Here is a 57368-nt window from a genome sequence, read left to right on the forward strand (position 1 = left end):
CTGGAGGATATCTATGAAGGTTCCGTAACCATGGAGCCTTACGCAGTGCTTACCCTTCAAAAAATACCGGATTAAGCCGCGGGCAGTAGACTTGTCTCCTGGAAATGATGTACGCTGGGAAGGAATGAGATACATCATGGAAAGGCGGTAACAGCGTGATGGTTATACCTGAATTTGCAAAGGCGGAATCAGCGGAGCATATCTCCCTTCTGGCAGCCATGGCGGAGACGATCTGGCATGAATATTACGCCAGCCTGATCTCTTTTGAACAAATTACCTACATGGTCGACAAGTTTCAATCCGTACAAGCTATTTCCTCCCAAATACAGGAAGGGAAGCTGGACTATTATTTTATTGCCGAAGAGGGCATACCCGTCGGTTATCTTGCCGTCTCCGAGGACAACGGCGCATTGTTTTTGAGCAAATTGTATGTCTTAAAAGAGCATCGGGGAAAAGGAGCCGCAAGCAGGGCGATGACCTTTTTGGAACAGTTATGCAAGATTCGGGATCTCCAAACGATCTGGCTGACCGTCAACCGGCATAATGACGCCTCTATTGCCGTATACGAGAAAAAAGGCTTCCGTAAGTTGCGCGAGCAAGTTGGCGATATCGGGAACGGTTATGTAATGGACGATTACATCATGGAAAAGGCCATTTAGCAAGAAACAACCCTATAAGAGGTTGTTCCGCATTATCATGCATGTCGGGACAGGACGTGTTCCAGCCGGTTGGCTGTGTCCTGTCTCCCAACTTGCTGGAGGAGGTATTATTTATGGAAGAATTTCACTATGAAGTGCTGATCACCGGGCAATTATCCACGAACAAATACCGTTATCCGGATGAAAAAAGAGACATCATTTGTTCAACGACACTGGTTAGCGGACATGGAGTCCGGGTGCTGATCGATCCCGGCTGGCGCGAGGATCTGCTGCGCGAGGCTTTGGAAAAATCGGAGCTTGCGCGGGATGGAATCGACATCGTCTACGCTACTCATATGCATCCCGACCACTTCCGATGCGCCAGCTTGTTTCCAAACGCTCGCTTGCTTGCAAACCGGAATGAGCTAAACAACTGGTGGGGAAGATTAACCGGGACGGACAAAGAACTTATGGATCGCTTCCAGCCTATAGAGGGCCACATTGTTGACGGGTTAAGCATCGTGGAGACGCCCGGGCATACCCTTGGCCACACCTCAGTGCTATTCAAGCATAAAGGACAGAAGATTTTGGTCGCTGCCGATGCCGTTTTGGCAAAGGAATATTACCAGCATATCGAGGTTCATCCCATATCGGAGGATAAGGAGCTTGCCAAGCAATCCATCAAAATGATTAAAGCGCTCTCTCCGGACTGGATTATCCCGGGACATGACGAGCCTTTTCAAGGATAAGGTAAACTACAGAGTTTCAGCGGTGTGGGCCGGCGTGTGAAAACCAGAACCCCACACACTCTGGACTGACGCTACTTTTCTTTATTTCAACTTTTATAGTCAATTTAGCTTCTTTGTAAGAAATATTTCCAGTGGTTGTGTATCCAGAATTAAACAGCCTGCATCGTTATATCCTAGTTTTCTATAAAAGTGTTGAGCTTCTTCGTCTGCCTGAGTGGATGTCATAATCAATTTAAAACCCTGTTGATTCATTTGATCTTCCCAAAAGAGGACAAGCTGTTTTCCTGCACCCTTGCCTCGATATTGTTCGTCAACCCAAAGCATATTCATAAAAGGAATGTTGTCCCAAAAATAACCATACCTCAGCCATCCAATCATACTTTCATCCTGGAGCTGCAGTATGTATATTTCCTTTTCGTTGATTTTTGACAATATCATGCGATCCGAAATATGATGGTCTCGGGCTTTTATTGCTTCAAAATCTGCATGTGTTGCATAGCGTATTCTCATCTACATTCTCCCCTTAGTTTTAAGATCATCTGCAATGTTATTTTAGAGTAAACCACTCATAAGCGGATGATAAATAACAACTATATTTGAATAATACTAACACTCAGAATACATCAGCAGTCATCGGCCATTCCAAGCTAAAACAGAATTGACCTTGAAGCATAAAAAGCTCCGAACCGCATTGCGGCCGGAGCTCCTGCCAGCTTAAGCTGACTTTCCCGAAAATTCCTTTGCTTTGTTCCTCTGAGCTACTCCAGCAATCTTCCGCTCCGGCCGCCATAAGGCCGCAGCAGCTCTTCACTGGTAGGTTTGGAGCCCGCAGGGAAAATCCGTTCCGCCAATGCGTTAAACTCCATAATGTAATTTTGGACGGGATACCCTTCCTTGGCGTCGTTCATATAGGCGTTTAACCGGCCTACGAATTCGGGATGTGCGGAAATGTATACATGCTCCACATCGGGACGAAGCCTTTTAACAATGACCTCTACCTCCGACCTTATCGTATCAGTCAAATTTTCTTCTCCTGTGGACAAGCTTCTTAGCCCCTGATACGGGCGGGCATCTCCTTTTCCAAGCATGCTGATCCCGGTTCTGCTCAATGTTTTGGCGTTGCTCTTGGGTTCGGCTTCATTCAGCGACAAAGCGACGTAAGCATTCTGGTTGGCAAGCAGCACATACGACGCTTTTACGGGCGGGATTTCTTCCGTCAGCTTATTGGATACCTCGGCATTCATTTCGACTCTATAATTTTTGTGGGAACCGATCAAGTTGTTGCTGTACAGCCGGTTTCCGTTAACCCGGTTCATATCGTTTCTTTGATCGTCTGCGAATCGTTTGTCCCGCAGCAGGTTGCCGTTAGCATCGTAACGTACCTGATTGCTCCGGATATTTTTATTTCCGAGATCGCCTACTTTCTCCATTCCGCAGCCGCCGGCCACTGCCGCCACGACTAAGCACATAAGCAAAACTGCGAGCATATGCCTAATTTTTTTTGCCATCTATGCATGCCTCCTCCGTTCCTTCTGAAAAATCATTGCCCTTGACCTTCATGCCTATTTTTTGCGGACATCGGGAACGGTATTCATATCAATCCTTTTATCATTGTTTTATCAGCAAAAAAAGCCGCAACTATCGCGCAGTGTTTTGACAGTTCTATTGACACCCGGCGTCCATGCGTATATATTAGTATCAAGTCTTAGTACTTGGTACTAATAATAAGGAGAGTGATTATTCATGACTTCTTTTCAACCATCCGAAAAACAGGAAATGGCATCCAACAGCACGATAACGGCAATCGGATCCTATGTACCGTCCACTATATTGAGCAATGCACATCTGGAAACTATGGTAGAAACCTCCGATGAATGGATCAGACAACGCACAGGCATCCTGGAACGGCGCATCTCGGGAAGCGATGAAGGCGTTGGCGACCTCATTTTTGGAGCCATTGACGACATGGTCGAACGGTATGGCACAACATTGGAGGACGTGGACTATATTCTGGTCGCAACCTCCACGCCGGAGACGGTTTTCCCCAGCATGGCCGCGAGGGTGCAGAGCCGTTACGGCATCAAGGCATGCGGCTCCGCCGACTTGCAAGCCGCCTGCGCCGGATTTGCGGTTGCGCTGCAGATGGGGAATGGCTTGCTGCTGACGGGGCTGTACCGGAAAGTGCTGATCGTTGGAGCCGATGCTTTATCCAAAATAACGGATTACACCGACCGCACCACCTGCATTTTGTTTGGCGATGGAGCCGGTGCGGTTATGCTGGAGACGTCCGCGGACGGCTTTGGTGAATTACTGGCAGCCCACAGCCACACTGACGGGCAAAACGGCCATCATCTGTATTTAAGCAACCTCTCCTCGACGCTGAATGGACAACCGCTTCAAACCAATGGAAAAATTGTACAAAACGGCCGCGAAGTTTACCGTTGGGCGGTGAGCCAGGTGACTCAGGGCATCGAGACGTTAATGAAAAAAAGCGGACTGACTCCGAACGATATCAACTGGTTTGTGCCTCATAGCGCTAACCAGCGCATTATTGACGCCATGTGTGAAAGAACGGGTTTTACGCAGGAGCAGGTTTTGTCCAGCATTACCTATTATGGCAATACATCAGCGGCTTCGATCCCGCTCGCTCTAAGTGAAGCCGTGCGAAGCGGTACGGTTAACAAGGGCGATCTCCTTCTGCTGTACGGCTTTGGCGGCGGCTTGACGCAAGCCGGCATTGTACTGCGCTGGTCTATATAAAGCTTTCCGTCGTGTCACGGGAAGCAATACCAAATAGTAAAAGGGCTATCCGAAAAGTCAAGTGGAAGTAATAAATATTCAGCAGAGAGGACCGGAAGGACCGGTTTTGCTGAATATTTATTCACCGTATCAGACTTTTCGGACAACCCTTTGTGCATATCTTATATTTTGACAGAGGAAATGATCTGCGAAGCGATGCCAAAATCCATGGCGGCTTTTCCCGTCCTTTTTTTGATTTCGTGGGTCAGCACAACCGCGTTCACTCCACAGGATATAAGCGCTAGATCAAACTCATCCTTCCGCTCTTCCATAATCTTCAGCGTATCGTCCATCATGAGGTACCGCTCAAACGGCAGCGTAAATGCTACTTGCAACTCATACGGCGGCCGAATCAGCCGCTGCTTGGCGGAGCCTGCCCAGCGGGAAATGAGAGCCAGCCGCGTCCCCTGTTCCTTAAGCATTTGCCAAAACGGAGCATGATACAACAGGTCCCTGTTAACAATCGCATTGGCAAGCACAGGGGGCTGAAGCTGAAAATAATCGAAGATGCTATTGGTTAAGTTTCGCTTGTGCGTAGGATGGGCGCGGATGACGCGATCGTCCTTCGCCAGCACGCCAACGATATCCGCCTCACGGATCGCCTCCACCAGCCGGTCGCGCAAAACCAGATCGGGCAGCTTGACGCCTTTTCTGCCTTTGTTCGCTTCCTTGACCCATAGCTGCTCCAGCGTTTTTTCCATGGGATAAACGGAGTCCTGGGATAATACAAAGTTTTCTCCATCGCCAATTCTGACAAAAGAAAACGGCGTTTTCTCCTGCAAAGCGCGCTGCAGGCGCGTTACGATTTCGTCCTTGTCCAACAAGTCGCTATCGGGAATATGAGAAATCATATTTACACCTCCAGAATTTCTGATTCTACACTCACTGGAATAGTATATGACGTTCCCGCTTCCCGGTTTGGACCCTTGCCCTTACTACCCTTTAATGTACACGCCTCTCTGGAGGCATTGCCGTGAAACGATTGGGGCAAAATGGATGGAGAATATCGCCGTTATCCCGCCCCTCCAATTCGTCAACCACCAGCTTTGCCGTTACGGGGCTCAGCAAGATGCCGTTCCGATAATGGCCAGCCGCCATAATTACGCCGCTATTTCCCTTCACTTTGCCCAAAAGAGGATAGCCATCCCTGGTCGCAGGCCGCAAGCCGGCCCAACGCCGCGCCAAGACCCGGTTATTCAAAAAGGGATAAAAGCTGCTCGTTGCGGAGGTCAGGCGGGAAATCCCCTTCTCCGTCACATCGGTCGTAAATCCGCCGACATCCTCCGAGGCTCCGCAGACGATCTCTCCGTTTTGTTTGCCAACCCAATAGGCTTGGCTGGAAAACACCATATGCCGAACCTCCTCCACGCTGCCCCGGAACGAACAAATCTGGCCTCGAATGGGATGGACGGGAATACGAATTCCAAGCCATCGCTCCAGCTCGCCTGTCCATGCTCCGGAGCAGACGAGCAACGATTGACCATGTATGTCTTCATCTAGATTCGCCATTCGGAGAGTAACCCCGCCGCCTTGAAGAAGATCCAGCTTTGCCAGCCCTCCGGCATGTTCGATCAGCTTGTCGCCAAGCTTCCTGCAGGCGGTGATAAGTCCCTCCACAAGCTTTGGCGCATAAACATGACTCTCCGATGGAATATGGATTGCCCCCTGCACATCTCGAGACAAATTCGGCTCCAGATTGCGCAAAGCATTCCCTTGAATCAACTCCGCTCCCGCTCCCCATTTGTTCTGCCAAGCCGCTCGCCCCTGAGCAGGAAGCAAATCCGCCTCATGCTGGATGACCGACAGGCTCCCGGTGTGCATGAGCTCTGCTTTAATGCCGGACACCTCTTCGACAGCCTGAATCCAATCTGGATAACGCCGCAAGCTCTCCAAACTCAGCTGGAAAAACGGGTCGGGCTGTTCCGTATTTTCGGAAAAGGGGGCCAGCATGCCCGCCGCGGCTCCGGATGCCTGACCGCCAAGATTGCCGCTTTCCAGCAGCGTCACCCGACGACCCCGGCGAGCCGCTTCAAAAGCACAGGATAATCCGATGATGCCGCCGCCGAGTACAATTGTGTCACTGGATAGAGCGCTCACTGTCCCGTTCCCTCCGAATTTACCGCTAAGGTATTTATCGTTTGCATGCCTTGCATCTTGACGTTTGGCGCATATATGCTGGGCGAATTTTCACTTGGAGCGATCATCTCCAAGCTGTTTGGCGGGTAGTTTGCATCAAAGAGCAACCCGCTTTCCATGCTGCTTGCTGAAGCATATCTTTTTTTCGGTATCCGTCCCGCCATTCTCGCCAAACGCCCCGCTTCAATCGCAAGGCGGAACGCCTTGGCCATTGTGACGGGATCAGTCGCTTTCGCAACGGGCGTATTCGCCAAAACAGCCGCCGCTCCCAATTCCATCGCCTCTGCCGCATCCCTTGGCGAGCCGATGCCTGCGTCGACAATAACGGGAACGTTGGCTTCTTCCACAATCAGGCCCAGGTTGTAAGGATTGAGCAATCCCAGGCCAGTCCCGATCGGCGAACCGCCGGGCATAACAGCGGCTGCTCCGGCTTCCTCCAGCCGCTTGCATAGAATCGGATCGTCGGAAGTATAACTGAGCACAACAAACCCTTCCTTCGCCAGCAACTCGGTCGCTTTTAGCGTCTCGAAAGGATCTGGCAGAAGCGTCCTTGGATTCCCGCTGATTTCAACCTTGATCCAGTTGCCCAGCCCCGACGCGCGGGCAAGCCTTGCAATACGCACGGCTTCTTCCGCCGTTCTGGACCCGGACGTATTGGGCAAATAGGTTAAGCTGCGCCCCGTTACATGCTGAAGCACGGAATCGTCCTCCACGCTGTCAAGGTTGACCCTTCGAACCGCAAACGTAATAACCTCCGCCCCCGACGCCTTCAGCGCCTCCTGCAGCACCCAGGGACTGGGGAACCGGCCCGTTCCCAGTAAAAAACGTGATTGCAGCTGCTGCCCGCCCAGCAACAAGGAGTCCCGCCATTCCTCGGATGGAGGTTGACTCAACGGATGGGGCAAGCAGCTGCCTGGCTGATCGGGCAGTTGATCCTTAACCGGATTCCTTAACTGGTTTCTTATGTTCTCCGCCATCGTTATCCTCCTCCCACAAAATGAATCAGCTCAAGCTTTGCCCCTTGGATCAAGGTGGTTCTTGCCCATTGATTGCGCGGAACCACAGTTCCGTCCAATTCCGCCACAAGCCTTTTTGCCCCCTGCCCAAGGAAATGGACCAGTTCGTCCAGTCGGGACGCAGACGTGTGATGCTCCATTCCGTTCAGCGTAATGCGGATCTGATTCCACCCTCCGGCCGCAGCGATGGATTTTCTCAATGCCAGGCACACCTCCGCCGGATCTTCGCTGCCGACGATGGCCGAAACCGCGCATAGCCGTTTCGCTCCCGCCGCCAGCACCGCTATGGCATTATCAGGCGTAATGCCCCCGATCGCCACGACCGGAACGGACACCGCTCCGGCAGCCTGCCGGATATATTCCGTCGTAACCGCTTCGCGATCCGGCTTTGTCCGTGTTGGAAATACCGGGCCAGCGCCGATATAATCCGCTCCCGCCGCCTCCGCCGCCAGCGCTTGCTCCACGCAGTGCGTTGAAATGCCAATGATTTTGTCCCGGCCGAGACGCTCCCTTGCTTCCGAGATGGGCATGTCCTCCTGCCCCAGATGAACGCCGTCGGCTTTCGCCTCCAATGCAATATCTGGATGATCGTTCACGATAAATGGAACGCCGTATTTGCTTGTCAGCTCCCGCAGCGCCTTTGCCTGCTCCATTACCTCTCTTTTGGTCCCCGTCTTATTGCGAAGCTGCAGAATATCAGCGCCTCCGATCAGAGTCTGCTCCATCACCTGAATGAGCTCTCTGCCAGGATGACAATCCGCCGCCGTGATGACATATAGGCGGAAATCCCGCCAAATTTCTTTTGCAAACATGACCCGTCCTCCTTTCAGCCCACTACTAACGCAAGATTCTATCGTTCCTATTAGGAACGGATTTATAGGGTACGGAGCTATTGAGCAAAAATCTTTTGAGTTTCTAGTGCTTATGGCTCTTTTGGGCAAGGCTCTCTTGGCTGTACAGCATCTTGCACAGCTCCAGCGCCCGGTCGATATCCGTTGTGCCTTGAACCAAAACCCTGCCATCCGGAAAATAAACCAGGGTTTCGCCATTCCGCCATTCCGCTTTCAGCAAATAGCGGTTGCGAATCAGCTTGCAGCCGCCACCTTCAGCCCTTGAAGTCTGCCCCTGCTCCAAGGGAATGACTGCATCCCCTGCAGTTTGGACATGCTCCATGGAGAGGTTTGCTTCCAGCGCGGCTTCGGCCTGCTCTATGGAGGGAGATGCCCCCAGCGTCACCTGAACCGAATTTCTGCCGCACAACACAACGGGCGGCACATGTCCCGCAACGCGAAAGTCGCTCCGTCCATCCCATCCCTCCGGTTGCTGCCAGGTTCGCCCAGGAGCGCAATGCAGGCATCCCGCCGAAGGACCCGGCAAATCGGCTTCCCTTAGGCGGAAGCTCCACAAATCAGCGGACAGCCAGGTTTTTCTCGCCTGCGACCCATTGCCGGAAAGCCATTTAAGCGCTTCGGCTGCTTGAAGCGAAGCGACAAATTCAACAGCGGGCGACAGCACCCCTGCCGTATCGCAGCTCTCCGTCTCTCCCGCCGCCTCTTCACCGCCAATAAGGCAGCGGAGACAGGCGGTTGTGCCAGGCAGGAGCAGCGCGCTCATCCCCGTAGATCCAACGACTCCGCCGTAAGCAAAAGGAATGCCTGATTGGAAGCATACATCGCTTAGCAACAGCCTTGTTCCTGCGTTATCCGTGCCGTCCAGCACAAGATCGGCGCCTTCCGCCAATGCCCAGACATTATCTATCCCCACATGCGTCACATGGGCCTCGATTTGAATGTCGCTGTTGATCCGCTTTAATTTATCGGCTGCGGCCGCAGCCTTGGGCAAAGCCGCCCGCGCGTCGGATTCGTCAAACAGCACCTGACGCTGCAGATTGCTGGGTTCAATGTAATCGCGGTCCGCAATCACAACCCGCCCGACACCGGCTCGAACCATATGCTGGGCGAGACTTGCGCCTAACGCCCCGCAGCCGACGATCAACACCGTCGAAGATCCCAGCCGGCGCTGTCCCCTTGTCCCGATAGGCGCAAAAGCAACCTGGCGCGAATAGCGATCCGGCCATTCCAATTGGCTTGAGTTTGCTTCACGCACACCGGAGGTTGCGTCACGCATAGATGGAGCTCCCCGCCGCCTTAAAGTCCTCCGCTTTTTGCTTCAAGCCGGATTCGATCGCCTCTTGCGTGTCCAGCCCGTTTTGCGCCGCATAGTCTCGAATGTCCTGCGTTATTCGCATGCTGCAAAACTTGGGGCCGCACATGGAGCAGAAGTGGGCCGACTTTGCCGCTTCCGACGGCAGCGTTTCGTCGTGATAAGCCATCGCCCTCTCCGGGTCCAGCGACAGATGGAACTGATCGCGCCAGCGAAACTCAAACCGGGCTTTGGACAACGCGTCATCGCGGATTTTTGCCCGTGGATGCCCTTTGGCGAGATCCGCCGCATGCGCCGCGATTTTGTACGTAATGACCCCTTCCTTGACATCTTCTTTGTTCGGCAAGCCCAGATGCTCCTTGGGCGTTACGTAACAAAGCATAGCCGTGCCGAACCAGCCGATCATCGCCGCCCCGATAGCGGATGTAATGTGGTCGTAACCCGGCGCAATATCCGTCGTCAGCGGCCCCAATGTGTAAAAAGGCGCTTCGTCGCATACCGCCAGCTGACGGTCCATATTTTCTTTGATGAGATGCATGGGAACGTGTCCGGGACCTTCGATCATCACCTGCACGTCATGATGCCAAGCGATTTTGGTCAACTCGCCCAGCGCATCCAGCTCCGCGAATTGCGCTTCGTCGTTGGCATCGGCGATTGAACCCGGCCTCAGGCCGTCTCCCAGGGAGAAGGTGACATCGTATTGCTTCATGATGAGGCAAATCTCCTCGAAATGCGTGTACAGAAAATTTTCCTTGTGATGGGCAAGGCACCAGGCCGCCATGATGGAGCCGCCTCTCGACACAATGCCCGTTACCCTTTTTGCCGTAAGGGGGATATGCCGAAGCAGCACCCCTGCATGGATCGTAAAATAATCGACGCCTTGCTCCGCCTGCTCGATCAGCGTATCGCGGAAAACGTCCCAGCTCAGATCCTCCGCTTTGCCGTTAACCTTCTCCAGCGCCTGATAAATGGGCACGGTGCCGACCGGAACGGGCGAATTGCGGACAATCCATTCCCGGGTTGTATGGATGTTTTTGCCGGTGGACAAGTCCATAATCGTATCGGCGCCCCAGCGTGTTGCCCAGGTCATTTTTTCAACCTCTTCCTCGATGGAGCTGGCGACGGCGGAATTGCCGATATTGGCATTGATTTTTACATGAAAATTCCGCCCAATGATCATCGGCTCGCATTCCGGATGGTTAATATTGGCCGGAATGACGGCACGTCCCGCAGCAACCTCGGATCGCACATACTCGGGATTCATGCCCTCGCGGATCGCAATATACTCCATCTCGGCCGTGATGATTCCGCGACGAGCGTAATAAAGCTGCGATACATTTCCGCCGCTTAGCGCTTTAAGCGGCTTGCGGCCTTGGGAAGGAAATACCTCAGCCCCTTTTTCCTTGACACGCTCTGGCGATGAAAATCCATTGTCCTCCGGCTTTACCTCCCGTCCTTCGTACGCTTCGGCGTCTCTGCGCTGCGCTATCCAAGGAGTTCTCAGCGGGGGCAATCCCGACCTCACATCCGCGACATAACCGGGGTCGGTATATGGGCCGCTGGAGTCGTAAACGCGCACCGGCTCGTTGGGAATTTCCTCCCCGTTCCGTCCTTGGGTGGCCGTCAGGGCAATTTCCCTCATCGGCACCGATATGCTGGGGTCGGAGCCTTTTACATACACTTTTGTACTGCCTGGCAACGGGTTTGAAAGAATGGACATAACAAAAAACCTCCGCAATGGAATATTGGAATTCCACCTGGAGGTCTATGCAACATATGAGAAAGTAGGGCTGAAAGCAGCTTGGACGCAAAACGGTGCAGCCATGCTTTTGCCGGGATATAGAATCCCCATCCGCAAAAACAAAACAGACCTTCGCCTTAATCGCAACAGCCTTATGGACGAACAACGCCTGCGGCGCGTTCGATTGTCCCACTTTCCTACGCTGGCATGACCCAGATCAGGTTCAAAGGGACCAAAGCAATTCGCTTTATCTCAGCCTTGCGGCGCCCCTAGTGGATTTCCTTGTTAGACTATACCTTCATTTCCAAACTTCTGTCAACCTTTACTAAAGCTTGATTTTGTGCTGGAACAATCCCGCCTGCTTGGCAGCAATGTAAATAATGACGACGACCGGGCCAATAAACACCCCGATAACGCCAACCAGCTTGAAGCCGACGTATAGGCTGATTAATGCCGGCAAAGCGCCAATTCCGATGGAATCGCCCAATACCTTTGGCTCGACAATTCGTCTGAACACCGTGATGACAAGGAACAGCACAATCAAGCCTATTCCCGTAAACGTATCCCCGGTAAGCAACAAATAAGATGCCCAAGGCACCAGCACGGAGCCGGTTCCCAGTATAGGCAAAATATCCACGATGATAATCAACAATGCGATCGCCATCGGGAATTTGATATCCAGAATAAGCAGGCCAACAAGCGACAGAACGTAAGTCAATCCGCTCAAAATGATCTGGGAGCGCAGAAAGCCGAATATCGATTTGCGCAAATTGCCCAATACCTGATCCACCTGGGAGCGGGAGGACTCATCGAACAACGATAAAACGGAGTTTTTCATTGTGTTTAAGCTGAAGCTGAACATATACACGGCAACCAGGAAAACGATAAAAAAGATAAACATCCCCGGAAGCGTAGATGCAAAACCAACCAGCGTTGAGGAAAGCTTGCCAACCATGGAGGTAATATTTTTGGTCAGATCCAGCAGGTAGCCTTCCAGCGTTTCCACGGCGTCAGGCGGCAAGGTTTGATACAAACCCCGGGCATCGATCAGCAGCTGATTCACGAAGTTGTTGGCATCGCCAAAGTAGTTGGGCACCCTCTCCAGAAACGCGATCAGCTCGGCAATGATTTTGATGCCAAGCAGCACAATCATTCCAAGCAGCGCCACGGTAAACAAGGTGCTGGACAACGTTGCGGCCATCAAGCGGTTTAACCGGAAGCGGCGCATAAAAAAGCCGTTTAGCGGCTCCAGAAAAATGGCCACAATCAGCGCAAGCAAAAAAGGAGCGCCGACCGTAAACATCAAATAAATCAGCAAAAGCCCAACTGCGGTCAGCACAATTGCCCGTACCGACATCCATCCCGCCTCCTATTAAAGGTTTTTCAAATTCAGCCGAAATAAGCGCACGCTTACGAAGGATGTTTCCTCTGGAAACATTGGAGTTGCTCACATAGCTTACACTAAGCTCCGCTACTCACTTTCTGGCTTCATCCCATCCTCTCGGTACTGAAAAGCGCTCTTTTTGAACACGCACGACATTCAAATTTTTGCGCTGCGCTTGTGAAAGTCCACATCGCTATAATACATTTCCTTGACGAGCAGGTTTGGTCCGCAGCAGGAAGCGGCGGGGCAATGACAGTTGACGCCTTGCGCCAACGGGTGACGGAGCCAGCGGGCGAACAATTCATCCAGATCGGAGTCGTTTATATTGCCAAAGGACGGCACATCCGCAAAATCGGTAACAAACACATCGCCCGTAAATAAATTGACATTTAACCGATTGCGCCCGTCAGGATCATTCCGTACCGACACTTTAGGTTCGGCAGCCAGCCGCTTCAGCAGATCTCGCTCCTCCTTGCTGTCGCTGCAATGATAAAAAGGAAGCGTGCCAAACAGCATCCACACCGACTGGTCGCGCACATTCAGCAGCTTTTCAATAGCCGCGCGCATCTGCTCCTTGGTAATCATGGGCAAATCTCGGGCAAACGAGCTTGGATACATGGGATGGACCTCGTGGCGCTGACAGCCCATCTCGACGATCAAGCGATGAATTTCATCTATTTGCTCATGGGTACGGTAATTGATCATCGACTCTGCGGAGACCAAAACGCCTTCCCCAACAAGCCTTCTTGCGTTGTCGATCATTCTTTCGTACATCCGCGCAGCCGTATCCCGGGAAACGGCATGTCCCGCTTTGGCAAAACCGATGCTGTGAAAATCGTCCGCATTTCTGTAATTGAAGGAAATATGCATAACGTCCAGGTAAGGAGCAAGCTTCTCGTAGCGGTTGTAGGGAAGCGTTACGTTGGAATTGATCTGCGAGCGAATTCCTCTCTTTCGAGCCCACTTCAGAAGGGGAACCATATATTCATCGACGGTTCGATCCGAAAAAGTAGGTTCTCCTCCCGTAATGCTGATGGTCTCCAAATGCTCGACCTCTTCCAGCCGGGACAACATCAGGTCAAGCGGCAGCTTGGACGGCTCCAGCATAACCAGCGTATCGCCAACCGCGCAATGCTCGCAACGCATATTGCACAAGTTGGATACCGTCATTTCAACGCTTGTTAAGCGGTGCTCGCCGTATTTGACAAGGGAACCAATGGGGTCCCAAGGGTCGTTGATGGGGGAAAGCTCCCGGTATGCCCGGTTCGGGGACAAGGTTTCGGGTTGTACTTCTATTCTGTTCAGCACCTGTCTTAATCATCCTATCTTTTAGAGGTTCATGTTATTATTACTATTCTTTGTTTCTTCATTGTAATCCTCGATACTGGAGTAAGCAAATGATAATGTTGAAATAGAAGCTGCCTGCCATGCCTTTTTGACAGCAAAAAGAGGCCTTTCGGCCCCGTTCAGATGCTCCTCGTCATATTCCGGAAACAAGCTGGGTGTCGGTCACGTCGTCATTAACGCCAACGATCATAACAGTCAACTGCTTCGATAGATCGATTTCGTAAGGCACGGCCAGTTCCTCGCCAGCTTCGTTATACAAGACACGCACAATGGGACGATGCGGATAACTATTGTTGTAGTCCACAACAACCCCGCGTTCGCATGTATGCAGCGTTACCGAAATGCCGATGGGATAAATCGCGACTTTATCCCTGAATTGCTGAAGCATATGCTGCTCGTACAAGGTGCCCGATCCAGCGTAAAGCCTCTCCATCGCCTGATGCGGCAGCATCGGCGCGCGGTAAACGCGATTGGTCGTCATAGCGTCATACGAGTCTACAAGACCAATCCATTTAGCGTAATCATGAATTTCTTTGCCGGCAATGCCGCGGGGATAACCGCTGCCGTCAAGCCGCTCATGATGCTGGAAAGCACAATGGGCCACAAGCAGCGGCATATTGGGCTCATCCTTGAGCAGTTCAAATCCCAATTGGGCATGACGTTTCATCAGCTCGAATTCGTCAACGGAAAGCGAACCCGGCTTTTTCAAAACGTTGGTCGATATTTGAGTTTTGCCGATATCATGCAGCAGCGCGCCCATGCCAAGCGTCACGACTTCATCGCGGGTATATCCGTTTGACATGCCCAGCAATGTCGTATAGACACAAACGTTTAGCGAGTGCTGGAATAAATAATGATCCACTGTGCCCATATTCATCAGCATGATCATGGCATCCTGGTGATTGGACAAATCATCGATAATATGGTTCATCATTTGTTTGAACGGAGCCGCGATATAGGGATACGAAACGCCTTTTTTCGCTTTGGGGCGCTCCATTAAATTACGGAAATTAGTGCGAATCTCCTTAATCGCCATACGGAAGGTTTCCTCCGTAATGAGGGTAGGAGGATTTATATCGTCAGTCCTGGAATCTTCAATATAAACATATTGGACGCCGCATTGCTCCAGCCTTGTAATCAGACGGGTAGACAGCTCCATATGCTCAGCAAGAAGAACGATGCCTTCTTCGGAAAATATTTTTTTGGCCAGCCTCATGCCTGGTTTGCATTGCGAAACAGGTAGCAATCGCATTTTTTCGGTCCTCTCCGTCTGTGGCCTTGTATATAAAAGTATCGGAAAAAGCCGCTCATAATGTTAATTTACGTCAAAATGCGTCATTTCGCAACCATTTTCATGCTTTTATTCGACATAATACGTCATTCCGACCTATTTACACCCCATTATTATCATCGGAAAGATGTCGTTTGGAGCAGCAGGCTACATCCGGTTCCAACGTTTCTTTTTGCACAACTGCAACGCGGATTTATCGCATAGCTCCCGTTCCAGCACGTCCCGAATAAATTCAGGAAGGAAAAATTGATAGTCCTCTCCCTCAGCTAAACTTTCGTACCCTATCCGAAAGCTGAACATGTCGAGGCTTCCCACCGTGTATTGCCTGCTATCTTCCATTGGCTGGCCGCCAATCAGAACCTTTGTCAGCTTTTCCATCGGCGGTTTCGCGGGGTCATAATCAATTTCCATGCCGTCAACGGCAAGCATGCCCAACACCTTCCCACGAAAACCGTAACCCTTCAGCGGCATATCGTAAAATTCCGGAAGCAGACTCTGCTCCAGAGCGGTCCGGATATGACTGCCGTACAGCTTCATGACGCAGGGATTGATCGGCGAAGGGCATAAGGCATGCAAATCGCCTGCCGTTGCATCGCCAATAGCCAAGCCGCCAAGCAGCTGGCCGTTATTGACCAGGCTAACCTCCGCGTTAGTCCAGCGCCGGATTCCCGCCGCAAGCAGGTTGGGCAGCGGCGTTTCGCGGTCCGCACTGGCGGGCAAAGCCTCTTCCAAAGTAGCAATAATACGGCTTAATTGCTTGCCTGCGCTTATGCGGTAACGGGAGATGATGGATGACGCTTCCGGATTTTCTGCATATGCAGCTGTCGGGATGACAGAGCATGAGTAAACAAGGCTGCCGTCCTCCGTCCTACGTCCGATTTCAATTCGTCCAACATGCTCTCCGAATTTTCCGGCGGCGCATACTGCCGTACCGTTAATCATTTCCGGCTCTTGAAGAAGATGATGCGTATGTCCACCCAGAATCAGATCGATTCCGTCGATTTCCTCCGCCATTTTGCGGTCGTTCAGCAGACCCAGATGGGATAATACAACGATCGTATCGCATTTGCTTCGGAGCTTTTGGACTTCCGCCGCGATCGCTTCCAGAGGATCGGACGATTGCCAGCCCAGCAGCTTGTAGAACGGTCTATAATCCGCCGTTGCCGCAATAACGCCAAACCGCAGGCCATTTTTGACAATGACTGTGCTTGGTTTAAGCCAGCTTGGACTATCGCCATCAGGCTCCAGCTTCATATTTGCGCAAATAACGGCAAAGCCGGCGCTGTCCGCAAAACGTTGCTCCAGTTCATGGATCGAATAAGTCAACCCTTCGTTATTGCCCAGCGTCACAGCTTCATACCCGGCTTCCTCCAGAAGCCTGATATTCACCTCTCCGCCGCTTCCTTCCGTCTCCAGCCTCATCCTGTCCATATGGTCGCCGCAATCCACCGCAAGCACTCTGTCCGCGCCCCACAGCCCTTTTTCTTCCTCTATAATGGAGGCTATGCGGGCGGCGTTTTCCAGCCGGCTGTGAATGTCATTGCTGTGAAGCAGCACAACAGCCGTCTCTATTTCCTTTGCCAACTTGATCCCAGCCTCTCCGTCTTTGTAACATCTATGCACTGTCAGCCGCCTATCTGCGACATCCGCCGTTCCGTCGGCGTGTGGGACAATGCCTCCTCCGCCAGCTTGGCGGCCATTTCATGATTTTCCGGTTTTATATCCATGGCACGGTAATAAAGCTCTCTCAATCCTCCGGGCTTATTCATGGCTTCCTTTACGTTCAGCTCATCCACCCAATAGAGACAAGGCTTTATCATGCCGTCGGCAGTCAGCCGCAGCCGATTGCAATTTTTGCAGAAATGATCGCTGATGGGGTGTATCAGGCCAAAAGACCCCGTTCCCCCTTCAAGCTCCCAATCGTCCGAAGGGCCATTCCCGGTTACTTTTTCCTTGCGGGCAATGACATATCCTTCCCGTTCCGCTATCTCCAGTACGGTGGACAGGGGCAGATAGTGATTACGCCAGTTTTCGTCGGCATGGCCAATCGGCATATATTCGATAAAACGCACATGTAATGGTTTTTCATGCGCAAGCTTCAAAAATTTCGGAATTTCGTCTTCGTTAACGCCCTTCAGCAACACACAATTTAATTTAATGGGCGAAAAGCCGGCTGCTGCTGCGGCTTCAATACCCTCCATCACTTTTGCCAAATCACCGCGCCACGCAATAAAACGGAATCTGGCAGGGTCAAGCGTATCCAGACTGATATTAACCCGTTTGAGACCGGCAATACGCAGCGCTTCCGCATATTTGGCGAGAAAGATGCCATTGGTCGTTAATGCAATATCCTGAATGCCCGGAATACGGGACAATCGGGCGATCAGTTGCGGCAAATCGGGACGCACCAAAGGTTCCCCTCCGGTGATTCTCAGCTTGGAAATGCCAAGTCTCGCGCCTTCTTCTACAACCTTCACAATATCGTCATAGCTTAAAAGGGTATCGGAATCCGCAAATTGCACGCCCTCCTCAGGCATGCAGTAGAGGCACCGCAAGTTGCACCGGTCTGTTACCGATATCCGCAAATAGTCATGCCGCCGTCCAAACCGGTCGATTAACGAGTTCATGCCGCGCCTCCATTTCGTCAAATTCAGTTCCCTACAGCATAACATTATTTTAAGTTTTATGGTATTCTATATCCATCCCAAATCACCATCCCGAAAGGTAAAAACATAATGATTAACACTTGGAAAATAAAGCTCTTTGCCGGACTTCCAGAACGTTTCGGCGCATCTGAAATCACTATCGAAAACGAAGCTCCGACCATGACTGCCGGCGAGTTAAAAAAAGCAATCGCCGAGACATGGCCCCAGCATCTGGCGGTACTTGAATCCGCTTTTGTAGCGCGAAATCATGCTTATGCGAATGACGGGGAAACCTTGTCAGCTAATGACGAGTTGGCGCTCCTGCCGCCGGTATCCGGCGGACAACCTTCGCCCGGCGATCACCTTGAGGAAACCGTCAATAGCTACGAAAAAGCGGAGCTTTTTATTATTACGTCGGACCCTATCGGCTCCGACGAGGTGCTTGAAAAGGTGATTGTTGCAGAGCATGGTGCCGCGATCGCGTTTGTGGGCACGACCCGGGAATGGACGCATGGTCAACGGACGGTTCATCTGGAATATGAAGCCTACGCGCCAATGGCCATTGTTACGATGAAGCAAATCGGCGACGAAATTGCCGAACGGTGGCCCGGGGCAAAATGCGCAATTAGCCATCGGATCGGAAAAGTTGAACTGACGGAAACCAGCGTCGTTATTGCAGTTTCGGCTCCGCACCGGGAAGCATGTTACGATGCCAGCCGGTATGCGATAGAACGCTTGAAGCAAATCGTACCCATTTGGAAAAAAGAAATTTGGGAGGACGGCTCGGAATGGAAGGGACATCAGCAAGGTCCCTGGAATCCGGTCGCTCCGCCCCAGCAAGCATAAAGGGAGGACCCTATCACATGGAACAATCCCGTTATGCCCGGCAAATCCGTTTTGGAGCAATTGGCAATTCCGGCCAAAGCAAGCTGGGGGCTTCAAAAGTCGCCATCGTCGGCCTTGGCGCCCTTGGTTCGGTCATCGCGCAACATATTGTCCGATCCGGCGTGGGCTATGTGCGCGTCATCGACAGAGATTACGTAGACTGGACCAATTTGCAGCGCCAGATGCTTTATACCGAAAAAGACGCAACTGACATGATGCCCAAAGCCGAAGCCGCTGCCGAGCGTTTGCGAAGTATCAACAGCACCATCCAGTTGGAAGCTCATGTATCCGACGTAACGGCATCCAATGTAGAGGAATTGCTGGGCGGCGTTGATCTCGTCGTGGACGGCAGCGATAATTTTGCCATCCGTTATTTGATCAATGATTTCTGCGTAAAACATAATATCCCGTGGATTTATGGAGGAGCTACAGGCTCCAACGGCATGACGATGACCGTCCTGCCCGGCAAAACGCCGTGTTATGTTTGTCTGTTTCCATCGGCGCCAGCTCCTGGCACGGCAGATACCTGTGAAACGGCAGGTATTCTCTCTCCCGTTGTGGACATGATCGGCTCCCTTCAGTCCATGGAGGCGATCAAGCTGCTCACCGGCAATACGGACGCCTTGCATGGCGGGCTGCTTCAGATCGACATGTGGCGGAACGGCTGGATGCCGATGGCGATTGCCAAGGCTCGCAGGGAGGATTGTCCTTGCTGCGGCAAACGGAAGTTTCCCTATCTGGACAACAACGATGCCGCTCCCGCCGCTGCAGCGCTTTGCGGACGCCAATCCGTACACCTGACTCCGGCAAGTCCAATGGAGTTAGACTTGGGAGCAATGGCAGATCGCCTATCCTCCAGTGGCGCGGTTACGTTAAATCGTTTCCTGCTCAAGGTAGAGCTGCCAGGAAATTTGTCCTTTGTTTTATTCCGGGATGGCCGGGCTATTATTCAAGGAATTGAAGATTTAGCAAGAGCAAGATATATTTATGCTGAATGTCTGGGTATTTAGTATCATTTGTGTCCTTCTCATATTGTCATTTGGCAATTAGATTGCTACTATATAATGGTAAATGCTAATATACACGCCTATTCCTGCTACTTGAGGAGCATACTAAGGGATTTTGAGGTGTCTCTATGAGGATTCATGTATCGGATTTATTGGACGGAGACCGGTTAAGCAATGATGTTTTTAACCATTATGGGCTGCATGTGCTCTCCAAGGGAACCCTAATTACCAAAACCGAAATCTCGCGATTGATTCAGCATCAGATTGATTTTATTGATATAGAAGAACGAATTTCGATAAGCCCGGAGCCATTACAACGGACGTTGGAATCAACGGTAAATCCAAAATGGCTTCCTACCGTTCAGCCTATATATGAAAACGCAGTCAAAACAATCCAGCAACTTTTTTCTAGCGCGCTTGATCAGGGAACTGTCGACGCCGCTGCTGTAGACGCTGTTCTTCATCCACTGCTTAACAATTTGCAGCTGGAACGGGATGTCGTGTCGATGCTGCTGCTGTTGAATACGCAAGATGAATATACATACCAACATTCCGTACAGGTCGGCATGTTATCTTACTATCTGGCAACTTGGCTGGATTATTCGCCGGAAGAGTCCACCAAGATCGGACGAGCCGGGTTTCTCCATGATATTGGCAAATCCAAAATCAAAGACGTTATACTAAACAAGCCTGACAAGCTGTCTACCGATGAATTCGACGAAGTTAAACGCCATACGATATATGGTCATGATATCATTATGGAATCGTATCAGGATGAGGATTTGGCTCTGACCGCGCTGCAGCACCATGAGCGTATGGATGGCAGCGGGTATCCCCATGCCTTGCAGGGTGACGAGATTCATCCCTATGCCAGAATCGTGGCTGTTGTGGATATCTACAGCGCCATGATATCCGCGCGCGTCTATCAAAAAGAGCGCGACCTTCTGTACGTGCTCCGCGAATTGTACAGGCTCAGCTTTACCGAGCTTGATCCGGTGACGACCCATGCATTTATCCGTCACATGATTCCCAATTTTATCGGTAAAAATGTGTTGCTTAACAATGAAGAGATGGGCATCATTATTATGACCCATCCAACCGAATTTTTCCGCCCGCTAGTTCAAATCGGCGAACACTTCATCGATATGAGCATCGAGCGCGAATACGAGATCAAGCAGGTGTTTTTGTAGAGTTTCGTTCATCCGTGTTTTATTTAGAATAAATGCTAGAAACCCGTCAGGCACAGGCCGGACGGGTTATTTGTTATAAAAATTTATTCTTCATTTGCGTTTACGTACTCATCTACGCTGAAGCTTAGTATTTTATCGAAAACAACGAACTCTGTTCGTTTAATAAAGTGCCCTTTATTCCAGCAGCATAAGTATTCGTTTGTACAGAAAAAAATAATTGGTACGCGGCGTCTTTGTGAAGTGTCAGAGCCGGAAGCTAGCTGCATGCTATGGACATCCATGACCGTTAGAGCCCTGTTTTGATGCAATGTCCATTTTTAAAGGTCATCCATGACCGTTAAAGCTAACATTCATCCCCGAAACGCGGCTTTTGTGACTCTAAAGGACACGGATGACCGTTAGCTGAAGCAAATGCCTCCATTTGGGGCTCTAACGGCCATCGGTGACCGCTAGGCGGGCAAAAGTAGCCGTAGGCGACCGCTAGGCGGGCAAAAGGCAGTCGTAGGCGACCGCTAGGCGGGCAAAAGGCAGCCATCAATGTCCATTTTTTAAAAAAGGTCACCTTTTTCAGTGTTTAACACTCATGCTTAGTGAAATCAAACGCTGATGATAAGGTTGCGCCGTAAATGATTATGCTAGTTTATTTTGATAAGGCATTCTGCGTATGTAAAACGCCAAATTCTGCAAATACAAAAAAAAGTAGAGAACGATGCACTCGTCCTCTACAAAAATACGTAATTTGTTGAAAGGTGGCAAATATGGCCGCAAGGTTAGCCGATACTGCCTTCCATTTCGAATTTGATCAATCTGTTCATTTCGACCGCATATTCCATCGGCAGTTCTTTGGTGAACGGCTCGATAAAGCCCATAACGATCATTTGCGTAGCATCGTCTTCACTCAAACCACGGCTCATCAGGTAGAAGAGCTGGTCTTCGGACACCTTGGAAACCGTAGCTTCATGCTCCAGCGTAATGTTGTCGTTAAGGATTTCGTTATACGGAATCGTATCCGACGTGGACTGGTTATCCAGAATCAACGTATCGCATTTGATGTTGGCTTTAGCGCCGTCGGAGTTGCGTCCGAAGGATGCCAGACCGCGGTACGTTACTTTGCCGCCGTGTTTGCTGATCGACTTGGACACGATTGTGGAGCTTGTGTCCGGAGCCAGGTGCGTCATTTTTGCGCCGGCGTCTTGATGTTGACCTTTGCCTGCAACAGCAATGGACAATACCATGCCTTTAGCGCCGCGGCCGCGCAATACAACCGCCGGGTATTTCATGGTCAGCTTGGAGCCGATATTGCCGTCGATCCATTCCATGGTCGCATTTTCGTCTGCAACGGCACGTTTGGTAACGAGGTTGTAGATGTTTGGCGCCCAGTTTTGAATCGTAGTATAACGAACGCGGGAATCCTTTTTACACAGGATTTCAACTACCGCGCTATGCAGCGAGTTTGTGCTGTAGATTGGAGCGGTACAGCCTTCAACGTAGTGAACCGAGCTGCCTTCGTCCGCAATGATAAGCGTACGCTCGAATTGTCCCATATTTTCGGAGTTGATCCGGAAATACGCTTGCAGAGGAATTTCGCATTGCACGCCTTTTGGTACATAAATAAAGGATCCACCGGACCAAACTGCACTGTTCAGAGCTGCAAACTTGTTGTCCGTAGGAGGAATAATTGTGCCGAAGTATTCTTTCATCAGCTCAGGGTATTCGCGGAGAGCGGTGTCGGTATCCGTAAAGATAACCCCTTGTTTCTCCAGGTCCTCCTGCATGCTATGGTAAACAACCTCGGATTCATATTGAGCGGATACGCCAGCAAGGAACTTTTGCTCCGCTTCCGGAATGCCCAGCTTGTCGAAGGTTTCCTTGATTTCTTGAGGAACCTCTTCCCACGTTTTGCCTTGCTTCTCGGAAGGCTTGACGTAATACTGGATGTCGTTGAAGTCCAGATCATTCAGGTCGCCGCCCCAATTCGGATTCGGCATTTTGTTGAATTGCTCCAGCGATTTGAGACGGAATTCAAGCATCCACTCCGGCTCGTTTTTCATTTCGGAAATTGTGCGAACAATTTCAGGTGTCAAACCTTTACCCGATTGAAAAATCGCTTTATGCTCGTCGCGAAAACCGTATTTATATTCTTCCATTTCCGGCATCGATTTTGCCATGGTGTTCACGCTCCTTTAACTTTTAAGAGGTTGTTGAACTCGCTCTTTAGTTCTTAGCTTCGTTCTCGATGCCCTTGCGCAAGGCGTTCCAGGCAAGCGTGGCGCATTTGATTCTCGCCGGGAACTTGTTGACGCCGGACAATGCCTCGATATCTTCGTTCTCTTGAAACTCCACGTCTACGCCTTTCATCAGGGAAGAGAAACGTTCCGCCATTTCCAAAGCTTCCTGAAAGCTTCTTCCTTTGACAGCCTCCGTCATCATAGATGCGGAGCTCATGCTGATGGAACAGCCTTCGCCCGTATATTTGGCATCTGTCACTACATCGTTTTCCACCTGAAGCTGCAGCGAAATGCGATCGCCGCAAGTGGGATTATTGAGATTGATCGTAACCGCTCCCTCATCCATCGTGCCCCGGTTTCGCGGATTTTTGTAGTGATCCATAATGACTCTGCGATACAAATCATCCAATTGCATGACCGAAGAACTCCTTTGTTTGGATTAGCGCATCGGTTAAGTGATCAACGTCACTTTCGGTATTGTATAAATAAAAGCTTGCGCGTGCCGTAGCGGAAACATTCAGCCAACGCATCAGCGGCTGGCAGCAATGATGCCCCGCCCGGATGGCAATGCCCTTGGAATCCAGCACGGTTGCCACATCATGAGGATGAACGTCGCCCAAATTAAAGGTGACCAATCCAACCCTGTTTTCTTTAGGGCCGTAGATTTCGAGCCCGTCGATTGTGGACAAACGCTCATAAGCGTATGCAGCCAGATGTCTTTCGTGGCGTTCGATTTCATCCAATCCAACGCTCTCCAGAAAATCGATTGCGGCAGCAAGACCAACGGCGCCAGCAATGACCGGAGTCCCTCCCTCAAAACGATAAGGGATATCCTTCCAGGTAGAGTCGTACAACTCGACAAAATCGATCATTTCGCCGCCAAATTCGATCGGCTCCATATTCTCCAGCAGCGAACGTTTTCCGTACAGGGCGCCTATGCCCGTCGGACCGCACATTTTGTGGCCGGAGAATGCGTAAAAGTCAGCTCCCAGGTCCTGTACGTCAACCCGTTTATGCGGCGTGCTTTGCGCGCCGTCAACCACCATAACGGCTCCTGCGCGATGCGCGATTTCAGCAATGGCTTTAATAGGGTTGACCACGCCAAGCACATTGGAAACATAAGTTACCGAAACAACCTTGGTGCGAGGAGTGATGGTTTTTTCCACGTCCTCCAACGACAACGTTCCGTCCTGCTGCAGCGGAATATATTTCAGCGTAGCGCCAGTCGCTTTTGCGGCTTGCTGCCAAGGAATCAGATTGCTGTGATGCTCCATCGGCGTAATGACGATTTCGTCGCCTTCGCCGCAAACGGTGCGTGCATAGCCGCTAGCGACCAAATTAAGGGCGGTTGTTGTTCCCCGGGTAAAAATAATTTGCTCCGGCGATTCCGCATTTAGAAATGCAGCTACCTTTTCGCGGGCCCCCTCATACGCGTCCGTCGCGCGGGAACCAAGCGTATGCACGCCACGGTGAACATTGGCATTGTCCAACTCGTAATAACGTCTTACCGCATCAATGACGGAACGCGGCTTCTGGGAAGACGCCGCGCTATCCAGGTAAACGAGCGGATGCCCGTTTACCTCTTGATGCAGTATCGGGAATTGTTCCCTTACTGCATGTATATTCATCCCTCAAGCTTCCTTTCCAGCAACTGCTGAAGCTGGGTCCGGACCGCCTCGACCGAAATTTCCGATACAACAGGGGCCAGGAATCCGTAGATGATCAATCGTTCAGCATCCTGCTTGCTTATTCCGCGAGAGCGAAGATAATAGACCTGTTCAGGGTTAACTTGGCCAACGCTTGCCGCGTGTCCCGCTGTTACATCGTCTTCGTCGATCAACAGAATAGGATTGGCGTCGCCGCGCGCTTTCGGGCTCAGCATCAGAACTTTTTCAGTCTGAACGCCGTTGGCTTTAGTTGCGCCATGTTCAATTTTGGTAATGCCGTTGATGATCGCCGAAGCGGAATCCTTCATCACCGCGCGTGTAATCATGTTGCTGTCCGAGCTTTTGCCAAAATGGACCGCTTGCGTAGTCAAGCTCATCTGCTGCGCGTTATTGCCTACGCTGATAACCTTGACATCGGAAGTCGAGCCTTGGCCCTTCATAATGGATTTGGTGTCCGACAACGTATTGCCGTCATTCAAATCGCCGATGATCCATTCCACGCGTCCGTCATTTTCTACAACCGCACGGCGGAATGTCATGTCGACGCCGGCCGAGCCAAGAGAATGAATGGAGCCGAAGCGTACAAGCGCGCCGGATTTCGCAAACACTTCAACGACGGATGGATGCACAAACGGAGACGAAACCGCTGCTTTATCCGTTACGACGCAATCAACATAGGTGACGCGGCTGTTGCTTTCGGCAACAATCACAATATGCGGGGCAAACGTCGCTGCTTCATTATCATTGTAAAGAATCGCTTGAAGCGGCACTTCCACTTCCACGTTTTTAGGCACGTACAGGAATACGCCGCCATTCCAGATTGCCGCATTTAATGCGGTCAGCTTGTCCTCGTCCTTCTTCACGGCTTGGAACAAATATTGCTGAACCAGATCTCCATGTTCCTTGCAAGCTGTTTCCAGATCCGTGAAAATAACGCCTTTGGCCGACAGCTCCTGAGAAAGGCCGCGCCATATAGCGCCGGAGTTACGCTGAATAACCAGATTTTCCGTTCCTTCCGCTACCAACGAGCCGATAGCCTCCGGCAGTTCCGCCAGGGATGCCGCAGGAGCGGACTCAGCGTAGCTGCCAACCGCCGTTAAATTCCAGCGTTCGATCCGAACCTTCTCCGGCTTTGGCCATGCCAGTTCGCCGGCTAGTTCCGCGGCTTCGCCGCGAAGCTTGACGAGCCATTCCGGCTCCCCTTTGCTCCGCGCCAGCGCCTCTGCGGAGCTGCGGTCGGTTGGAGTCGTCAATTGTGTACTCATGTTATCTGCCTCCTCCCGTATTAAGACTGGCCGACGGTTTCGTCAACGATGCCCAGTTCTTCCTTCACCCAGTCATAACCTTCGTTCTCAAGGCGTTGCGCAAGCTCCGGTCCGCCGGATTTAACGATGCGGCCTTGCATCATGACATGGACAAAATCAGGAGTGATATAGTTCAACAAACGCTGATAGTGTGTAATGATCAGGAACCCACGGTCCTCGGAACGCATAGCGTTAACGCCGTTTGCAACAATGCGCAATGCATCGATGTCAAGACCGGAATCGATTTCGTCAAGCACGACGATTTTTGGATCCAGCAGCATCATTTGCAGGATTTCGTTACGTTTTTTCTCGCCGCCGGAGAAACCTTCGTTCAGGTAACGGTGCGCGAACTCCGGATTCATCTCCAGTTCCTTCATCTTGCCTTCCATTTGGCGGATGAAGCGGATAAGGGAAATTTCGCTGCCTTCTTCACGACGAGCGTTAATTGCGCTCCGCAGGAAGTCGGAGTTTGTTACGCCTGGAATTTCGCTTGGATATTGCATCGCCAGGAACAGGCCGGCGCGCGCTCTTTCGTCCACTTCCATCTCCAGCAGGTCTTCGCCGTCCAGCGTAGCCGCTCCTTCGGTCACTTCATATTTAGGATGTCCCATCAATGCGGATGCCAGCGTACTTTTGCCTGTACCGTTAGGACCCATGATCGCATGGATTTCCCCGCCCTTGATTTCCAGGTTAATGCCCTTCAAAATTTCTTTTCCTTCGATTTCTGCTTTCAGACCATCGATGACAAAATGCGTTGCCATAATATGCATATCCCTCCACGGTTGTTTTTCATTTTACAATTTCTGATTCTCAATGATTCTCAATAATCATTTTAATATAGTTTTTGTTATAAATCAATGCAAGCCCTTCTGATTCTGTCTCTTTCCTCCACAAATTTCGACTCCGGCACCACCTGAGTCAGCTCTCTGCGGGATACCTCATCCTCCAGCCTTACCCAAGATTTGCATCCCGTATACGCCGGTTTCATAGGAATTGTAAGGGGTTGATCAAGGGCATACACTTTCAGAATGAGCAAATGAAGGGGATTTTTGCGCTTCCACTTTAACCGCTCCTCGGCGAACGTATCGTTCCAAATATGAAATTCCCTCAGTCGGTCCAGCGTCTCCTGATCCCTAATTTCGATATCGTCGCTGACTTCGGCATAAGCCGACAACGTCATGGTGTCCATCTCCGGCGACCAATCCCTTAACGTCTCATCCATGTCGTCGCGATATGGCGGCTTCAGCAGATCCTTCCGTTGATGCTCATACGCCGGCATGAGATAAAAACTGTGGCTAAGCAGGCGAAAGTCACGCGTTTCTTCAATTATTCCGCCTTTACGCATTACAATGATTTGTTTGCCTTCCTGCAAAGCCTTAACCGATACAGCCCATTCCTTCAATGCGACAGGCTGCCCATTGTCCTCTACGCTCATCACCTTGTCCCCCATTGGTTTCGTTTCTTCTATTTTGGAAAAAACCCAACCAGAAGTCAACTGAAAGTGTCGGTACGATACATTACGTTTTGGGACTTTTTGAACAACCTTTCAGGGGTATTCCATCACTTATTAATATCCATTATACTAGGGGGTGTCTTCAATCTCTCTTAAGGGCATCTTTCACCGCCTTTCCGCCCCCTGCTGCGTTACTTTTCCTTGACTTACCCCGGTAAGTCTGAGAAAAAGCGCCTTGCATGAAACGAAAATTCGGAATAATCTGCTCCCTTCGGAGTTTAAAGACACCCCTATTGGGAATGATTTTGCATTTTCGCAATGATACGATACTTATCCGGAGGTGTACAGGCATGACCGCCTATCGTCCCTTAGACGAACAACAAGCGATACAAATTGCCCGGGAAATCAAGCAGCTTTTTCCGGAAAACGCCGAGCTGTCCTGCCGGGAAATCGGTGACGGCAACCTAAACCTGGTCTTTCATATTACCGACGCCTCAAGCGGCGCCAGTGTTATTCTGAAGCAAGCTCTGCCCTATGCCAAAGTTGTTGGTGAATCTTGGCCTCTCACCCTCGACCGCGCTCGCATCGAAAGCGAAAAGCTAATTTTGGAAGGCAAGCTTGCACCGGGACTTGTGCCTGTCGTATACCATTATGACGCCGAGCTTGCGCTGACAGCCATGGAGGATCTCAGCAGCCACCAAATTATGCGCAAAGGCCTGATGGATGGCATTCGTTACCCGCTGTTCAGCGACCACATTTCCACTTTTATGGCGAAAACGCTGTTTTTCACTTCCGATCTGGGCATGAATCAGCAGGATAAGAAGCAGCTCGTCAAAACCTTTATAAATCCGGAACTGTGCAAAATAACGGAAGATCTTATTTTTGACGATCCATATACCGATTCTCCAAACAATAGCTACGACAGCCATCTGGAAGATGCCGCAGCCGCTTTGCGAAAAGACGGAGATCTTCAATTGGAAGTAGCCTTGCTGCGCGAAAAGTTTCTGACCCAGGCACAAGCGCTGCTTCATGGCGATTTGCACACCGGCAGCATTTTTGCCACTCCTGAATCTACGAAAGTCATCGACCCCGAATTCGCCTTCTACGGGCCAATCGGATTTGATGTGGGAGCTGTGTTCGCCAACCTGCTATTGAACTATGCCGGACAAGTCCACTGGAGTCAAAACAATGAGGAACGTTCGGCTTTCCGGGCTTATTTGCTGGACACGATCGAAAAAACCTGGACTGCCTTTGCATCCAAATTCCTGGCGCTGTGGAATGAACATGGCGTTGACCGCCTGGCCTCGGCCGCTCCGGGCTACAAAGAAAACTACATGAAACGTCTGCTTCAAGATTCGATCGGGTATGCCGGAGCCAAAATGGTTCGCCGCATCGTCGGTTTGTCCCATGTCGCGGATATAGACCGTATTCCGGATGCCGCAGGCCGTGAAACAGCGCAAAGACTGGCGCTTTCCATCGGCACAGAATTAATCCGCCGCAACCGCAAAGCGGAATCTATTCAGGATTTGCTTGATAGTGTAGCAACAAGAGAGGATGTTCATAATGACTGAGCTCTATAACGGGCTGCAATCCCTTATTTGGAAAGGCGAAAAGCTGGATTTGCTGGACCAGCGGCTTCTGCCGGAGGAAATTGTATATTTGCCGCTAACGACCGTTCAAGACGTGTGGGAAGCGATTTTTCATTTGAAGGTAAGAGGAGCGCCGGCAATCGGAATCGCAGCCGCTTACGGCGTCGTTCTGGGCAGCCGATCAGCGGCAAGCCTGGAGGAATGGCAGGAAGCTATCAATCGCGACTCCGCGCACCTTGCTACCTCCAGGCCAACGGCGGTTAATCTGTTTTGGGCGCTTGACCGGATGAAGGCCACCGCGCTTCGGCTTGCCGGGAAGTCATTGGATTTGGAAGCCTGCAAAGAAGGGCTGCTTCAGGATGCAATCGCGATTCAGAGCGAAGACGAAACGACCAACCGGCTTATCGGCGAACATGCATTGTCGCTTTTTAAGGATGATATGGGCGTATTGACGCATTGTAACGCGGGCGGCCTGGCAACCGCCAAATATGGCACGGCGCTGGCCCCGTTTTATTTGGCCCAAGAACAAGGCATGTCCATCCGCGTATTTGCGGACGAAACTCGCCCCGTTCTCCAGGGAGCGCGCTTGACAGCATTTGAGCTTCATCAAGCTGGCATTGACGTCACCTTGATATGCGACAATATGGCTGGCATGGTCATGTCCAAAGGCTGGATCGACGCCGTTATTGTAGGCACGGACCGGGTTGCAGCCAATGGCGATGTCGCCAACAAAATCGGAACGTACAGCGTAGCAGTTTTGGCTAAAGCGCATGGCATTCCTTTTTATGTTGCGTGCCCTCTTTCAACCATTGATCTCAATACGCCGACAGGCGCTGAAATTCCAATCGAGGAGCGCAACGCGGAGGAAATTACTAACGGTTTTGGCAAGCGCACCGCTCCGGAGGGCGTCAAAGTTTTTAATCCCGCATTTGATGTAACGCCTAATGAATATGTAACGGCCATTATTACCGAAAAAGGGATCGTAACGGCCCCGTTCAAGGAAAACCTGGCCAAGCTTTTTGCTGAATAATTTCATACTCAAATCTTGCAGCCGCTGCTTTTCCCTCGTAGCGGCTGAAGTAGTTGTTCCAAAAGTCCGAGAACCGAACTTTTTGAATTCTCATTATTATGGCTCAGAGCATAAGCTGCAGCGCGTCTGCCCCAATCATCCCCGCTGTAATGCCCAATGCTTCGGCTTTGTGCGTCACGGATTCCAGAGGAGCTGCCATCAGCTCTTCCAGCGTTCGCACGCCAACTGCGCGCCCTGCAATAATTTCTCGGCTTTTAAGCTTATCGTTCAGCAAAGCAACATCCAATGCGCCGCACATAATATAACCCCGATCCGTTGAAATGGATAGCAGTGTCGTTTTGGGAAGCTTTACTTCAACCCCCAATACAGTAGCGCCGCTCTCCAGTGTAAAAGGAACCACTTTTATCAGACGAACCACCTCCCAGGACCTATAAAATGACCAAATCAACCGCAAAAACAGTATATGCATCCATCATATCCCAGTGTGGACTTTGGCAATATATAGGTCTATGTACCCTTCGATATTAATGGTATATTAGTAAATGTTGAATTAAATAAACAGTGGGAGCATTCACTATGATCAAGCAGCAACAAGGTACACCAGCCAATTACCTGTTTAATGTAGACATTCTGGTGGAAGATGTCCACCACGCCAAAGCACTTGAGCAATTGCTCAAGGCGTTGAATCAAGGCGGTTTTAAAGATTACCGTATTGCTTCTGGCATTCAGCTTGGCCAAAAGATTGAAAACATGCTGGCTGAAAATAGCCAACGTTCTGAAATTCCCGTAACGCTCCCCACCCCGCCAAAAGCACCGCCTGCACCACAACAGGAACTGCCTGGATTCGACGGCTTGCATACAATTATGAAAAGCAATGCCCTTATCCGGCTAATTGTGAACAAGGGGCTGGGAATTAAGCTGAATATCCCTTGCCGGATTATTAACATCGACGAAAAAGAACAGCTGATTACCGTTTACCATGTAGATGAAAAACAAGTCTATACATTCAGAATGACCGAAATCGAAGATCTTCTGGATTAGGGCGCAATCAGCAAAAAAGCTTGCTCCTCGCGATAATGAATGATTCATTATCGCGAGGAGCAAGCCATTAATCATTAGCTTATTATGAATTAGCCTGCCTTTAGCATATGTTCGATCCGGTCATGGGATACGGGCGGGCTGCGGAAGTATCCTTGCATTTCATCGCATTGATGCCTGCGCAAAAACTCCATTTGCTCTTCCGTTTCCACGCCTTCAGCAATGACTTGAATGTTCAAGTTGTGGGCCATAGCGATAATAGCCGCCACAATTTCGGCATCATCCGGGTCTTGTTGAATATCCCGGACAAAAGAACGGTCTATTTTGAGACGGTCAATCGGGAAGTTCTTCAAATAGTGGAAGGAGCTATAGCCCGTTCCAAAATCGTCAACGCTTATGCCTACGCCAAGCTCCGTTATCGCAAGCAGGCAGCGAGTAATATGCCCAACATCGATTGTCATGGATTCAGTAATTTCCAAATCCAGATATCGCGGCTCCAGACCCGTTTGCTTCAGCACTTCCGCAATTCGCTCCGCCAAATCATGCTGCATGAACTGCCGGATGGAAAGATTAACCGCAACAGGCATAGGAGGAAGACCTTCATCCTGCCATTCCTTGTTCTGACGGCATGCCTCCATCAACACCCAATCGCCGATCTGAACGATCATGCCGCTTTCCTCTGCAAGAGGAATAAATGCTCCTGGAGACAAAAGGCCGCGTGCGGGGTGATTCCACCTGACAAGCGCTTCGACGCCGACAATGCCGCCTCCGGCAAGATCATATTGAGGCTGATAATGAAGCACAAATTCCTTGCGCTGAATGGCCTGATACAATTCATGCTGCAGCTTTAAACGCTCGAAGGAAGAATTTTCCCAGCTTTCGGAGTACAGCTTGCAGTCGCTTTTCCCGTTTTCCTTTGCTTTGACCAACGCGATATCGGCTTTTTTGAACATCGTGTAGCCGTCGTCTAGCGCCTGAGAGCTCGTCACCAAACCCATACTGGCCGTGACATGGACGGGAAACCCCTTCAGCTCGTATGGCTCCTCGATTGCTTTCAGCAATTGGTTTGCGTTGTCCATCAGCTCTTCTTCGGAAGAGATGGAATGGAACAGAAAAGCGAATTCATCGCCTTCCATTCTGGCAACCAGATCTTGTTCCGACAAACCGCGATTTGCCCTCTCCGCCACTTGAAGCAGCAGCATATCGCCAAATTCGCGCCCGAACGACGCATTGACCAGCTTAAAGCCGTCCAGATCCAGATAGCATATGCCCACCAGACGCCCTTCTTCATCGGCGCTGGCCAGACTTTCCGACAGCTTGATCTGGAACAAGGTGCGGTTAGGCAGCCCCGTCATATCGTCGTAATAAGCCATGTAACGAATCCGCTCCACATTGCGTTTGCGGTCGCTCAAATCCTGGCAGATGAGCAATGATCCGATAATAATGCCGTCTCGTTGCATGGGAGAACATATAACCTGCAGCTCCAGCGGAAAGCCGGAGCGATGATTAATATGAATATTGTTTCTTGTGATTGAACCTTCCGCAGCTTCATCAAGCGCCTGCTTCAGCACCTGGCGGCTTCCGGGATCGATAAGCGTCATCAAAGGTTCGCCGATTAGCTCAAAGCGCTGGTAACCCAGCATCAGGCTGGATGCTTCATTAACTTCCACGACATGGCCGGATGCATCCAGCACAGTCAGAGGGACCGCATCGGATACGAGTAAGGCGTCAGCGATTGCTCCGTGATACTTCTGGACGCCCCCGAGCGGATTTCGGCGCAAATAAAGCAGTAAGGCTGTGGCAAGCAGCAATGCCGCCACCGTAAACGACGTCCACCGGTACATGGCATCATGAATCACCATAAAGGTAATAAGCAGCCACAATAAAGCTAACGCGGTTATACCCGCTATCATTGTCCACGGCTCATTCAGAACCGTCATTTTCCGTTGTCGGAGCCGTGCTTCAGGCGTTTTGTTTATGTCTTTAGCCACACACAAACTTCCTTCCTCGCGTCGAGTCAACTCATTGTCAGCTTTATTATAAACGAAATCAATAATTTGTCATAGAAATATTTGCTTGAACGACAGCATACGGCCTTTTTCGAGGGGCGAATGCCGTCGAAGCGCCGGATTCATTTCTGCTGCCCTGACTCTCCCTTAAGCTTTAGCGCACCCGCAATGACAAAGCCCCAGCCCGCCAGCATTGCGACTCCCCCGATTGGAGTAACCGCGCCAAGCATAGGGAAATCCGCTAAAACCAGCACGTACAGGCTTACGCTAAAAATCAGCATTCCCGCCAAAAGAAGCTTACCGCCTATGCCGATCAACCGGCTTCCTCCCGCAAACCTGTCCAGCAGCGATACCAGCATAAGGCCAAGCGCTCCGTACATATGATAACGGATGCCAGTTTCAAACGTGTCCAAACGGTCCGGGGTAAAATGGCCCTCCAGCGCATGGGCTCCGAAAGCTCCCAGCGCAATGGCAAAAGCTGCATTAATCGCTCCGATTACAAAAAATTTGGGAAACATATTATTTTCAATCCTTCCGTTTTTGTGTATAATTCTTTAAATACAAATAAAAGGAGTTTGAGTAATGGAAAATAATGAAAATCAATTCCCGTCCAACAACCCAGGCTTTAGCCCGATTCAGCCGGTTGGCTACGACCAGCCGCTTAAACATTCCGGCTTAGGCATCACATCGTTTGTTATCGCTATTATTGCCGTCTTGCTGGTCATCGTCGGTTCGATCATGGCAGGTTCTTCCGTGTCCGAATTTACAAATAACGAGGATCTGCTTAACGAAATGTTTTCATTGACGGAGCAGTATGAAGATCAAACCGAGCTAGGCAATAAAATTTTGGAAAACGAAGAAGTCAGCGGAGCCATTTATAGCATGGTAGGCGCCTTGTTCCTTATTGTGGGTGCTGTCGGCTTGGCCTTCCTTGGAGGCATTTTTGGCCTGATCGCCGTATTTGCCAAAAACAAACGCAAAGTCTTCGGCATTATCGGCCTTGTTCTTAACGGCCTTATCTTTGTGGGAGCCATCGGACTTTTCATCGTAGGTATAGCTGGCGCCGCTGCCGCCACTTAGGTTTATTGCTTAATTGCATCGGCGCACCCTTTCCTGTCCTTCAGGAAAGGGTGCTTTTTTGTGCAAGCAAGCACAAGTTTGGTTGAGGTATCCCTACTTCAGCACCAATCTTGTTTTACTATATCCCTCTTTCGTTTTGTGAACCTCCAGACATGCCGGAAAAGCCTCCTTCAGTTCCCCCACATGCGAGATAACGCCTATCATCCGTCCTCTTTTTTGCAAATCGACAAGCGCCGCTACAGCCTTCTGCAGAGATTCTTCGTCCAACGAGCCGAAACCTTCGTCAATCAGCATCATCTCGATAGAAATGCCGCCTTGCACGGATTGAATAACGTCGGTCATGCCTAGCGCCAGACAAAGCGATGCGTTAAACTTTTCACCGCCCGACAACGTTTTGACGTCTCGCTGCTGTCCAGTATAAGCGTCGTATACATCCAGACCCAAGCCGCTTTGCTTGCCTCTGGATTCCAGCCTGTCGCTGCGCTGCAGTTGGAATTGCCCGTTTGAAAGCTCCGCAAGACGCACATTGGCCATGCTTACGATTTGCTCCAGATATTCAATTAGGATATATCGCTCAAAAGACAGCTTGAGGCTGTTTTCGCCCTTTAGCATGCTGTAGAGATCCAACACGTCTTCCAGTTCCTTCTCAAGGCGGGCCACCGAAGCCGCCGTTGCCCCAACCGCTTCCTTTAGACGGGAGGCCTCGTGATTAAAGCGCCGGGCTTCGCCCTCCGCGCGGATCGCCCCTTCATGGGCTTCTTTTTGTACGGCAATCCCGGCTTGCAGCTCCTCCGTCGGAAACCGGGAAGTACCCGCGAGCCATTCCTCAAGCTGGGCGATCGACGCATTCAACGCCGCCACGCTAGTGCGATATTGCTCCAGTTCGCTGCGCATCCGCTCTCTTTGACCTTCCTCCAGCAATGCATTCCGGTAGTCCTGAACCGTCCCGAAACCGGCTTGCGCCAGTTCCCGCTTCAACCGTTCGCCGCTTTCCTCCTCTACGCGAAGAGCTTCATCGTACCGTTCGTGCGCACCGTTGGCATAGGCCCTGCATTCCGCCAGCCTTGCTTCAGCCGCAGCTGCTTCCTCCTGCGCGTTCTGCCAGGCCTTTTGCAGCTCCTTCAAACGCCGCTGGCCGCTCGCAATGACTTCGTTCAGCGCCTCAGGACTCCGAAGCGGCTCCGGAATGCGCTCAAGCTCGCGCTCAAGCAGCGCCTTCTCCGCCGCATGCTGCAGCTCAAGCTCGCGTCCCCGACCTCTTGAAGCCTCAAGCTCCGCTTCCAGCATGGCAAGTCTGCTCTCCAGCTCTCCTTGCTGCAGCCTGAGTCCGTCCAGGGCATCCGCTGCTAACTGCAAACCTCCGGCGGTCTCCTTCTGGATCTTCCATGCTTCTCTAAGCTCCGCTTGCCTTTTTTGCAGTTTTTCTTCCGTGGCGTCTTCCGCTAACGGCAATTTGCCAAGGCCGGGCAGCAGCTGATCCCATTCCTCGTCGTCAAGCGCTTGTGCGGACGTTGCCGCCGCAGCTTGGGCTTGAACGGCCATAAGCTCTCTTTCCACATGCGCCAGCCGTTCCTTTGCTTCCTGAACCTGCTCTTTGCTTGGCATTTCCTCATGGTTCGAAGCCTTGCCGGGATGCTCCAGACTGCCGCACACAGGACAAGCTTGGCCGTCATGCAGATGAGAAGCGAGCAATCCCGCTTGCCCTTCAATCCAGGCTTGCTCCAAAGCCTCGTGCGCCCTGCGGGCGGAGGCAAGCGCCTGCTTGTACTGGCTTTCCATGGAGATACACTGCCGCAGTTCCTCCGAAACGCCGAGCAGACGTTTCACGGCTTTCCCGGAGGCCTCGATGGAAGCCAGCTCCTGCAGCGCCGAATTAAGCTCCTTCATTGCTTTTTCGCTAGCCGTGATTTGCTGCAGAAGCTCGTTGCGCCTCGCGCGCCCTTCCAGCAGCGAGGTCTCGGTCGACCTTGCGGCGGCCAGCGCTTCTTTGCAGCGCCGGTCAAGCCCGGCAATTGCTTTTTCCCTGGCCGACAAGCTTTGAACAATCGGCAGCAGCTCCATACTGGCATTCAGCTCCCGTTCAGCGCCATGCCGCTGCTCTTCCTTCGCGGCCTCCTCTTGCAGCCGTGCGGCCGCCAAGCTGCGGCGCACTTCGGCTTCCTCCAGCTCCTTCACCCGCTGCTCCAGCATCAACTCCTGCTCCCGCCGTGTTTTCCCACTCCGCAGAGCAGCTTCTTCATGCGGCCGGAGCCTCTCTGCGGTGACGGCCAGCTTCAATGCTTGCTCCTGGAGCGACATACGGTCGCTTTGTCCGCTGTGCTCGTGAAGCTGCCGGCGCTTGAGATCCAGCTCGTCATGCCGTCCGTTCAGCAGCGTCATATCCTGAAGCTTCTGTTGAAGCTTCTCCAAAGCCGCGCCCGCTTCTTGCTTGTCCAGCTCAGCCTTTTCTTGCAGCAGCCTGTAATGCTCCGCCTCCAGCGCCAACGCCTCGCCTACTTGAATGCTGTTGTATGATTCTTGGCCGAAAGTCGCCTGCAGGAGACTCTCTTCCCGCAGCGGCAGCGCTTCTGCCGCCTGCCGCATAACGGCGGCCGCGCCAGCTCGCTGCTCCTTCAGCCTGTCCTGCAGTTCCCGATTCCGCTGCTGGAATTTCCCTTGCAGACGCTGAAACAGCTCCGTTCGGAAAATACGACGCAAAATGTCCTCTTTATTATCGGTATCGGACGTCAGCAGCTTGCGGAATTCGCCTTGCGGCAGCATCACGATCTGGCTGAATTGTTCTTTGGTCAGCCCGACGATGGCAAGCAGCCTGGCATTAACCTCAGTCGTAATAAAACGATCGACAGCCGGGATTTCTTCGTCATCCCTTAGCTCGTACAGCTCAGTCTTTTCGCCCGTTTCGCTTTTGTTGGCTCCCTTGCGATGCTTCATTTGCCGAAGGACCCGATACGTCCTTCCTCCTGAAGCAAACGTCATCTCTACCGCTGTATGTGTGTCTTCATCGGCAAATTGGCTGCGCAGCATTCGGGGATCCATGCGATCCTCGCCGCTGGCATAGCCAAACAAGGCAAAACAGATAGCGTCAAAAATCGTTGTTTTTCCAGCGCCTGTATTTCCTGCAATCACAAACAGCCGATGCTCGCCAAGCTTTGTAAAATCAATAATTTCCTCATTCCGGTAGGGACCAAAGGCCGTCATGGCCAGCTTTAACGGCTTCATGCGCCAGCCCCCTCTTCCTTCAGCAAGCTATCCAGCATGTTGGAAAACAATTCCTTTCGCTCCTCCGTCAACGGCACGCCCTTTACTTCCTGATAAAAACCAGCGAACAAATCGACAGGTTCGCTTTGGCTTCGTTTGGCGGCATTTGCTTCTGAAACGCTGCTTTGCCCTTCCTGATTCGCGCCTTGGGCCATACGCCGGTCAACATGCAATGCATTGGGATAAACGGCTCTGACTTTTTCCATCGGAAACAGCACCGGAGCATCGTTCAGCAGCGTGACGAACACGTAATCGTCATTGACCGGATGGCGTTCCAGCTCCTCGATCGACGCCTCCACCCGCCGCATATTTCTTCTTGGCAGGAGCGGTCTCTTTTGGACGCTTGATACCCCGCTCCCATCCATTTCCACAATTAAGTAGCCTTTTTCGTGGTTTTCTTCGGAGATGGAATATTTGAGAGGCGAACCGCTATAGCGGATGTTTTCGTTCAGTACATAGTGGGCTCCATGCAGGTGACCCAGCGCCGTATAATGAAAGCTGCTGAATAATGCCGCGCTGACATGTTCGGCTCCTCCAATGGAAAGCGGCCTTTCTGAATCACTGGTGTTGGGCATCGATTCGCCAGCCGGGGTTACAAAAGCATGTCCCACCAGCACATGCCGTGCGGAAGGGTCCCGGTTTTCATTAATTTTTGCCGTGATTGCAGCCATGGCATCCTGATGAGTACGTATGCCGTCATCGCCAAGCGCGTGCCGCACCTGTCCGGGATCGGCGTAAGGGGCCAGATGGACAAACACTTCTCCATATTCATCCCGCAAAACAACCGGCTTTATCTCCCCCGTATATCCTCCGGCCAAATGAAGCCCCCGGCTCTCCATAAACCGCGAGCCAAAGGCAATCCGGTCGGGGCTGTCGTGGTTGCCGCTAATCGCCAGCACCGGCGTGCCAAGCTCCAGCACGATTTGCGCCAGCGCCCAATCCAGCAGCTCCACGGCCTCCACGGGAGGAACGCCCCGATCATAGATATCGCCAGCCAAAATAACCGCATCAGGCTTTTCTTCACGCACTGCATCTATAAATTGCTCCAGCACGTAGCGCTGATCCTCCGTCATATATACGCCGTGAACCAGCTTGCCCAAATGCCAATCCGCCGTATGAAACAGCTTCACAAAAACACACTTCCCCTCCTGCAAACTGCTATTCTTCCATTCTATCATTGAAGCTCAAAAGCTCGCCATACCGCGAGCAAGGAGAAATATGCCTCTTGTATGACGATTGCAGGCTCATTTCCTTCACATAACAGGGCGGGGCTTGAATATATTAGTTAACAGCAACCATTGAAGCAGGGGGTGGCCGGTAATGAGCACAGAAGACAACCGCTTGTTTATTGTGTCAAAAGAAGATTGGTCGTTGCACCGCAAAGGTTATCAAGACCAGGCTCGCCACCAGGAGAAGGTAAGGGAGGCGATTAAGCAAAACCTGCCCGATCTGGTTTCCGAGGAAAGCATCGTTATGTCGGATGGCAAACAAACCATTAAGGTGCCGATCCGCAGCCTGGACGAATACCGTTTTGTCTACAATTACAATAAAAGCAAGCATATTGGCCAAGGCGACGGGGACAGCCAGGTTGGCGACGTGCTCGGCGTTGATCCCAAAGCTGCCAAAAAAGGCGGAAAAGGCGAAGGGGCTGGCGATCAGCCCGGAGAAGACGTTATCGAAGCCGAAATTTCGCTGGCCGAGCTGGAGCAGATGCTTTTTCAGGAATTGGAGCTCCCCTTCCTCAAAAATAAGGACAAGGATCAGCTTGAAACGAAGGAAATCCGGTTTACCGATATCCGCAAAAAAGGGATCATGTCCAATATCGACAAAAAGCGGACCATCATTGAAAATTTGCGGCGGAACGCAACTTCGGGAAAACCCGGCATACATGGCATCAGCCCGGACGATCTGCGCTACAAAACATGGGAGGAAGTCATCAAGCCGCAGTCCAATGCGGTTATTCTCGCAATGATGGATACTTCCGGCTCTATGGGCTCCTTTGAAAAATATTGCGCCCGCAGCTTCTTTTTCTGGATGACGCGTTTCCTGAGGCAGCAATACGAAAAGGTGGAGATCGTGTTTATCGCCCATCATACCGAAGCCAAGGAAGTGACGGAGGAAGAGTTTTTTACGCGCGGCGAAAGCGGCGGCACGATTTGTTCATCCGCTTATGTCAAAGCATTGGATATTATCGATAGCCGTTACCCCATCGCAAGCTGGAATATTTACCCGTTTCATTTTTCGGATGGCGACAATTTGACCTCGGACAACGAACGCTGCGTAAAGCTGATCTCCCAGCTGCTGGAGCGCTGCAATATGTTTGGCTACGGCGAAGTCAACCAATATAACCGGAGCAGCACTTTAATGTCGGCCTACAAGCATATTCAGGACAAAAAATTTATGTACTCCATTATTAAAGAAAAAAATGAAGTGTATAGGGCTCTAACCACCTTCTTCTCCAAAAAACCGGCGCTGGTCTGACATCGGGATAAAAACAAGCTTTACCCGCTCATGCGAAAGGAGCCATTAAGCCGCTTTCCAAAATGGCTGCAAAGGCTCCTTTTCATAAATGCCAACCCCATAATTAACCCCGATCCAATACCAGCCAGCTCGCGTTTAATGAGCCTTGAGTGCATCTAAGCGTGAGCTCATGCCGGCCCGGAGCCGGTATCCCCAGGGAAAACGGTCCGTATGTCCGCCATTCGCCGGGTTCCGCAGCTAACACCCCTATCTGTTGGTTATCCAATTCCAGCGACAAGCTTCCTCCTTGATCCCATCCCTTCCCTTCCAAAAAGACGGTGACTTCCGCCATCTGCCGTTGCGCAATATCTTCATAGAATGAATAGGAATACCAATCGCCTTCCAGAAGCCTCAGGCAAAGCCATTCATCGGCCCTCCACTCCTCTCCCCCGCCATGCGCAAAGGTTGCCGTCTCCCGTCTGCTTTCCTTAAAAGCAATGATGGAACGGTCTCCTTCCCTAAAGCCGATAGCGGCAGGAGGGTTCGGCAAATGACTTGCCGCTGGAAGTTCGGCAGCAAGCTGCTCAGGGTCATGCTGCGCTTGCCCAAGTTTTTCAGCGCTAAGCTGCCCACGAACCGTCTCGTCGTGCTCAAACTGTCCACCGCCAAACCCATAGCTGACGCCTTCTCCCTTATATCCGTAAAATACGGCAGGGATTCGAAGAGGCGCTTGTCTTAGGAGCGACCTGACAACGTTGGAGTTGTATTCGCAATTTGCGAGCTTCATATTATGAAGGTATTCATTTAAGATGGCTTCCGCCGTCTCAACTTCCGGCTGCTCTCCGCCCTGCAAAAATGCGGTCAGACGATCCCATTGCTCCGGTTTGTTTATGGAGCAGGGCGAGTTTGTCGTATCGATTTTTTTCCACGTCCAGAAATTCCACGAAATCTCGTGATCCTCGAACAAGCAAAACGCCCCTGCGTACCAGTCCTTGTTATTTTCGCCGCCTTCGCCCATAAAAATCGGCACATTCCACTTATCCCGGTATGCCAAATAGTTCGCTATGCTTTCCGTATCGGGATTGTTCCAATATTTATGGAATTGCAGCAGCACATTGCCGTCAATAGGCTCACTGCCGCCAAACGCCTCCTCAAAAATCGACCAATCCGTCGACCAATGGACGCCTTCCAAAATAATCATATGCTCCTTGTCCACCTCGCGGATCGCCGCTATCATTTCCTTGTACAGCGGCAGAACGCGGTCGTTGTATTCCGAAAACCATTCCGGCAGCGGCTCGTTCAGCAAATCATACCCTGCAACGATCCATTCGTCCTTATAACGTTCGGCTAACATCCTCCAAATCTCTACGGCCTCTTCGGAACGGCTTTTGTCGCTAAACAGCTCCGGGCGGTCAAACGGAGAATCATCGATATTCGTCCCTGTTTGTCCTCCGGGCGCTCCATGCAAATCCAGAATGACATACAAGCGATACGTCTTGCACCAAGCAATGGAACGGTCGATCAGCGCCAATCGCTCTTCATCAAAGGCAAGCCTACCCTTATCTGCGTCCCGGCCTTCCGGCCCTTCACCTGTCAGAAACCTCGCATTAATCGGAATGCGTACCGAGTTGAAGCCTTCCTCCGCTATTGTGGCGATGTCCTCTTCGGCAATATAGTTGTTATAGTAGGTATCCCAAAAGGTTTTCGCCTTCTCCGCGCCAATAAGATGCTGTACCATGACCTCAATCCGCCGCGGCCGATCGCCCTCCTGCGGGAAGCGCCACATATAACCTTCGGGCAAAAGCCAGCTGCCAAAGCCGACGCCCCGCAGCACAACCGGCTCCCCCCTTCCGTTGACCAGCCTGCGGCCGTCCGCCCGGAGGAAGCCATAGACTTCCTTGTTTCTTTCCACATTCATGAATCCCTAATCCTCCCTGAAATGCAAGCTTTCATGCGCCTTCCTTGCGTTTAAGATTTGATTGCGCCCTCCGAAATGCCGTGCAGAATATATTTCTGCAGGAGCAAATAAAGGAGGATGACCGGAAGCATGGCCAGCACCAGCGATGCCAGAATCGCCGACCAATCGTTGTTGTATTCGCCAAACAGCATGTTGGTCGACAAGAGCAAGGTGTAGCTTTTGAAATCGGTCAAAACCAGCAGCGGCAGCAAAAAATCATTCCACATCCAAAGAGTATTCAAGATAGCGATTGTCGCCGTAATCGGCAGCAAAAGCGGCAAAATGACGGCAAAATAAAGTCTGAATTCGCCACACCCGTCAATGACCGCAGCTTCGTCGAGCTCCTTCGGCACCGACTTGACGAAGCCGTGATACAGGAAAATCGCTACGGCCACGCCAAGGCCTATATAGAGCAAGCCAAGTCCAACGGCGGTCCCCTGCAGCTTCAAGCCGCTGCTGATCCTGACCAGCGTAATCATAATGGAATGAAACGGAATTAGCGTGGACATAACGAACAGGCCAAACAGAAATGCGCTAAGCTTACCCGGCGTCCGCGACAGCTTGTAGCCGGCCATGGACGAAAAAAGGATGATGCCTGCAAGGCCAGTGGCAGCAACAACAATTGTATTCCACAGGCTTCGCATATAATCCGTTTTATGAAAAGCATCTGCATAATTGCCCCATTCCAGAGAGGAAGGAAGCGCCAAAATATTGGTTAGCATATCGCCTTGCGTTTTGACGGAGTTCAGCAGCGCCATATAGATGGGGAACAGCGTAACGGCTGCCGCGGCAACCAGGAACAGGAACATCCCGGCTGCGCCAATTTTCCGAAGCACTGTTTGCCGGATGCCAATAATATGCGAATCCAGAGGTTTTTGCACAATCACGCCCTCACCTCCCGGCGCTTCATAACCGCAAGCTGAATGATGGAAATCACCATAACGATGCCAAACAGGATCATTGCTTTGGAACTGGCGTACCCATAACGATTGGAGAAGCTAAACGCTTCCTCAAAGATGTTGATTGCGATAACTTGCGTTGACCGCCCCGGTCCTCCGCCCGTTAGTGAATAAACCGCGTCAAACACCTTAAACGAGCCATTCAGCGTCAGGAAAACGCCGATTGTAAGCGCCGGATAGATCATAGGCAGCGTAACGTTCCGGAACAGGCTGAACGCCCCCGCTCCATCTATCGCGGCCGCTTCCTTCAGCGTTTTTGGCACGCCTTGCAGAGCCGCGATATAGATGACCATCAAATAACCGACGCCTCCCCATAACGACAAAGCAAGAATGGAAAAGAAAGAATAGCGGGGGTCGCCGATCCACGACTGGTCCAGCAGGGACCATCCCAGCTTTTCTGCCCCATAAGGAAAAACCCGGGTAAAAATAAACATCCACATAAAACCGCCGATAATCAGGCTGAGCATATTGGGCATAAAAAAAATCGTTCGGAACCACACCTTGCTGCGCCCCATCGCCTCGATAAAAACAGCCAGCAGAATGGCCAGCAGATTTTGCAGAACCAGCATAAAAACAACGAATTTCAGCGTAAACCAAAGCGACTTCAGAAAAAAACGATCGCCCATCGCTTCGACGTAGTTGGATAACCCCACCATGCGATAGGTCGGGTTCAGTCCATTCCAGTCCGTCAGGCTGTACCAGATGCCCCCTATAGCGGGGGCAAGCGTAAAGGCACAATAAAACGCAAGAGCGGGAAAAACAAACAGCAGCAGCATGGCAGACGGCTTCCACTTTCTAGTTGTCGGCATTTATTGTTCACTCCCGGTTGGCCGGAGATCGTTCTCCCGCGTCATAATCAATTGCTCTTGACGGCGGTTTGCCATACTTTATCCAACGCTGCGATGATATCGTCCTGGGTTACGTCTTTGATGTAGTAGCTTTGGAGAAGCTTTGCCGTTTCGTCCGTTACGCCGTTCGGAAGCTTGAGATCAAGGTAGGCCTTGCCCTGGGAGACGTAGGAGCTCGCTTCGTTCACCCAAGGAAATACTTCATATTGATGAACGGTTGCAATAGGATTAAATTTCAATTCCTCAAACAAAGCAGAGGAATCCTTGTCGTCCAGGATGTAATTGAGCAGATCGAGCGCTACATCCTTATTTTTGCTTGTTGGAGACAAAGCCAGCGAAGTGGAGGTCGCAAGATTAATCATTGCATGCTCCGGATTGCTGCTGACGGGCAGAGGCGCAACGCCAAAGTCCATCTCCGGATTCACTTTTAGAATCGTCTCCGCATTCCAAGGACCCTGTACCCACATAGCCGCCTTGCCGTTGGCAAATTCCGCGGACCCCGCTTCATTGCCCGTCTCAAACGGTTTGTCGGTGCCATTCTCCATAATAATGTCGATAATATCGAATACCGACCTCACATCGGCATAGGAAGCGCTGCCTTCATTCATTCTCTGAATCCAGTCGGGATGGGACGACGATACGGTGCCTCCAAGGGACAGCGCCATCATCAATTGCGGAATCCACGATTCCTGAAAAGCGAGCAGGAACGGTTTTACGCCTGCGGCTTGCAGCTTTTCCGTTACGGCTTTCATTTCGTCCAGCGTTTGCGGAGGCGTCAAGCCTTGCTCTTTAAAAATCGTTTTGTTGTACAAATACCCCCACGACAGACTTTCGAGCGGAAGCGCCGCTACCTTCCCGTCATATTTGACAGTCTCCGTCACCGCTTCGTAAAGCTTGGCAACAAACGGCTGTCCGGTCAAATCAGCGACATATCCCGCGTCGTAGTAGGTCGGAATGTCATTGGCATGCAGGGTATAGAGATCGGGCGCGTCGCCCGACGACAGCCGGGATTGCAGGATTTGTTTTGCCTGGTCCGCATTCGGCATCTCCAGTTGGATCGTAACGTCGATATTTTTCTCCGCCAGCTGTTTTTCCTTGAACTGCGCGAAGTAACGCTCGAATTGATCCTTAAACCTCGGAAAGCTCATAAACACCTTCAGTTCGACTTTTTTTGGCGGCTCCGTGGCAGTCACCTCTCCACCGCTGGCGGATGACGGAGAGGCGCTGCTCGACGCTCCGTTTTTGTTGCTTCCCGAGCTGCAAGCGGCCAGCACAGACATAATCATCGTCAGAGCCAGCAGCAGGTGAAGTGCTCTCTTCATTGTGAATTCCCCCTAAGAGTTAGTTGCAGCTTCAGTATACCGAAGGAATAAAGCGCTTTCTTTTGAGGATTTTAATGTTTTGCATTGTACAATATTGATCCTTCAACCGCCCTTATTTGCGCAATTCTCCCGGCGTGACGCCAAAGTGTTTTTTAAATACCCTGTAAAAATACGCGATATCCTCATATCCGGCTAATTGCGCGGCATGCTTAATCGGCAGCCGCTCCTCCGCAATGAGAAAACGGGCTTTCTCCATCCGCTTGCGCAGAATGTAATCCGACAAATTTTCGCCCGTTCTGGCTTTAAATAAACGGCTGAGATGCTCCCGGCTGACGAGGAATTGTCCCGCTACCGTTTCCAGCGAGATGGCTTCATGAAAATGGGCATCAATATACCCCACTACATCCTCCAGCTCAAGCCGGCTTCGCGATAGACGCAACGTCAGCAGCCCGTCAATCGCCCGGCGGTATAATTCGCCCATGGCCGTAACCACATCTCCGGCTCCGTCCCCGCTTTTTAAATTAACTGCCTTGTCGGATTTCCCCTGCAGCAGTTGTTCCAGCGTCGTTTCCTGCTCGGAAAGGAATTGCTCCAACAGCAGCAGCAAATCGCTGGCAATCCGGGGCAGGCCTTCGTCCTCTTTCACACTAAAATCCTTATCTCCAAGAGCCCTTGCAAGAGCACCGAAGGAAGCCTCGACCCGATTCCTGTCCAAGGCAAGCAAACTGGCGTATATCCGATCGCGGAAGCCGGAGTAACGAGCCATAGCTTCTCCGCTTGAAAATATCGGCGATCTGGGAAGAACCTGCTTGTCCTGATTGATCCTGTTGTTCAGGCTGTTCATCGTGTCCAGCTCTTCCCTGCATCTGCCAAGCGCCGCATTTAATTCTTCGCCGTTGATGGGTTTAAGCAGATACTCCACCGCTCTGGAACGGATCGCGCCTTTTAGGTAGAGAATGTCGCCGTAACCGCTCATTACGATGATTTTCATCGCGGGATGACGCTTATGCATGGCTTGCAGCAGATCTACGCCGTCAATGCCTGGCATTCTCATATCCGTCACCACGATGTCGGGGCGCCGCACGCCAAGTTCCCTCAAGCCGGCGGTGCCATCCTCCGCTTCTCCCGACAGCACAAAGCCAAGGCTCTCCCAATCGACCAGCGCTTTGACTACTTCCCTCGACCACGGTTCATCGTCAATAATAAACACGCTATACATGGAAATCCCCCTTGTTTTTCCTGTCGTCGATCGTCGGGCCGGCTGCCGGCAGCACAAGAACAACCAGCGTCCCTTCGCCTTTTGCGCTAAACAATCGGATGCCGTACCGCTTTCCATAAGCAATCGAGAGCCGCCCGTGAACATTGGATAATCCAATGCCTCGCCTTCTGCCAAATTCATCGGAAGGGGCTGAGGAACTCGTTGCCCGGCCTGTCGAAGCAAGCTCTCTGCGCAATTGAGCCAATCTCTCCCGCTCCATGCCGACACCGCCGTCTTTTACGATCAAAATAAGGCGCTCGCCGATCACTGTTGCCCTGATTTCCAGCCTCCATTCCCCTTCCTTTGCCTGCAGTCCATGCTCGAAAGCATTTTCTACAATAGGCTGCAGCGTAAACTTCGGCATGTTCACCTCTCCTGCCCGATCTTCCGCAAACAGCTTGACGGTGCACCGTCCCGCAAAACGTTGCTCCTGAATGTACAGGTAGTTGGACGTATGTTTCATCTCGTCGCTCAACTGAACCGTCTGTTCTTGCTCCGAACTGATGGAATAACGGAGCAGATCTCCGATAACATGCGTGACGCGGTATATTTCCGGGGCGCCTTTTACCAATGCCATGCCGCCGATCATATGAAGCGTATTGTTAAGAAAGTGGGGATTGATCTGCGCCTGCAAAGCGATCAATTGCGCGTTTTTCAAATCGATTTCACGCTGGTATTGATTTTCGATCAACGCCTTCATTCGGACCATCATGAAATTGTAACCCACTTCCAGCAGCCCGATCTCATCCTTGCTCTGAACCGCCTTCATCTCAAAATCGTGAATATGCGCTTTTCTCATCGTTTTGGCAAGACTTACGATCGGTCGGCTAATGCGAAACGACACAACGACGGACAAAATAATCGAAATAACCGCAAACAGCCCCCCCGTCCATATGCCAGTCATCATCGTTTTGCTGGCAATGGCATCGATTGTTGCGGCCGGTATGGCTTTGACGATGTGCAGCTGGCCGTCGCCAACCTGCTTCGCAAAGGCATAATAGTTATCGGTTCGCACAAATCTGACATCAGGCGAATCCGGCTTCATGTCTTCCAAAACCGCGATCAAGCCATCATCCTCCGGCAACGGCGAAGAGCCCGGAAGCAGCTCTCCCTCATCGCTGATGAGGAAGATCGAGCTTTCTGGCTCCGATTGCAATAAGGCGGCAGCTTGCCCCCATACTTTATCGTCGATACGTACGGCTATGCCGCCGATCAACTCCTGCCCTTGAAATTCGTTCATGGAATGGTACGCGCTTAACGTTCCTCCGGATGCTTTGAAATACAAACCGATCGGCTGCCTTAGTATGCGGCTCCACGGTCCCTCCGCAATATCAAGCGAGTGGGTCATTCCACTATTGGCGTAATTGACGGAATACGCCCTTTCCGTGGCATGGATATACAACGTCAGATTGTCGATTTTTCGGGAGAACGAATAATAAGCTGTGTTCATAGCCGCAAACAACGTGTTTTGCAGCCGGTAACGTTCCTCCGTCTCCAGTTCATCTACCCTCGCCAGCTCGCCGATCAAATCCGTCCGGATATGCAGCGCATAAAACAGCGTATCGATCTGCTGAGTCAGCTCGTCCACATATTGGCTTGCCCACATCATTCGGGACTTGTTGGCGCCAATCATTTCCGTCTCCACCGAACTTCTCGTATTATTCGTTGCCTGCCAGGTCACCGTAATGACCGGCAGCGTCGTTAACGCAATCATAAGCACCATCAGCCGGAAGCGGATGCTGATTGATTTCAGCGGCATAGGTTCCTCCTGCTCCCGGCTTTCCGGGCCGTTCTAATGTTGGCGGGTATATAAGTTCAACAAAATTGAACTTATATACCCTAATTCGACTAGATGGAAGAGTTCTCCTGCGAGCTGGCTTTAGCTGGTTGGAATAAGCTCAAACCGGTCGAACGCCGACCAGTTGCCGGCTTTGGCATCCGACCATACGCCGATTTCCAGCATGCCGTCCGTCACTTGAATCCGGTCGATGGTGTATGTTTTCCAATATTCCGATGCTGCGCTTGATATGGCCGCACGCTTCTCTACGCCAGCTGTTTTTGCGTACAGATGCAGAGCGTTTTGACCGCCCCCTGTTCTTGCTTTGACGCTGAGCCGATAGAGCCCGTTTGGAAGATTCACGGTTTGCCGGGTCAACTGGCGATAAGGGGAGGATGCCCAGTGCGTCAGCTTGCGCGTTCCATCATAGGGCTGATCGGTATCGACGCTTTGCGCCAGCAAGCCATCGTTCCATTCGCTCCAGCCCGATGTATTTCCCGTCTCGAAACCCGGATTGAGGAGCAGATTGCCCGAAGCAGCTGCCACCGGAATCAGCTCCAGCCAATTGGCGTTCCACCCTCCGCCAAGCGCGGAGAGTCGCAGAGTTTGTGCGCCGGCTGCCAATGTAACCGTACCTTGCACGGTTGTCCATGACTGCCAGCCCCCTGTGCCGGGGACGCTCAGTGTAGCCAGCGACGATCCGCCGGAGCTGACGCCGATGCCATTTGGCGCTCCGCCGCTAATGCCGCTGGCTACGCGCACTCTAAGCTTGTATGTGCCGGCGGAGGGAGCAAACACCCGATAATCCATCCAATCGCCGGTATCGATAAATCCAACATTCAGACCGCCTCCGGCATCGGTCGACGCCTCCGACTGGACACCAAACGCAGCGTTGTGATTTTCTGCTTCGATCATGCCTGGCAGTTCACGCAACCCGGCTGATGTCGCGTTAAGCCCGTAGCCGATCGGAAACAAAGGCGTATATCCGCTATCCCTGTAGGTCAGCGGGATTTGCGCCATGTCGCGGGGCCAGGTAAAGGGCAGTTTCCCCGTAAAATCATAATCGCCGAACAGCACATCCGCTATCCCCGCTCCTTCCGTGCCTGGCAGCCAAGCCGCCACAAACGACTCCCAATCCGGAAGCATGCCGCTTACCGTCATGGGACGGCCGGATAGAAGAACAACCGTCATTGGCACTCCGCTTGCCGCAACATTTGCCAGCACCGCCTGATCGGCAGCGCTTAAGTCCAGATTAGGACGCGGCTGGCCGGGCCCGACGTCTCCCATCATTTCCGCTGACGGGGTTTCCCCTATAACAACGATAGCCGCATCATGTCCGGCAGCGCCTGAGCCGCTAGCGGAATAAGTCACGTTTGCGGGATTGGCCGCAGCAGCCTGTATCCCTTGCAAAATCGTTGTTCCAGGCGTGATGGCGCCGGATGAGCCTTGCCAGCTGATTGTCCAGCCTCCGGACTGCGTGCCGATATCGCTGGCTTTTGATCCCGCTACAAAAATTTTGGCGTTTTTGGAAAGCGGAAGCAGCTTGCCTTCATTTTTGAGCAAAACGGCAGATTTGCGAACCGCCTCTCGCGCAAGCGCCCTATGCTGTATTCCTCCAAACGAACCATCGGTAAGAAGGGAGGGATCGCTATACGGCGCTTCAAACAATCCCGCCTGAAACTTGACCCTGAGAATGCGCGCAACGGCATCGTTAATACGCGATTGGCTCACTTGCCCGCTGTTGACGAGCGCGGTCAATGTTGGAATGAACTGCGACCAGCTGTCCGGTTCCATGAACATGTCAATTCCCGCGTTAACCGTCGCCTTGAGCGCATCGGAGTAATTCGGGTATACTCCCTGATTCACCAGCGAATAAGCTCCATTCCAATCCGAAACAACAATGCCGTCAAAATCTAAACCCTGCTTCAGCATGTTTGTGATCAGATGGGAGCTGGCATGCATTTTTTCGCCGTTCCATGTCGTTAGCGAAATCATGACTGAACGGGCGCCTGCTTGTATAGCTTCCCTGTACGGCTGAATGAACGGATCAAGCTGACTTTCGGACAACGTGACATTTCCTTGGTCGTCTCCAGCCGTTGTGTTGCCATCGCCTAACCAATGCTTGACGGTGCCAATAGCTTTAGTGCCTGTCAAAAACCCGGCATCGCCCGGCAATCCCTGCAATCCCTCCACATATGCCGTGCCCAGCCGTGAAACAATGGTGGGATCTTCGGAGTAGCCTTCATAGGTTCGGCCCCAGCGAATATCCTGCGGCGCGCACAGGCAAGGAGCAAAATCCCACTGAATTCCGGTCGCCCTGATCTCCTTCGCAGTAGCTGCGCCGATCCTGCGCGTAAGCGACTCGTCGTTCGCCGCTCCTAACCCGACATTATGCGGAAAAATGGTTGCTCCGTAAACGTTGTTATGTCCATGAACGGCATCCACGCCGTACAAAATCGGGATGCCAAGACGCGTTCCCATTGCCGCAGCCTGATACCCGTTCACCATGGACGCCCAAGCTTCCTTAGTATTGGGCGAAGGATTGGAGCCTCCCCCGCTTAATACGGAGCCGATGAAATTGCTCCCTACTTGACTGGGGCTTGCGGCAAGCCGCTCTACCTGGAGCATCTGCCCGATTTTTTCCTGCAGCGTCATGCGGCCAAGCAAATCCGATACACGTTGCTCTACGCCTAACGCGGGATTCTGGTAATCGTTCGCAAGCGCCTTGCCGGGAAAAATCGCTATTGCCGTCAGCATAAACAATGCCGTCACGCCAGAAATCCATTTTCGAATAGTCATCATTCCGCCCATATGCCCCCCTCCTACTCGAATACCCGGAAGTCGCTGATCGACCACCAGTTTGGCGAAGCTTTCTTAAGCGTCACCCGGATATAACGGGCTTCCGTAATAGGGAAATTTGCCGATATTGTTGCGGAACGGCCTTCACCGCTTGCTACGCTTCTCCAATTGGAGCCGTTTGAAGATACTTCAATGACGTAGCCCCCTGCATAATCGCTTGTGCTTGAGCCGGATTCCATCACAATATGGTTAAACCACCGGTTTGCCCCCATATCGACCTGGAACGTCTGGCCGCTTGCCTGTGTTGCGCCGCTGCTCCATCTCGTCGTTTCGCTGGCATCCAAGGCGTTGGCCGGGCTGCTTCCGACTTCGCTGTGCGATGACGATGCTGTCCATCCTGTCCGCGACAGCTCCTTTTCCCCATAAATCTGGAGATCCGCGATCGACCACCAACTGCTTGCCGTTCCCGTCTGCACAACGCGAAGATGGCGAGCGGTTTGTACCGGGAATTGGATCAGCAGGTTTGCATTTCCGTTGGCGCCTGAAGCAACAGTCGACCAATTCGTCCCGTCGCCGGAGACTTGGATTTCGTAGCCGCGCGGATAATCGCTGGATGATGCTCCCGTTTCCAGCAGCAAACGGTTAAAGGTTTGCGCCTTGCCCATATCGACCCCATAAAACTGTCCATTGCTCTGCGGCGCCCCGCTGCTCCAGCGCGACGTCAAACTGCCGTCAAGCGGTCCGGTAGTTGAATCTCCTGCCCCCGTGGCGGATGCGCTGGCCGTCCAGCCGCTGCGGTCGAGAGACGGCTCGGAATAGACGTGGAATTCCGAGATGGACCACCATTCATGCGAGGAGCCCGTTCCCGTGATCCGGATATATTGAGCATATTGAGGACCTAGCACAATCGCCTGCTTCCAGCCAAATCCCTGACCGGATGCTACGGTTGTCCAGCTTGCGCCGTCATTTGATATCTGTACCTGATAACCCCTTGGGTAATCCCACTTGTTAGAGGTTCCCGTCTCAAAGGAAATTTGATCAAACGCTTTTCTTCCTCCCATGTTGACCTGGAACCATTGACCGGAAGCCTGCGCCGTACCGCTGCTCCAGCGGGTAGACGGGTTCCAGTCCAAGGCGTTCATAGGAGATCCCCCAGACTCTGTCGATGATGCCGTTGCCGTCCAGCCGCTTTTGTCGATTGGGACGGTTGCCATCCAGGGTTGACCAGTCGCAAATCGGCTCACGACATCAATGAACCGCGAGTTGGCCGCGAATTGCGACGTGCCGAATTGTCCCAGCTTGGCGGCAATTGTCGCTGAAGCATCGTTGTTAATAATCGGGAGGGGATTATTGTTGGAATTGTAGAAGCCCCAATAGCCGCCTGCTCCCTGGTAATGGTCCTGCCGCACTTTGTACGACCAGTTTGTCCATGAAATATTCAAGGCGTTTAAACCTGACATAAACTTGGCCCAAACATCATCATAGTGATAGAGCGAATATTCGCCCAGCAAAATCGGTATATTCCAATTGGGATCGTTCTGGATTGCGCCAACTTGCGCTACCGTCGATTCAACCAGCGTATTCTGCGCGTCGGCATCTTTCCCATTGGGCATATCGTAGGGATGAACTTCATAAACAACATTTTCCCAACCGTAAATGCCCGGCGCGTAAATGCTGCTCCAGTTAAAAAATGCAGCGAGATAAATGGTATGATCGGGATCAATCGCCCTCACCGCATCGTACAGGCGGTCGTAATACGCGCTTTTTTGAGCGACGTCATCCGTATCCTCCGAATAATCGATCAAGGGTTCATTGATCAGGTCGTAACCCGCGATAGCCGGATTGCCGACATAACGGGCCGCGATTGCCTTCCAAATATCAACGACCATATCCTGATAGGCTTGCGTAGTCCAAAACGCATTTGGATTGGGGCCGACGCGTCCGCAGCTGCCCCAAGGACAACCTCCTCCCGGAACGGTATGCAAATCAATCAGTACATACATATTTCTCTCAGCCGCTTCGGCGACGATCCAATCGATATTGCTCCAGGCTCCAGGCTTGATCGCGCCGTTTTCGTCCATGATTTCAAACCATGCGATCGGCACCCGTATCACATTCATGCCCATGCTTTTGATCACATCGATATCGCTTTCCACGATCCATGTATTCTGATGCGTCGTATACAGACTTTCCCTCGTAGAAGCGCCAAAACGCTGCCCCAGCGTCGAATACAGGGAATAGTCATCATTGTTCAGGCTGATGTTTAATTCCCCGATTGACCACCAGTTGCCTGCGCTTCCCGTCTGGTTGATGCGAATGTATCTTGCGCCCACTGCGGGGAAATTGATCGGCGTTGCTTTGCGCAATCCTTGCCCAGTGGCAACAGTAGTCCATGTGCTGCCATTTTGCGAAACCTGGACGGTATATCCTCGCGGATAATCCTGTTCCTGACCCGAATTTTTGGCCGTATCCAGCACGATTTGGTTAAAGGTCGTTTTCGAGCCAAGATCGATCTGAAACCATTGCCCGTTAGCCTGAGCGGTGCCGGTCGTCCACACGGTTCCCGGATTGCCGTCCCTTACATTTGCGGGGGTTGAGCCAGTTGCGCTGGACGATGCGCTTAACGTCCATCCGCTTCGCTCCAGACTGCCACCGGAGTACACGGCAACATCGGCGATCGACCACCAGTTGGAGCTGCTGCCCGTTTGCACAATTCGGATTTCGCTCATCCAGTAGGACCACCAAAACTCCGCATGGATGAATCGCGAAGTGCCGGTTCCGCTTGCATATTTAGTCCATACTCCGTCTGTTAACCCCCAAACCTCGTAACCTCTGGCATAATCATTAGCTGAAGTCGCGCCGGCATCGATTAGAATTCGGCTAACCTCCCTGTTCCCGCCCAGATTCATCGTAAAGGTTTGGCCGCCTGCTTGTGCAGCTCCGCTTGTCCACCTGGTATTTACATTCCCGTCCACGGCTGCATTTGCTGTAGTGCCGGACCCCGTGGCAAAGGCGGAAGCGGTAAAGGTACCATTATTCAGAACGGGATCGTTAAAAAGATTAAATTCCGCCACAGACCACCAGCTGGATGCCGTTCCAGTCTGACTGACACGCACATATTGAGCCACCTGCGGAATGGTGCGAATAACCGTATTGGCCGTTACAGAAGCTCCGCTGGCAATATTTCGCCAAGTAGAACCGTCATTGGATGCTTCGATGGCAAAACCTCTCGGATAATCGCCCGTCCTGCCTCCCGCATCAACATAGATCCGGTTAAACAACGTCGGCGCGCCTAAATTTATTTGCAGCCATTGCCCGCTCGTTTGATTAGCCCCGGTATCCCAATACGTCGTATTGCTTCCATCAATCACATTGCCTGCATTAGCAAGATTAGAGGATGCAGTCACGCTCCACCCCGTACGGTCGGCCGCAAACTCGCCTAACGGCGACATCCAGTCCTCTTGAGCCAGCCAGCCTCCAACGTTTGTTCCGCGAAGGGTTACAATGTCTCCTGTTCCGCTATTATTTTTGATAAACCTGCCATCCGTCTTCAAAAAATCCGCCGGTCCAATTGCCGCATCCGCCCGCTGCGCCGGACCGGCAAATTGAATGGCTTGTCCCAGCAGCGCCAATATGGCCAGCCCGATTATAAACCTCCCTGCCCTCGACTGAATCCCCATATTCCCCATGCTCAACCATCTCCCTTTCCCAAAATGATTTAAGAGATTTGATAGCGCTTACATAATTCACCATAAGTATACGTGATCAATGAGGCAGGCTCATTCCATTCTATTAACCTGCCGCATTGTATTTTATTGATAGATGCAAAAAAACCTGTCTGTTAAACATGCAGCGAAGCATGTTTAACAGACAGGCGGTGAAGTTAGCGCGAATTGCGCTTAAGGAAATAATCCCATGCCTCCGGGCAGGTCTCCCGCAACCAGTTCATCCAGACTGCGGAAGGTATACCCTTGCTCTCTGGCTTTATCAATGATGCTGCCTAAAGCCTCTGCATTATCGCGGGAAACGGAATGAAGAAGCATGATCGCTCCTGGATGCAGTTGTTTCATGACTTGCTCAAAAGCGAACCCGGCCCCTCTTTGCGCATTGACATCCCAATCCTTGTAAGCAATGGACCAAAATACGCTTCTGTAGCCTAACTTCCGGCTTGCAGAAAGGACGCGTTCATTAAAAATACCCCTTGGGGGTCTTAAATACTGCATTTTTTTCTGACCGGTAATATGCTGAACTTGTTCATCGACCCGCTCAAGCTCAGAAGTTATTTGGCCTTCGGATAGCTGCGACATGTCGGGATGGCTCCAGGAATGGTTGCCAACGATATGCCCCTCATCCACCATACGCTTCAAAAGTTGCGGCTGATCCTTCACATAATGTCCGGTCACAAAAAAAGCGGCAGGCACCTTTTTAGCCTTCAACACGTCCAGAATTGCCGGCGTCAAACCGTTTTCATACCCGTTATCAAAGGTCAGGTACAAGTCCTTGCGTTCCGTATTTCCCAGAAATAAAGAGTCATGCTTGTTCAGAATATCTTTAAAGCCTTCTTCGTCAATGGAGGGAAGTTTGCCGTTTACGCTTTTTTTGAAGCCAAAATGAAAAGCGGACGGTTGATTTCCGTTGTGGCTTTGAACCAGCTTAGCCGCGAGCGTTTGCAAAAGCGATATCTCCTCTGAGTGCCCCTGTTTTAACACAAACGCACTGCGATCCGGCAGAGCGTGAAGAATGCTCGCAAATGCCAATACTAAAACGGTTAATAAAACGGCGATACCGCCGGATTTTATCCTCATTTTCAGCAAGACCCCTTCCCCGAATTCTTAATTGCTGTCTTTGCCTGCTTCAACCTTACCGTATGCCTACTATTCCCTGCCGCTTTAGACGCTATGCAGTTAACTTTGGTATTCCCGCTGTAAGTCTGATACAATACAGGTAAGGCCTCCCTCGGAGGCCTTATCCTACTATCGGGAGGAATCCAAAATGAGTAAACGAACTCAAATCGTCTTCCATGGCGGCCATCAGCACCCAGGGGGTGAAATCTACTATGAGCCATAGTAAACAGAAAGAAGTAGATGTCGAGGCCTGTTATCACCAGCTCATCCGGCTCCGCGAGGAGAAAGTCTTATTTTTAAACACCCACTTCCCGGAATACGATGGCAGACGGACAAATGCCGAAAAAATGCTTAATGCCTACACAGACGCACTGGTTGAATTGCTGAATTCCGGCGAGGAGCCGCAAAACGTAGTTCTTATCGGCAGTACCGTGACTGTAACCTATACGGAGGAAGATATGACCGACACCTTCGTCATCGTTTTTCCGGAGGAAGCGGATCCCGGGCAAAATCGCATTTCCTTTTTATCTCCCATTGCGGAAAAATTGCTTTTAAGAACATGGGGCGATGTTATCCCCGTCGAAACGCCTATGAACGTATTTCATGTTCGCATCGACCGCATCACGGCGCCGGTCAACGTCTAGAAACGATGTATGTTATAGAAAAAACGTGCTAGAAAATAAGCCCGCATTCGCAATCGCGAATGCGGGCTTAACAAAACTAAAAAAAGCCGCCTATCATTCGGCAGCTTTGTTAAATATGCAATAAATGGTCGGGATGACACGATTTGAACATGCGACCCCCTGGTCCCAAACCAGGTGCTCTACCAAGCTGAGCTACATCCCGTAATACTAATGGAGCGGAAGACGGGAATCGAACCCGCGACCCTCGCCTTGGCAAGGCGATGCTCTACCGCTGAGCCACTTCCGCAAAATGGTGCCGTCGAGAGGACTTGAACCCCCAACCTACTGATTACAAGTCAGTTGCTCTACCAGTTGAGCTACAACGGCATATGGTGACCCGTAGGGGATTCGAACCCCTGTTACCTCCGTGAAAGGGAGGTGTCTTAACCCCTTGACCAACGGGCCTTGATTATAAAACGGAGAAGGAGGGATTCGAACCCTCGCACCACTTACGCAGTCTAACCCCTTAGCAGAGGGTCCCCTTGAGCCACTTGGGTACTTCTCCATGACTGGCTCCCCGAACAGGACTCGAACCTGTGACAACTCGATTAACAGTCGAGTGCTCTACCGACTGAGCTATCAGGGAATATGTATAAATCCAAGGTTTTTGTACCCTGAAAACTGGATACGAAAGAGTGCTTCACGTTACTTTAGCTGGTTGCTTGACGCTTGTATGAGCAATCAAGTCTAATAGGATAAGCCCTCGACCGATTAGTATTCGTCAGCTCCACACATTGCTGTGCTTCCACCCCGAACCTATCAACCTCGTCGTCTTCAAGGGGTCTTACATACTGGGAAATCTCATCTTGAGGGG

45 protein-coding genes, 6 tRNA genes, 1 rRNA gene, 1 pseudogene and 1 riboswitch (1 of these 54 cut by a window edge) are annotated in these 57368 nt (G+C 51.5%); of the genes and pseudogenes, 13 read left to right on the forward strand and 40 right to left on the reverse strand.

What is annotated here, in order from left to right:
* From ACX93W_RS10545 to ACX93W_RS10555, 3 genes are all read left to right on the forward strand, one after another.
* Positions 1 to 75, forward strand: the end of a protein-coding gene (locus ACX93W_RS10545; RefSeq protein ID WP_459392320.1) for a beta-galactosidase. Its footprint begins 1950 nt before the window's first position; the window shows 75 of its 2025 coding nt (coding positions 1951-2025); its start codon lies off the left edge, out of view; it ends in the stop codon at positions 73 to 75.
* An 83-nt stretch (positions 76 to 158) separates the two neighbouring features.
* Positions 159 to 659: a GNAT family N-acetyltransferase gene (locus ACX93W_RS10550; RefSeq protein ID WP_459392378.1), complete on the forward strand. Its 501-nt coding sequence runs from the start codon at positions 159 to 161 to the stop codon at positions 657 to 659.
* 113 nt (positions 660 to 772) lie between these two features.
* A complete protein-coding gene (locus ACX93W_RS10555; protein WP_459392321.1) occupies positions 773 to 1387 on the forward strand; it encodes an MBL fold metallo-hydrolase in 615 nt (204 codons plus the stop codon).
* 99 nt (positions 1388 to 1486) lie between these two features.
* On the opposite strand, the gene ACX93W_RS10560 is transcribed toward ACX93W_RS10555, so the two are convergent.
* Entirely contained in the window at positions 1487 to 1897 is a 411-nt protein-coding gene (locus tag ACX93W_RS10560) for a GNAT family N-acetyltransferase (RefSeq protein WP_459392322.1), read from the reverse strand.
* A 248-nt stretch (positions 1898 to 2145) separates the two neighbouring features.
* Positions 2146 to 2895, reverse strand: coding sequence for a YhcN/YlaJ family sporulation lipoprotein (locus ACX93W_RS10565; protein WP_459392323.1), 750 nt, complete (start codon positions 2893 to 2895; stop codon positions 2146 to 2148).
* Between the two features lie 235 nt (positions 2896 to 3130).
* Here ACX93W_RS10565 and ACX93W_RS10570 point away from each other — a divergent pair, with 235 nt between their 5' ends.
* Positions 3131 to 4147 (forward strand): beta-ketoacyl-ACP synthase 3, encoded by a 1017-nt coding sequence (locus tag ACX93W_RS10570; RefSeq protein ID WP_459392324.1) that lies wholly within the window; start codon positions 3131 to 3133, stop codon positions 4145 to 4147.
* Positions 4148 to 4308: 161 nt separating this feature from the next.
* Here the strand turns inward: ACX93W_RS10570 and ACX93W_RS10575 are convergent, their stop codons facing one another.
* From ACX93W_RS10575 to moaA, 11 genes and pseudogenes are all read right to left on the reverse strand, one after another.
* Positions 4309 to 5037, reverse strand: coding sequence for a GT-D fold domain-containing glycosyltransferase (locus ACX93W_RS10575; RefSeq protein ID WP_459392325.1), 729 nt, complete (start codon positions 5035 to 5037; stop codon positions 4309 to 4311).
* Between the two features lie 91 nt (positions 5038 to 5128).
* Positions 5129 to 6283, reverse strand: a complete 1155-nt coding sequence (gene thiO, locus ACX93W_RS10580; protein ID WP_459392326.1) for a glycine oxidase ThiO — start codon at positions 6281 to 6283, stop codon at positions 5129 to 5131.
* Between the two features lie 158 nt (positions 6284 to 6441).
* Positions 6442 to 7215 (reverse strand): annotated as a pseudogene (locus ACX93W_RS10585) (thiazole synthase); the annotation flags it as partial.
* 86 nt (positions 7216 to 7301) lie between these two features.
* Complete coding sequence (thiE, locus tag ACX93W_RS10590; RefSeq protein ID WP_459392327.1) at positions 7302 to 8150, reverse strand: thiamine phosphate synthase; 849 nt, start codon at positions 8148 to 8150, stop codon at positions 7302 to 7304.
* A gap of 103 nt (positions 8151 to 8253) precedes the next feature.
* Entirely contained in the window at positions 8254 to 9465 is a 1212-nt protein-coding gene (locus ACX93W_RS10595; protein ID WP_459392328.1) for a ThiF family adenylyltransferase, read from the reverse strand.
* Positions 9458 to 11221, reverse strand: coding sequence for a phosphomethylpyrimidine synthase ThiC (gene thiC / locus ACX93W_RS10600; protein ID WP_459392329.1), 1764 nt, complete (start codon positions 11219 to 11221; stop codon positions 9458 to 9460). Before thiC ends, ACX93W_RS10595 begins: the two co-directional genes overlap by 8 nt.
* Positions 11222 to 11419: 198 nt before the next feature.
* Positions 11420 to 11523, reverse strand: a riboswitch (TPP riboswitch).
* Between the two features lie 44 nt (positions 11524 to 11567).
* Complete coding sequence (gene ytvI / locus ACX93W_RS10605; protein ID WP_459392330.1) at positions 11568 to 12599, reverse strand: sporulation integral membrane protein YtvI; 1032 nt, start codon at positions 12597 to 12599, stop codon at positions 11568 to 11570.
* Positions 12600 to 12782: 183 nt separating this feature from the next.
* Positions 12783 to 13931: a radical SAM/CxCxxxxC motif protein YfkAB gene (gene yfkAB / locus ACX93W_RS10610; protein WP_459392379.1), complete on the reverse strand. Its 1149-nt coding sequence runs from the start codon at positions 13929 to 13931 to the stop codon at positions 12783 to 12785.
* Between the two features lie 175 nt (positions 13932 to 14106).
* Complete coding sequence (locus tag ACX93W_RS10615) at positions 14107 to 15225, reverse strand: HD-GYP domain-containing protein (RefSeq protein ID WP_459392331.1); 1119 nt, start codon at positions 15223 to 15225, stop codon at positions 14107 to 14109.
* A gap of 186 nt (positions 15226 to 15411) precedes the next feature.
* Positions 15412 to 16848, reverse strand: coding sequence for a bifunctional metallophosphatase/5'-nucleotidase (locus tag ACX93W_RS10620; protein ID WP_459392332.1), 1437 nt, complete (start codon positions 16846 to 16848; stop codon positions 15412 to 15414).
* A gap of 41 nt (positions 16849 to 16889) precedes the next feature.
* A complete protein-coding gene (gene moaA / locus ACX93W_RS10625) occupies positions 16890 to 17891 on the reverse strand; it encodes a GTP 3',8-cyclase MoaA (RefSeq protein WP_459392333.1) in 1002 nt (333 codons plus the stop codon).
* Between the two features lie 108 nt (positions 17892 to 17999).
* On the opposite strand from moaA, the gene ACX93W_RS10630 reads away from it, so the two are divergent.
* The 3 genes from ACX93W_RS10630 to ACX93W_RS10640 all read left to right on the forward strand — a co-directional run bounded on the left by ACX93W_RS10630 (position 18000) and on the right by ACX93W_RS10640 (position 20991).
* The gene (locus ACX93W_RS10630) at positions 18000 to 18755 is read left to right on the forward strand and encodes a molybdenum cofactor biosynthesis protein (RefSeq protein ID WP_459392334.1); all 756 of its coding nucleotides are present in this window, start codon (positions 18000 to 18002) and stop codon (positions 18753 to 18755) included.
* Between the two features lie 17 nt (positions 18756 to 18772).
* A complete protein-coding gene (locus ACX93W_RS10635) occupies positions 18773 to 19804 on the forward strand; it encodes a ThiF family adenylyltransferase (RefSeq protein WP_459392335.1) in 1032 nt (343 codons plus the stop codon).
* A gap of 125 nt (positions 19805 to 19929) precedes the next feature.
* Entirely contained in the window at positions 19930 to 20991 is a 1062-nt protein-coding gene (locus ACX93W_RS10640) for an HD-GYP domain-containing protein (RefSeq protein WP_459392336.1), read from the forward strand.
* A 770-nt stretch (positions 20992 to 21761) separates the two neighbouring features.
* Here ACX93W_RS10640 and sufB read toward each other — a convergent pair.
* The 6 genes from sufB to ACX93W_RS10670 form a co-directional block, all read right to left on the reverse strand.
* Positions 21762 to 23159: a Fe-S cluster assembly protein SufB gene (sufB, locus tag ACX93W_RS10645; RefSeq protein WP_459392337.1), complete on the reverse strand. Its 1398-nt coding sequence runs from the start codon at positions 23157 to 23159 to the stop codon at positions 21762 to 21764.
* Positions 23160 to 23205: 46 nt separating this feature from the next.
* Positions 23206 to 23634 (reverse strand): Fe-S cluster assembly sulfur transfer protein SufU, encoded by a 429-nt coding sequence (gene sufU / locus ACX93W_RS10650; protein ID WP_459392338.1) that lies wholly within the window; start codon positions 23632 to 23634, stop codon positions 23206 to 23208.
* A complete protein-coding gene (locus ACX93W_RS10655) occupies positions 23621 to 24847 on the reverse strand; it encodes a cysteine desulfurase (protein ID WP_459392339.1) in 1227 nt (408 codons plus the stop codon). The genes sufU and ACX93W_RS10655 overlap by 14 nt, the downstream gene beginning before the upstream one ends.
* Complete coding sequence (gene sufD / locus ACX93W_RS10660) at positions 24844 to 26151, reverse strand: Fe-S cluster assembly protein SufD (protein WP_459392340.1); 1308 nt, start codon at positions 26149 to 26151, stop codon at positions 24844 to 24846. Before sufD ends, ACX93W_RS10655 begins: the two co-directional genes overlap by 4 nt.
* Before the next feature lie 20 nt (positions 26152 to 26171).
* Positions 26172 to 26951: a Fe-S cluster assembly ATPase SufC gene (gene sufC, locus ACX93W_RS10665; protein ID WP_459392341.1), complete on the reverse strand. Its 780-nt coding sequence runs from the start codon at positions 26949 to 26951 to the stop codon at positions 26172 to 26174.
* A gap of 86 nt (positions 26952 to 27037) precedes the next feature.
* Positions 27038 to 27625, reverse strand: a complete 588-nt coding sequence (locus ACX93W_RS10670; protein WP_459392342.1) for a DUF1802 family protein — start codon at positions 27623 to 27625, stop codon at positions 27038 to 27040.
* Between the two features lie 368 nt (positions 27626 to 27993).
* On the opposite strand from ACX93W_RS10670, the gene mtnK reads away from it, so the two are divergent.
* Both mtnK and mtnA read left to right on the forward strand, forming a co-directional pair.
* Positions 27994 to 29214, forward strand: coding sequence for an S-methyl-5-thioribose kinase (gene mtnK / locus ACX93W_RS10675; protein ID WP_459392343.1), 1221 nt, complete (start codon positions 27994 to 27996; stop codon positions 29212 to 29214).
* The gene (gene mtnA / locus ACX93W_RS10680) at positions 29207 to 30262 is read left to right on the forward strand and encodes an S-methyl-5-thioribose-1-phosphate isomerase (RefSeq protein WP_459392344.1); all 1056 of its coding nucleotides are present in this window, start codon (positions 29207 to 29209) and stop codon (positions 30260 to 30262) included. The genes mtnK and mtnA overlap by 8 nt, the downstream gene beginning before the upstream one ends.
* Before the next feature lie 103 nt (positions 30263 to 30365).
* Here the strand turns inward: mtnA and ACX93W_RS10685 are convergent, their stop codons facing one another.
* Positions 30366 to 30671, reverse strand: a complete 306-nt coding sequence (locus ACX93W_RS10685) for a YunC family protein (RefSeq protein WP_459392380.1) — start codon at positions 30669 to 30671, stop codon at positions 30366 to 30368.
* A 167-nt stretch (positions 30672 to 30838) separates the two neighbouring features.
* On the opposite strand from ACX93W_RS10685, the gene ACX93W_RS10690 reads away from it, so the two are divergent.
* Positions 30839 to 31303: a hypothetical protein gene (locus ACX93W_RS10690; protein WP_459392345.1), complete on the forward strand. Its 465-nt coding sequence runs from the start codon at positions 30839 to 30841 to the stop codon at positions 31301 to 31303.
* An 89-nt stretch (positions 31304 to 31392) separates the two neighbouring features.
* Here ACX93W_RS10690 and ACX93W_RS10695 read toward each other — a convergent pair whose 3' ends face one another.
* Positions 31393 to 33291 (reverse strand): putative bifunctional diguanylate cyclase/phosphodiesterase, encoded by a 1899-nt coding sequence (locus ACX93W_RS10695; protein WP_459392346.1) that lies wholly within the window; start codon positions 33289 to 33291, stop codon positions 31393 to 31395.
* A gap of 140 nt (positions 33292 to 33431) precedes the next feature.
* Positions 33432 to 33827: a DUF423 domain-containing protein gene (locus ACX93W_RS10700; RefSeq protein WP_459392347.1), complete on the reverse strand. Its 396-nt coding sequence runs from the start codon at positions 33825 to 33827 to the stop codon at positions 33432 to 33434.
* A gap of 64 nt (positions 33828 to 33891) precedes the next feature.
* Between ACX93W_RS10700 and ACX93W_RS10705 the strand changes: the two genes are divergently transcribed.
* Complete coding sequence (locus ACX93W_RS10705; RefSeq protein WP_459392348.1) at positions 33892 to 34389, forward strand: hypothetical protein; 498 nt, start codon at positions 33892 to 33894, stop codon at positions 34387 to 34389.
* A 93-nt stretch (positions 34390 to 34482) separates the two neighbouring features.
* Here ACX93W_RS10705 and ACX93W_RS10710 read toward each other — a convergent pair whose 3' ends face one another.
* Together ACX93W_RS10710 and ACX93W_RS10715 are read right to left on the reverse strand one after the other, a co-directional pair.
* The gene (locus ACX93W_RS10710) at positions 34483 to 37608 is read right to left on the reverse strand and encodes an AAA family ATPase (protein WP_459392349.1); all 3126 of its coding nucleotides are present in this window, start codon (positions 37606 to 37608) and stop codon (positions 34483 to 34485) included.
* Positions 37605 to 38777, reverse strand: a complete 1173-nt coding sequence (locus ACX93W_RS10715) for an exonuclease SbcCD subunit D (RefSeq protein ID WP_459392350.1) — start codon at positions 38775 to 38777, stop codon at positions 37605 to 37607. The genes ACX93W_RS10710 and ACX93W_RS10715 overlap by 4 nt, the downstream gene beginning before the upstream one ends.
* A gap of 190 nt (positions 38778 to 38967) precedes the next feature.
* On the opposite strand from ACX93W_RS10715, the gene yhbH reads away from it, so the two are divergent.
* Positions 38968 to 40128 carry a sporulation protein YhbH gene (gene yhbH / locus ACX93W_RS10720; protein WP_459392351.1) on the forward strand — a complete coding sequence of 387 codons (1161 nt, stop codon included), beginning with the start codon at positions 38968 to 38970 and terminating at the stop codon, positions 40126 to 40128.
* Between the two features lie 103 nt (positions 40129 to 40231).
* On the opposite strand, the gene ACX93W_RS10725 is transcribed toward yhbH, so the two are convergent.
* From ACX93W_RS10725 to pdaA, 9 genes are all read right to left on the reverse strand, one after another.
* Positions 40232 to 42025 carry a glycoside hydrolase family 5 protein gene (locus ACX93W_RS10725; RefSeq protein ID WP_459392352.1) on the reverse strand — a complete coding sequence of 598 codons (1794 nt, stop codon included), beginning with the start codon at positions 42023 to 42025 and terminating at the stop codon, positions 40232 to 40234.
* A 50-nt stretch (positions 42026 to 42075) separates the two neighbouring features.
* A complete protein-coding gene (locus tag ACX93W_RS10730; protein ID WP_459392381.1) occupies positions 42076 to 42873 on the reverse strand; it encodes a carbohydrate ABC transporter permease in 798 nt (265 codons plus the stop codon).
* Positions 42874 to 42947: 74 nt separating this feature from the next.
* A complete protein-coding gene (locus tag ACX93W_RS10735) occupies positions 42948 to 43832 on the reverse strand; it encodes a carbohydrate ABC transporter permease (protein WP_459392353.1) in 885 nt (294 codons plus the stop codon).
* Between the two features lie 47 nt (positions 43833 to 43879).
* Positions 43880 to 45193: an ABC transporter substrate-binding protein gene (locus tag ACX93W_RS10740; protein ID WP_459392354.1), complete on the reverse strand. Its 1314-nt coding sequence runs from the start codon at positions 45191 to 45193 to the stop codon at positions 43880 to 43882.
* A gap of 112 nt (positions 45194 to 45305) precedes the next feature.
* Positions 45306 to 46412: a response regulator transcription factor gene (locus tag ACX93W_RS10745; protein WP_459392355.1), complete on the reverse strand. Its 1107-nt coding sequence runs from the start codon at positions 46410 to 46412 to the stop codon at positions 45306 to 45308.
* Entirely contained in the window at positions 46405 to 48210 is a 1806-nt protein-coding gene (locus tag ACX93W_RS10750) for a sensor histidine kinase (RefSeq protein ID WP_459392356.1), read from the reverse strand. The genes ACX93W_RS10745 and ACX93W_RS10750 overlap by 8 nt, the downstream gene beginning before the upstream one ends.
* 120 nt (positions 48211 to 48330) lie before the next feature.
* Positions 48331 to 51039, reverse strand: a complete 2709-nt coding sequence (locus tag ACX93W_RS10755) for a glycoside hydrolase family 3 N-terminal domain-containing protein (protein ID WP_459392357.1) — start codon at positions 51037 to 51039, stop codon at positions 48331 to 48333.
* Between the two features lie 11 nt (positions 51040 to 51050).
* Positions 51051 to 54716: a discoidin domain-containing protein gene (locus tag ACX93W_RS10760; RefSeq protein ID WP_459392358.1), complete on the reverse strand. Its 3666-nt coding sequence runs from the start codon at positions 54714 to 54716 to the stop codon at positions 51051 to 51053.
* A 210-nt stretch (positions 54717 to 54926) separates the two neighbouring features.
* Positions 54927 to 55832 (reverse strand): delta-lactam-biosynthetic de-N-acetylase, encoded by a 906-nt coding sequence (pdaA, locus tag ACX93W_RS10765; protein WP_459392359.1) that lies wholly within the window; start codon positions 55830 to 55832, stop codon positions 54927 to 54929.
* Positions 55833 to 56083: 251 nt separating this feature from the next.
* On the opposite strand from pdaA, the gene ACX93W_RS10770 reads away from it, so the two are divergent.
* A complete protein-coding gene (locus ACX93W_RS10770; protein ID WP_459392360.1) occupies positions 56084 to 56515 on the forward strand; it encodes a GreA/GreB family elongation factor in 432 nt (143 codons plus the stop codon).
* A 125-nt stretch (positions 56516 to 56640) separates the two neighbouring features.
* Here ACX93W_RS10770 and ACX93W_RS10775 read toward each other — a convergent pair.
* The 7 genes from ACX93W_RS10775 to ACX93W_RS10805 all read right to left on the reverse strand — a co-directional run.
* A tRNA-Pro gene (locus ACX93W_RS10775) sits at positions 56641 to 56717 on the reverse strand.
* Positions 56718 to 56726: 9 nt separating this feature from the next.
* A tRNA-Gly gene (locus ACX93W_RS10780) sits at positions 56727 to 56801 on the reverse strand.
* Between the two features lie 4 nt (positions 56802 to 56805).
* A tRNA-Thr gene (locus ACX93W_RS10785) sits at positions 56806 to 56881 on the reverse strand.
* 3 nt (positions 56882 to 56884) lie between these two features.
* Positions 56885 to 56959, reverse strand: a tRNA-Glu gene (locus ACX93W_RS10790).
* 12 nt (positions 56960 to 56971) lie between these two features.
* A tRNA-Ser gene (locus tag ACX93W_RS10795) sits at positions 56972 to 57059 on the reverse strand.
* 5 nt (positions 57060 to 57064) lie between these two features.
* Positions 57065 to 57140: transfer RNA gene (locus tag ACX93W_RS10800), tRNA-Asn, on the reverse strand.
* Positions 57141 to 57245: 105 nt separating this feature from the next.
* Positions 57246 to 57368: ribosomal RNA gene (locus tag ACX93W_RS10805) — 23S ribosomal RNA — on the reverse strand; the annotation flags it as partial.

It is taken from the genome of Paenibacillus sp. CAU 1782 (assembly GCF_054551715.1).

Bases quoted from the DNA above. Each gene is read 5' to 3' on its own strand.
- ACX93W_RS10550 (WP_459392378.1), top strand. From the start codon at position 159: ATGGTTATACCTGAATTTGCAAAGGCGGAATCAGCGGAGCATATCTCC.
- ACX93W_RS10555 (WP_459392321.1), top strand. From the start codon at position 773: ATGGAAGAATTTCACTATGAAGTGCTGATCACCGGGCAATTATCCACG.
- ACX93W_RS10560 (WP_459392322.1), bottom strand. From the start codon at position 1,897: ATGAGAATACGCTATGCAACACATGCAGATTTTGAAGCAATAAAAGCC.
- ACX93W_RS10565 (WP_459392323.1), bottom strand. From the start codon at position 2,895: ATGGCAAAAAAAATTAGGCATATGCTCGCAGTTTTGCTTATGTGCTTA.
- ACX93W_RS10570 (WP_459392324.1), top strand. From the start codon at position 3,131: ATGACTTCTTTTCAACCATCCGAAAAACAGGAAATGGCATCCAACAGC.
- ACX93W_RS10575 (WP_459392325.1), bottom strand. From the start codon at position 5,037: ATGATTTCTCATATTCCCGATAGCGACTTGTTGGACAAGGACGAAATC.
- thiE (WP_459392327.1), bottom strand. From the start codon at position 8,150: ATGTTTGCAAAAGAAATTTGGCGGGATTTCCGCCTATATGTCATCACG.
- ACX93W_RS10595 (WP_459392328.1), bottom strand. From the start codon at position 9,465: ATGCGTGACGCAACCTCCGGTGTGCGTGAAGCAAACTCAAGCCAATTG.
- thiC (WP_459392329.1), bottom strand. From the start codon at position 11,221: ATGTCCATTCTTTCAAACCCGTTGCCAGGCAGTACAAAAGTGTATGTA.
- ytvI (WP_459392330.1), bottom strand. From the start codon at position 12,599: ATGTCGGTACGGGCAATTGTGCTGACCGCAGTTGGGCTTTTGCTGATT.
- ACX93W_RS10615 (WP_459392331.1), bottom strand. From the start codon at position 15,225: ATGCGATTGCTACCTGTTTCGCAATGCAAACCAGGCATGAGGCTGGCC.
- moaA (WP_459392333.1), bottom strand. From the start codon at position 17,891: ATGAACTCGTTAATCGACCGGTTTGGACGGCGGCATGACTATTTGCGG.
- ACX93W_RS10630 (WP_459392334.1), top strand. From the start codon at position 18,000: ATGATTAACACTTGGAAAATAAAGCTCTTTGCCGGACTTCCAGAACGT.
- ACX93W_RS10635 (WP_459392335.1), top strand. From the start codon at position 18,773: ATGGAACAATCCCGTTATGCCCGGCAAATCCGTTTTGGAGCAATTGGC.
- ACX93W_RS10640 (WP_459392336.1), top strand. From the start codon at position 19,930: ATGAGGATTCATGTATCGGATTTATTGGACGGAGACCGGTTAAGCAAT.
- sufB (WP_459392337.1), bottom strand. From the start codon at position 23,159: ATGGCAAAATCGATGCCGGAAATGGAAGAATATAAATACGGTTTTCGC.
- sufU (WP_459392338.1), bottom strand. From the start codon at position 23,634: ATGCAATTGGATGATTTGTATCGCAGAGTCATTATGGATCACTACAAA.
- ACX93W_RS10655 (WP_459392339.1), bottom strand. From the start codon at position 24,847: ATGAATATACATGCAGTAAGGGAACAATTCCCGATACTGCATCAAGAG.
- sufD (WP_459392340.1), bottom strand. From the start codon at position 26,151: ATGAGTACACAATTGACGACTCCAACCGACCGCAGCTCCGCAGAGGCG.
- sufC (WP_459392341.1), bottom strand. From the start codon at position 26,951: ATGGCAACGCATTTTGTCATCGATGGTCTGAAAGCAGAAATCGAAGGA.
- ACX93W_RS10670 (WP_459392342.1), bottom strand. From the start codon at position 27,625: ATGAGCGTAGAGGACAATGGGCAGCCTGTCGCATTGAAGGAATGGGCT.
- mtnK (WP_459392343.1), top strand. From the start codon at position 27,994: ATGACCGCCTATCGTCCCTTAGACGAACAACAAGCGATACAAATTGCC.
- mtnA (WP_459392344.1), top strand. From the start codon at position 29,207: ATGACTGAGCTCTATAACGGGCTGCAATCCCTTATTTGGAAAGGCGAA.
- ACX93W_RS10690 (WP_459392345.1), top strand. From the start codon at position 30,839: ATGATCAAGCAGCAACAAGGTACACCAGCCAATTACCTGTTTAATGTA.
- ACX93W_RS10700 (WP_459392347.1), bottom strand. From the start codon at position 33,827: ATGTTTCCCAAATTTTTTGTAATCGGAGCGATTAATGCAGCTTTTGCC.
- ACX93W_RS10705 (WP_459392348.1), top strand. From the start codon at position 33,892: ATGGAAAATAATGAAAATCAATTCCCGTCCAACAACCCAGGCTTTAGC.
- ACX93W_RS10710 (WP_459392349.1), bottom strand. From the start codon at position 37,608: ATGAAGCCGTTAAAGCTGGCCATGACGGCCTTTGGTCCCTACCGGAAT.
- yhbH (WP_459392351.1), top strand. From the start codon at position 38,968: ATGAGCACAGAAGACAACCGCTTGTTTATTGTGTCAAAAGAAGATTGG.
- ACX93W_RS10725 (WP_459392352.1), bottom strand. From the start codon at position 42,025: ATGAATGTGGAAAGAAACAAGGAAGTCTATGGCTTCCTCCGGGCGGAC.
- ACX93W_RS10730 (WP_459392381.1), bottom strand. From the start codon at position 42,873: ATGTTCCTGTTCCTGGTTGCCGCGGCAGCCGTTACGCTGTTCCCCATC.
- ACX93W_RS10735 (WP_459392353.1), bottom strand. From the start codon at position 43,832: ATGCCGACAACTAGAAAGTGGAAGCCGTCTGCCATGCTGCTGCTGTTT.
- ACX93W_RS10740 (WP_459392354.1), bottom strand. From the start codon at position 45,193: ATGAAGAGAGCACTTCACCTGCTGCTGGCTCTGACGATGATTATGTCT.
- ACX93W_RS10745 (WP_459392355.1), bottom strand. From the start codon at position 46,412: ATGTATAGCGTGTTTATTATTGACGATGAACCGTGGTCGAGGGAAGTA.
- ACX93W_RS10750 (WP_459392356.1), bottom strand. From the start codon at position 48,210: ATGCCGCTGAAATCAATCAGCATCCGCTTCCGGCTGATGGTGCTTATG.
- ACX93W_RS10755 (WP_459392357.1), bottom strand. From the start codon at position 51,039: ATGGGCGGAATGATGACTATTCGAAAATGGATTTCTGGCGTGACGGCA.
- ACX93W_RS10760 (WP_459392358.1), bottom strand. From the start codon at position 54,716: ATGGGGAATATGGGGATTCAGTCGAGGGCAGGGAGGTTTATAATCGGG.
- pdaA (WP_459392359.1), bottom strand. From the start codon at position 55,832: ATGAGGATAAAATCCGGCGGTATCGCCGTTTTATTAACCGTTTTAGTA.
- ACX93W_RS10770 (WP_459392360.1), top strand. From the start codon at position 56,084: ATGAGCCATAGTAAACAGAAAGAAGTAGATGTCGAGGCCTGTTATCAC.